The 56,364-nt window shown below is 66.7% G+C and carries 57 protein-coding genes (2 of these 57 cut by a window edge); 23 read left to right on the top strand and 34 right to left on the bottom strand.

Annotated features, from left to right (window positions below; all coding sequences use genetic code 11):
* The 5 genes from JWS13_RS34970 to JWS13_RS34950 form a co-directional block, all read right to left on the bottom strand.
* Positions 1-392: the start of a class I adenylate-forming enzyme family protein gene (locus JWS13_RS34970; protein WP_206009979.1), read on the bottom strand. Its footprint begins 1,150 nt before the window's first position; the window shows 392 of its 1,542 coding nt (coding positions 1-392); the start codon lies at positions 390-392; its stop codon lies beyond the left edge, outside the window.
* 191 nt (positions 393-583) lie between these two features.
* Positions 584-1,834 (bottom strand): CaiB/BaiF CoA transferase family protein, encoded by a 1,251-nt coding sequence (locus tag JWS13_RS34965; protein ID WP_206009978.1) that lies wholly within the window; start codon positions 1,832-1,834, stop codon positions 584-586.
* Complete coding sequence (locus tag JWS13_RS34960) at positions 1,831-2,502, bottom strand: PaaI family thioesterase (protein WP_206009977.1); 672 nt, start codon at positions 2,500-2,502, stop codon at positions 1,831-1,833. The genes JWS13_RS34965 and JWS13_RS34960 overlap by 4 nt, the downstream gene beginning before the upstream one ends.
* Positions 2,499-3,260 carry an enoyl-CoA hydratase/isomerase family protein gene (locus JWS13_RS34955; RefSeq protein WP_206009976.1) on the bottom strand — a complete coding sequence of 254 codons (762 nt, stop codon included), beginning with the start codon at positions 3,258-3,260 and terminating at the stop codon, positions 2,499-2,501. Before JWS13_RS34955 ends, JWS13_RS34960 begins: the two co-directional genes overlap by 4 nt.
* Positions 3,257-4,438 (bottom strand): aromatic ring-hydroxylating oxygenase subunit alpha, encoded by a 1,182-nt coding sequence (locus JWS13_RS34950; RefSeq protein ID WP_206009975.1) that lies wholly within the window; start codon positions 4,436-4,438, stop codon positions 3,257-3,259. Before JWS13_RS34950 ends, JWS13_RS34955 begins: the two co-directional genes overlap by 4 nt.
* A 71-nt stretch (positions 4,439-4,509) precedes the next feature.
* Here JWS13_RS34950 and JWS13_RS34945 point away from each other — a divergent pair, with 71 nt between their 5' ends.
* Positions 4,510-5,124 (top strand): TetR/AcrR family transcriptional regulator, encoded by a 615-nt coding sequence (locus JWS13_RS34945; RefSeq protein ID WP_206009974.1) that lies wholly within the window; start codon positions 4,510-4,512, stop codon positions 5,122-5,124.
* Positions 5,125-5,168: 44 nt separating this feature from the next.
* On the opposite strand, the gene JWS13_RS34940 is transcribed toward JWS13_RS34945, so the two are convergent.
* The 21 genes from JWS13_RS34940 to JWS13_RS34840 all read right to left on the bottom strand — a co-directional run bounded on the left by JWS13_RS34940 (position 5,169) and on the right by JWS13_RS34840 (position 25,474).
* Positions 5,169-5,786, bottom strand: a complete 618-nt coding sequence (locus tag JWS13_RS34940) for a hypothetical protein (protein ID WP_160094010.1) — start codon at positions 5,784-5,786, stop codon at positions 5,169-5,171.
* Between the two features lie 71 nt (positions 5,787-5,857).
* The gene (locus JWS13_RS34935; protein ID WP_206009973.1) at positions 5,858-6,817 is read right to left on the bottom strand and encodes an MlaD family protein; all 960 of its coding nucleotides are present in this window, start codon (positions 6,815-6,817) and stop codon (positions 5,858-5,860) included.
* Entirely contained in the window at positions 6,814-7,821 is a 1,008-nt protein-coding gene (locus JWS13_RS34930; protein WP_206009972.1) for an MlaD family protein, read from the bottom strand. Before JWS13_RS34930 ends, JWS13_RS34935 begins: the two co-directional genes overlap by 4 nt.
* Before the next feature lies 1 nt (position 7,822).
* Entirely contained in the window at positions 7,823-8,854 is a 1,032-nt protein-coding gene (locus JWS13_RS34925) for an MlaD family protein (RefSeq protein WP_206009971.1), read from the bottom strand.
* Between the two features lies 1 nt (position 8,855).
* Positions 8,856-9,881, bottom strand: a complete 1,026-nt coding sequence (locus tag JWS13_RS34920; protein WP_241032456.1) for an MlaD family protein — start codon at positions 9,879-9,881, stop codon at positions 8,856-8,858.
* Positions 9,869-10,882 carry an MlaD family protein gene (locus JWS13_RS34915; RefSeq protein ID WP_206009970.1) on the bottom strand — a complete coding sequence of 338 codons (1,014 nt, stop codon included), beginning with the start codon at positions 10,880-10,882 and terminating at the stop codon, positions 9,869-9,871. The genes JWS13_RS34920 and JWS13_RS34915 overlap by 13 nt, the downstream gene beginning before the upstream one ends.
* Positions 10,879-11,961, bottom strand: coding sequence for an MlaD family protein (locus JWS13_RS34910; RefSeq protein ID WP_206009969.1), 1,083 nt, complete (start codon positions 11,959-11,961; stop codon positions 10,879-10,881). Before JWS13_RS34910 ends, JWS13_RS34915 begins: the two co-directional genes overlap by 4 nt.
* Before the next feature lie 4 nt (positions 11,962-11,965).
* A complete protein-coding gene (locus JWS13_RS34905) occupies positions 11,966-12,754 on the bottom strand; it encodes an MlaE family ABC transporter permease (protein WP_420855059.1) in 789 nt (262 codons plus the stop codon).
* A gap of 88 nt (positions 12,755-12,842) precedes the next feature.
* Positions 12,843-13,655: an ABC transporter permease gene (locus tag JWS13_RS34900; protein WP_225929464.1), complete on the bottom strand. Its 813-nt coding sequence runs from the start codon at positions 13,653-13,655 to the stop codon at positions 12,843-12,845.
* A 77-nt stretch (positions 13,656-13,732) separates the two neighbouring features.
* The gene (locus JWS13_RS34895) at positions 13,733-14,803 is read right to left on the bottom strand and encodes an ABC transporter ATP-binding protein (RefSeq protein WP_275957312.1); all 1,071 of its coding nucleotides are present in this window, start codon (positions 14,801-14,803) and stop codon (positions 13,733-13,735) included.
* Positions 14,804-15,206: 403 nt separating this feature from the next.
* On the bottom strand, positions 15,207-15,809 hold the full coding sequence (locus tag JWS13_RS34890) for a TetR/AcrR family transcriptional regulator (RefSeq protein WP_124396085.1): 603 nt from the start codon (positions 15,807-15,809) through the stop codon (positions 15,207-15,209).
* A gap of 177 nt (positions 15,810-15,986) precedes the next feature.
* Complete coding sequence (locus JWS13_RS34885) at positions 15,987-17,216, bottom strand: cytochrome P450 (protein ID WP_124396084.1); 1,230 nt, start codon at positions 17,214-17,216, stop codon at positions 15,987-15,989.
* A 6-nt stretch (positions 17,217-17,222) separates the two neighbouring features.
* A complete protein-coding gene (locus tag JWS13_RS34880) occupies positions 17,223-17,456 on the bottom strand; it encodes a ferredoxin (protein WP_087559271.1) in 234 nt (77 codons plus the stop codon).
* Between the two features lie 15 nt (positions 17,457-17,471).
* Complete coding sequence (locus tag JWS13_RS34875) at positions 17,472-18,344, bottom strand: SDR family NAD(P)-dependent oxidoreductase (RefSeq protein WP_160096161.1); 873 nt, start codon at positions 18,342-18,344, stop codon at positions 17,472-17,474.
* A 233-nt stretch (positions 18,345-18,577) separates the two neighbouring features.
* Entirely contained in the window at positions 18,578-20,263 is a 1,686-nt protein-coding gene (locus tag JWS13_RS34870; protein WP_206009968.1) for an FAD-dependent oxidoreductase, read from the bottom strand.
* A gap of 182 nt (positions 20,264-20,445) precedes the next feature.
* The gene (locus JWS13_RS34865) at positions 20,446-21,477 is read right to left on the bottom strand and encodes an alpha/beta fold hydrolase (RefSeq protein WP_206009967.1); all 1,032 of its coding nucleotides are present in this window, start codon (positions 21,475-21,477) and stop codon (positions 20,446-20,448) included.
* A 17-nt stretch (positions 21,478-21,494) separates the two neighbouring features.
* Positions 21,495-22,271: a MerR family transcriptional regulator gene (locus JWS13_RS34860; RefSeq protein ID WP_206009966.1), complete on the bottom strand. Its 777-nt coding sequence runs from the start codon at positions 22,269-22,271 to the stop codon at positions 21,495-21,497.
* A gap of 130 nt (positions 22,272-22,401) precedes the next feature.
* The gene (locus tag JWS13_RS34855) at positions 22,402-22,695 is read right to left on the bottom strand and encodes a DUF2516 family protein (protein WP_005251878.1); all 294 of its coding nucleotides are present in this window, start codon (positions 22,693-22,695) and stop codon (positions 22,402-22,404) included.
* Between the two features lie 72 nt (positions 22,696-22,767).
* On the bottom strand, positions 22,768-23,601 hold the full coding sequence (gene tadA, locus JWS13_RS34850; protein WP_206009965.1) for a major lipid droplet protein TadA: 834 nt from the start codon (positions 23,599-23,601) through the stop codon (positions 22,768-22,770).
* The gene (locus JWS13_RS34845; protein ID WP_012689029.1) at positions 23,594-24,100 is read right to left on the bottom strand and encodes a helix-turn-helix domain-containing protein; all 507 of its coding nucleotides are present in this window, start codon (positions 24,098-24,100) and stop codon (positions 23,594-23,596) included. Before JWS13_RS34845 ends, tadA begins: the two co-directional genes overlap by 8 nt.
* Positions 24,101-24,202: 102 nt before the next feature.
* Positions 24,203-25,474 carry a DUF445 domain-containing protein gene (locus JWS13_RS34840; RefSeq protein WP_206009964.1) on the bottom strand — a complete coding sequence of 424 codons (1,272 nt, stop codon included), beginning with the start codon at positions 25,472-25,474 and terminating at the stop codon, positions 24,203-24,205.
* A 190-nt stretch (positions 25,475-25,664) separates the two neighbouring features.
* Here JWS13_RS34840 and JWS13_RS34835 point away from each other — a divergent pair, with 190 nt between their 5' ends.
* Together JWS13_RS34835 and JWS13_RS34830 are read left to right on the top strand one after the other, a co-directional pair.
* On the top strand, positions 25,665-26,360 hold the full coding sequence (locus tag JWS13_RS34835; RefSeq protein WP_225858509.1) for a TetR/AcrR family transcriptional regulator: 696 nt from the start codon (positions 25,665-25,667) through the stop codon (positions 26,358-26,360).
* A 49-nt stretch (positions 26,361-26,409) separates the two neighbouring features.
* On the top strand, positions 26,410-26,718 hold the full coding sequence (locus tag JWS13_RS34830) for a DUF4873 domain-containing protein (RefSeq protein ID WP_206009963.1): 309 nt from the start codon (positions 26,410-26,412) through the stop codon (positions 26,716-26,718).
* Here the strand turns inward: JWS13_RS34830 and JWS13_RS34825 are convergent.
* Positions 26,705-28,180 (bottom strand): flavin-containing monooxygenase, encoded by a 1,476-nt coding sequence (locus JWS13_RS34825; RefSeq protein WP_206009962.1) that lies wholly within the window; start codon positions 28,178-28,180, stop codon positions 26,705-26,707. The genes JWS13_RS34830 and JWS13_RS34825 overlap by 14 nt on opposite strands.
* 35 nt (positions 28,181-28,215) lie before the next feature.
* Between JWS13_RS34825 and JWS13_RS34820 the strand changes: the two genes are divergently transcribed.
* The gene (locus JWS13_RS34820) at positions 28,216-29,076 is read left to right on the top strand and encodes a polyphosphate kinase 2 family protein (protein WP_206009961.1); all 861 of its coding nucleotides are present in this window, start codon (positions 28,216-28,218) and stop codon (positions 29,074-29,076) included.
* A gap of 21 nt (positions 29,077-29,097) precedes the next feature.
* Here the strand turns inward: JWS13_RS34820 and JWS13_RS34815 are convergent, their stop codons facing one another.
* On the bottom strand, positions 29,098-29,319 hold the full coding sequence (locus JWS13_RS34815; protein ID WP_124396073.1) for a hypothetical protein: 222 nt from the start codon (positions 29,317-29,319) through the stop codon (positions 29,098-29,100).
* Between the two features lie 105 nt (positions 29,320-29,424).
* Here JWS13_RS34815 and JWS13_RS34810 point away from each other — a divergent pair, with 105 nt between their 5' ends.
* From JWS13_RS34810 to JWS13_RS34800, 3 genes are all read left to right on the top strand, one after another.
* Positions 29,425-29,982 carry a DUF2231 domain-containing protein gene (locus JWS13_RS34810; protein ID WP_124396072.1) on the top strand — a complete coding sequence of 186 codons (558 nt, stop codon included), beginning with the start codon at positions 29,425-29,427 and terminating at the stop codon, positions 29,980-29,982.
* A 16-nt stretch (positions 29,983-29,998) separates the two neighbouring features.
* Positions 29,999-30,154 (top strand): DUF6131 family protein, encoded by a 156-nt coding sequence (locus tag JWS13_RS34805; RefSeq protein ID WP_087559280.1) that lies wholly within the window; start codon positions 29,999-30,001, stop codon positions 30,152-30,154.
* 186 nt (positions 30,155-30,340) lie between these two features.
* Positions 30,341-31,543: a glycosyltransferase gene (locus JWS13_RS34800; RefSeq protein ID WP_206009960.1), complete on the top strand. Its 1,203-nt coding sequence runs from the start codon at positions 30,341-30,343 to the stop codon at positions 31,541-31,543.
* Between the two features lie 31 nt (positions 31,544-31,574).
* Here the strand turns inward: JWS13_RS34800 and JWS13_RS34795 are convergent, their stop codons facing one another.
* Both JWS13_RS34795 and JWS13_RS34790 read right to left on the bottom strand, forming a co-directional pair.
* Complete coding sequence (locus JWS13_RS34795; RefSeq protein ID WP_241032615.1) at positions 31,575-31,883, bottom strand: STAS domain-containing protein; 309 nt, start codon at positions 31,881-31,883, stop codon at positions 31,575-31,577.
* Between the two features lie 358 nt (positions 31,884-32,241).
* Positions 32,242-32,997 (bottom strand): GAF and ANTAR domain-containing protein, encoded by a 756-nt coding sequence (locus tag JWS13_RS34790; RefSeq protein WP_206009958.1) that lies wholly within the window; start codon positions 32,995-32,997, stop codon positions 32,242-32,244.
* A 225-nt stretch (positions 32,998-33,222) separates the two neighbouring features.
* Here JWS13_RS34790 and JWS13_RS34785 point away from each other — a divergent pair, with 225 nt between their 5' ends.
* Both JWS13_RS34785 and JWS13_RS34780 read left to right on the top strand, forming a co-directional pair.
* Positions 33,223-33,657, top strand: coding sequence for an ATP-binding protein (locus JWS13_RS34785; RefSeq protein WP_206009957.1), 435 nt, complete (start codon positions 33,223-33,225; stop codon positions 33,655-33,657).
* Entirely contained in the window at positions 33,654-34,451 is a 798-nt protein-coding gene (locus JWS13_RS34780) for an RNA polymerase sigma factor SigF (protein ID WP_206009956.1), read from the top strand. Before JWS13_RS34785 ends, JWS13_RS34780 begins: the two co-directional genes overlap by 4 nt.
* A 1-nt stretch (position 34,452) precedes the next feature.
* Here JWS13_RS34780 and JWS13_RS34775 read toward each other — a convergent pair whose 3' ends face one another.
* From JWS13_RS34775 to aceA, 4 genes are all read right to left on the bottom strand, one after another.
* Positions 34,453-35,493 carry an NAD(P)-dependent alcohol dehydrogenase gene (locus tag JWS13_RS34775; protein WP_206009955.1) on the bottom strand — a complete coding sequence of 347 codons (1,041 nt, stop codon included), beginning with the start codon at positions 35,491-35,493 and terminating at the stop codon, positions 34,453-34,455.
* Positions 35,494-35,575: 82 nt separating this feature from the next.
* The gene (metE, locus tag JWS13_RS34770) at positions 35,576-37,870 is read right to left on the bottom strand and encodes a 5-methyltetrahydropteroyltriglutamate--homocysteine S-methyltransferase (RefSeq protein ID WP_206009954.1); all 2,295 of its coding nucleotides are present in this window, start codon (positions 37,868-37,870) and stop codon (positions 35,576-35,578) included.
* A gap of 123 nt (positions 37,871-37,993) precedes the next feature.
* Positions 37,994-38,890, bottom strand: a complete 897-nt coding sequence (locus JWS13_RS34765; RefSeq protein WP_087559288.1) for a 3-hydroxybutyryl-CoA dehydrogenase — start codon at positions 38,888-38,890, stop codon at positions 37,994-37,996.
* A gap of 119 nt (positions 38,891-39,009) precedes the next feature.
* Positions 39,010-40,299 (bottom strand): isocitrate lyase, encoded by a 1,290-nt coding sequence (gene aceA / locus JWS13_RS34760; protein ID WP_206009953.1) that lies wholly within the window; start codon positions 40,297-40,299, stop codon positions 39,010-39,012.
* Positions 40,300-40,701: 402 nt separating this feature from the next.
* Between aceA and JWS13_RS34755 the strand changes: the two genes are divergently transcribed.
* The 14 genes from JWS13_RS34755 to atzF all read left to right on the top strand — a co-directional run.
* Positions 40,702-40,992: an FmdB family zinc ribbon protein gene (locus tag JWS13_RS34755; protein WP_206011859.1), complete on the top strand. Its 291-nt coding sequence runs from the start codon at positions 40,702-40,704 to the stop codon at positions 40,990-40,992.
* Positions 40,993-41,013: 21 nt separating this feature from the next.
* A complete protein-coding gene (gene fmdA, locus JWS13_RS34750) occupies positions 41,014-42,273 on the top strand; it encodes a formamidase (RefSeq protein WP_206009952.1) in 1,260 nt (419 codons plus the stop codon).
* A 138-nt stretch (positions 42,274-42,411) separates the two neighbouring features.
* On the top strand, positions 42,412-43,824 hold the full coding sequence (gene ramB / locus JWS13_RS34745) for an acetate metabolism transcriptional regulator RamB (protein WP_012689049.1): 1,413 nt from the start codon (positions 42,412-42,414) through the stop codon (positions 43,822-43,824).
* Positions 43,825-44,030: 206 nt separating this feature from the next.
* The gene (gene urtA / locus JWS13_RS34740; RefSeq protein WP_206009951.1) at positions 44,031-45,284 is read left to right on the top strand and encodes an urea ABC transporter substrate-binding protein; all 1,254 of its coding nucleotides are present in this window, start codon (positions 44,031-44,033) and stop codon (positions 45,282-45,284) included.
* A 44-nt stretch (positions 45,285-45,328) separates the two neighbouring features.
* The gene (gene urtB / locus JWS13_RS34735) at positions 45,329-46,213 is read left to right on the top strand and encodes an urea ABC transporter permease subunit UrtB (RefSeq protein WP_206009950.1); all 885 of its coding nucleotides are present in this window, start codon (positions 45,329-45,331) and stop codon (positions 46,211-46,213) included.
* Complete coding sequence (gene urtC / locus JWS13_RS34730) at positions 46,210-47,328, top strand: urea ABC transporter permease subunit UrtC (protein ID WP_206009949.1); 1,119 nt, start codon at positions 46,210-46,212, stop codon at positions 47,326-47,328. The genes urtB and urtC overlap by 4 nt, the downstream gene beginning before the upstream one ends.
* Complete coding sequence (gene urtD, locus JWS13_RS34725) at positions 47,325-48,170, top strand: urea ABC transporter ATP-binding protein UrtD (protein ID WP_206009948.1); 846 nt, start codon at positions 47,325-47,327, stop codon at positions 48,168-48,170. The genes urtC and urtD overlap by 4 nt, the downstream gene beginning before the upstream one ends.
* Complete coding sequence (gene urtE, locus JWS13_RS34720; RefSeq protein WP_206009947.1) at positions 48,157-48,870, top strand: urea ABC transporter ATP-binding subunit UrtE; 714 nt, start codon at positions 48,157-48,159, stop codon at positions 48,868-48,870. The genes urtD and urtE overlap by 14 nt, the downstream gene beginning before the upstream one ends.
* Positions 48,870-49,568, top strand: coding sequence for a GntR family transcriptional regulator (locus JWS13_RS34715; protein ID WP_087559296.1), 699 nt, complete (start codon positions 48,870-48,872; stop codon positions 49,566-49,568). Before urtE ends, JWS13_RS34715 begins: the two co-directional genes overlap by 1 nt.
* A gap of 99 nt (positions 49,569-49,667) precedes the next feature.
* On the top strand, positions 49,668-50,534 hold the full coding sequence (locus JWS13_RS34710; protein ID WP_206009946.1) for an SDR family NAD(P)-dependent oxidoreductase: 867 nt from the start codon (positions 49,668-49,670) through the stop codon (positions 50,532-50,534).
* Positions 50,531-51,064 (top strand): carboxymuconolactone decarboxylase family protein, encoded by a 534-nt coding sequence (locus JWS13_RS34705; RefSeq protein ID WP_206009945.1) that lies wholly within the window; start codon positions 50,531-50,533, stop codon positions 51,062-51,064. The genes JWS13_RS34710 and JWS13_RS34705 overlap by 4 nt, the downstream gene beginning before the upstream one ends.
* A 40-nt stretch (positions 51,065-51,104) precedes the next feature.
* Positions 51,105-52,544, top strand: coding sequence for a short-chain fatty acid transporter (locus JWS13_RS34700; RefSeq protein ID WP_124396056.1), 1,440 nt, complete (start codon positions 51,105-51,107; stop codon positions 52,542-52,544).
* 70 nt (positions 52,545-52,614) lie between these two features.
* Entirely contained in the window at positions 52,615-56,265 is a 3,651-nt protein-coding gene (gene uca, locus JWS13_RS34695) for an urea carboxylase (RefSeq protein ID WP_206009944.1), read from the top strand.
* Positions 56,265-56,364, top strand: the 5' portion of a protein-coding gene (gene atzF, locus JWS13_RS34690; protein ID WP_206009943.1) for an allophanate hydrolase. Its footprint extends 1,631 nt past the window's final position; 100 of the gene's 1,731 nt are visible here — the first part of the coding sequence; its start codon is at positions 56,265-56,267; the stop codon falls past the right edge of the window. Before uca ends, atzF begins: the two co-directional genes overlap by 1 nt.

The raw sequence follows: 56,364 nt of genomic DNA, 5'->3' as shown, positions 1-56,364 counted from the left end.
TGGTCACTGCCCCCGATCGCGTAGGTCTCGAACTCCGCCTGCTCGGCGGCGACCTCGAGCAGCGACGCGAAACCGTCCTCGACGATCACCACGCGCGGCGCCGAGTCGAGCACCATCGGCGCCAGTTCCTTGGCGGTGAGCCGGAAGTTCAGCGGCACGCTGATCGCGCCGAGCTTGAGGGTCGCAAGGATGATGTGGGCGAGTTCGGGGCGATTGAGCATCATCACCGCCACCCGGTCCCCCTTGCGGACGCCCCGGGCCGCGAGGCCGCGGGCGAGTGCGTCGGTGATCGCGTCGACCTCGGCCCAGGTCTGCGACGTGTCCCCGAACACGATGGCCTGCTGTTGCGAACGCGTTTTACCCCAGAACCGGGTCAGGTCCGCGAGATTCATCTGTGCTCCTCGTGCTCGTCAGCCGGGTGTGACCACCCTCACTTCGTGTGCCGTAAACCTAACAGCCATAGGCGAACGACGCAATGCTCGATTGGGAAATTTCGGACACCCGGCAGAACCGTTCCGTTGCACGAAAACAACACCCACACAACCTGTTTCGTGTGGGTGTTGTTTCTGCGGAGTGCGCGCGGTCAGCCGGCGGACGGGGCCTCGCGCCGAGGGCTCGCCGAGTCGGTTGCCGCGGCGATCCGCGTGGCGTCGTACTTCGCCACCGTCCGCAGCACCTCCGAGGTGTCCGCGCCCACGACCGGCGGCAGCGCGGGCGCGAACTTCTCCCCGGCGACGCGCACGGGGCTGACCACGAACTCGAGCTCGCCGACACCGGGGTAGTCGACCCGGTAGGTGTTGTCCCGCGCCCGGAAGTGCGGGTCGTCGAGCATGTCGGCCACGCTGTTGACCGGGCCTCCTGCGATGCCGTGTTCGAGGAACACCTGCACCCACTCGGCGCGGGTGCGTCGCGCGAAGATCTCCGTCAGTGCCCGCCACACCAGGTCCGCGCGGGCGGGGGCACCGTCGTCGGTGCCCGTGAGGTCGACGCCGATCAGGTCGTCACGCCCGACCGCGGCCAGGAAGTTGTGCCAGAACTTCTCCACGTGCGACCCGAACAGGATCGCCTCGCCGTCGCTGGTGCGGTAGGCCTCGAGCCGTGGCCAGTCGGGCAGCCGCCCGTCCGGCAGCCAGGTCGGCCGGGGAATCGAGCGGTCCCTGTTCAACTCCGCGTCCACGAGGTCCGGCATCCACGCGGCGGCGACGTCGATGCCCGCCACCTCGACGTGGCAGCCGGTGCCGGTGGCGCCGGCCTTGTGCAGCGCGGCGAGCAGGCCCATCGCCCCGTAGGCGCCGAGCGCGTACATCGCGATCGGCGGCGTCGTGGATCCCGCCATCCCCTCGGTCGGCGGCTCCGCGGGAGTGCCGACCTCACGGAGCCCGGCGTACGCATCGAACACCGGACCACCGGTGCCGAGAACGCGGTACGGGCCGTCGGTGCCCATGCCCGACACCGTGCACAGCACGATCTTCGGATTCACCTGTCGTAGTTGCTCGTAGCCGACGCCGAGCCAGTCGAGGTACCCGCCCCGCATGCCCTCGATGACCGCGTCGCACGACCGCGCGAGGTCGAGGAACGCCTGCTTGCCCTCGGGGGTGCGCAGATCGAGTGCGACGCTGCGCTTTCCGCGATTCCATCGCAGGTGCATGAACGCAGGACCGTCCTCGTCTCCGACGGCACGGCTGCCGCCGATGCGCACCGGATCCCCGAGCGGACCGGATTCGATCTTGATCACGTCCGCACCCAGATCGGCGAGATGCCCGCCGAGCGACGACGGCGCCAGCTGCGCGACCTCGAGGATCCGAACGCCGTCCAGCAGCGAGTACCCACTCATGAACCCTCCTCCGCTCCCCGGCCGACGGCCAGCGAGACGTTCTGTGTCTGTTCCGGTTTCAATTCGATCCAGAGTCCGTCGACGTCGGCGACGAGGACGTCGCCGTGATACATCGCACCGCGCAGGAATCGTTTGCGGCCCTCCTGCCCGGCCAGCTCCGCCTCCACGCGCAGTTCGACGCCGAGCGGCGCGGGGGCGCGGTAGTTGACGTGCAGGTACGCCGTGCGCGCCCAGTGCCTGCCGGAGCTGTTGGCGAGGCGCGCGAGAATCTCGTCGAAGATCAGCGGCGTCACGCCGCCGTTCATCGCGTAGCGCCCGGAATGGAATCTGCCGACCGTGACGCGCCCCCGCGCCCGGGTCGCGGTCACCTCGTCGACGTGAAGGGCCGGCGTCAGCGCCTGCGCTCGACCGGGAAGGTCCCAGCGCCGGCCGGCGATCTGTTCGTCCTCGCCGACCTCGAACTCCGCCAGTCGTGCTGCGAGGTCGCGGAGCGTACGCGCCGCGCAACTCGCCGCGTCGGGCGTCGGACGGCTGCGGGTGACGGCCTCCTGCACCGAACGCAGGGCGTCGGCCAGTTCCGCGAACTCGTCGTCGACGTCCGCGGTCGGTTCGAACGGGTCGTCCCAGCTGGGACTCCAGATGTCGTCGGGAGTCGAGACGCGGGTCACCGGGCGCGCCGTCCGAAGTAGGAGCCGAACATCTCCTCGACCGGACGCGGCCGGAGTGTCGTGCGCGACACGACGTTCTCCCGGTCGTACCGGGACCGCAGGTCGCGTCCCGGTCCGTCGAGCAGCAGAGTCTTGATCTCGCGCATCGACTCGGGCGGCTGCGCGGCGATCTCCCCGGCCGCCTCCAGCGCGGCGCCGAGCACGTCGCCGTCGGCCGCGTACCGGGAGACGAGCCCCATCCGGTGGGCCTCCTCACCGGTGACTGCCCGCGACGTCATCAGCAGATCGCGGGCGAGCCCGGCGCCGATCAGGTGGTCGAGCACCCACGTGAGGTTGGCGCCGCCGTACTTCGCCGCGGTGACGGTGATGCGGGTGCCGGGACCTCCCACGCGCAGATCGGAACACACCGCCAGCAGGGTGCCCGCGCCGTAGGCCATGCCCTGGACCGCAGCGACGGTGGGTTTGGGGAACGTGAAGTATCTCCACAGCAGTTCGTCCCGTTCGAGCAGGCTGAGGACACAGGCGTCCGCCGTCATCGCCCGGAGTTCCTTCAGGTCGTATCCCGCGGAGAACGCGGCGGTGCCCTCCCCCGTCAGCAGCACCACCCGGACGTCCGCGTCGTCCGCCGCCTCGGCGAGCGCGGCATCGAGTTCACGCTGCAGGCCGAGGGTGATCGCGTTGTGCACATCGGGCCGCGCGAGGTCGAGTTGCAGCACTCCGGGTGCGGGCGACGATCGGCGCAGGTCGCCCGTCGTCACCGCACACCGCCGGCCGCGGCCTCCTGCCGAGCGACTTCCTCGGCATCGCGGGTGATCATCTTGTGGAACACCTGACCGGGGAGTTCGTTGCGTCCGTAGATCAGCTCGTCGACCTGCCCGTGCGCCGCGTTGGCCGTGATCGTCTTCGTGACGAACCAGTCCTCGGCGTGCAGGGTCTCCATGAGGAGTTCCCAGTTCTTGTCCAGAATCCGCTTCTCGCGCGGAGTCTCGGGCTCCTTCGGGGACAGAAGGCGAATGGTGCAGTACGACACGTTGGGATCTTCGGTGTCGGGCACGATCGTCCAGATCTCGAAGTGGTTGGGTTCGGTCACGAGCATCGTGCCCGGGTAGATCGTGTAGTTCGCGAGGGAGTAGTCGCGGACGTCGAACGAGTCGGGGTCTGCGCCGCGAACCTCGGTGATCGACTTGCGGGCCACGACGATTCGCCACGAACGGTCGACCAGGTCGTAGGCCGTGATGTTGCCCTCGAGGTAGTTGCACACAGTCTTGGTGTGCAACTGGCACAGGTGGTACGAGTCCTGGACGCCGTCGACGGCGATCTTCCAGTTCATGTCGAGTTTCCAGGTCTCCTTGCGCACCTGGAACGACTCGGCCATGCCGGTGTCCGTCACCTCCGCGTCGTGCTTGTCCCCGAGAATCGCGGCGATGTCGAGTTCGGCGCCGACCGTCGGAACCACCCAGACCAGGCCGTGCCGCACCTCGCAGGGAAATTCGACGAGCCCGTACTGCGAACGGTCCATGCCGTCGAAGCCTTCCGCGTGCGGCATTCCCCGCAGATCTCCCCCGCGGCCGTACGCCCAGTTGTGATAAGGGCAGCTGAAGACGCGCTTGCAGCCGGCTTCCTCGAACTCCACCTTCGAGCCCCGGTGCCTGCAGACGTTGGAGAAGGCCTTGACGCTGCCGTCCGTCTGCTTGACCACCAGTAGCGGCGTGCCGATCAGTTCGGTCGTGACGAAGTCGCCCGCCTTCTTCAGCTCGTCGACGTGGGCGACGATGTGCGGCAGCCGCCGGACCACCGTGCGCTCGCGTTCGGCGAGTTCGGGGTCGTTGAACACCGAGAACGGCACTCGAAGCAGGTCGTCCGCATAGTCGGTGCTGTTGTTGTCGACGTGTGCGATCAGTCGCTCGGTGAGGGTGATCTTGTCTTCGCGCTCCATACACCGAGAGTGGCACATGAGACATTCGTTGTCTAGCGTCTCACGGCAGATCGTGGTTGTACTGTTTCCTGGTGGCTGCAAGGACTGGAAACGACCCCGCGACCGACGTCCGCTCGACGATCCTCAGCGCAGCGGAGTCGTGCTTCGAACGCTTCGGGATCACCAAGACGACGATGGAGGACGTCGCCCGCGCCGCGGACATGTCCCGCGCGACGGTCTACCGGTATTTCTCGGACCGGGAGAGTCTGATCATCGAATCGGTCGCGCGGCGGGCGCGCAAGAACATGACGCCCGCCCGGGCCTTCATAGCGAAGTGGCCCACGATCGAGGAGCGACTCGTCGAGGGCATCTGCCAGAACGTCGAGAGCGGTCTGCGGGATCCCATGGTCCATCTGCTCGTCTCCCCCTCGGAGATGACCCTGGCGAACTCCCTGCTGACTACATCGGGCAAGGCCGTCGAACTGACGAGTGAGCTGTGGGAGCCGATTCTGAGCGAGGCGCAGGAGGCCGGCGACCTCCGCGCCGACCTGGATCTGACACTGCTGTGCGAATGGATCTCGGAACTCGAGATCATGTGTATCAGCCAACTGAACGGCGGCACCGGTTCGCTGGAACGGTTCCGGGAGAAGATCCGCACGTTCCTGGTCCCATCGGTTGTTCCCGCCGCGCTGCCTGCCGGCGACTGAGTACGCGAGGTACGACACCGCCGGCAGACTGCTCCGAACTCCGGCTACCGCGGCGCCTTGTCCCCGTCGAGTGCCGAGTCGATTCCGCTGATCTCGGTGATCTTCCAGTCGTTTCCGCTGTCGACCGTCATCTTGTAGGTCGCGGTCGACTGAAGTCCGTCCGGTGCCTGGCTGTTCTTCGTCAGGACGCTGACGAAGCAGTCGACCGAATAGGTTCCGTCCGGTCCCGGTTCGGCTTTCGCCGAGATCGGCTGTGCGCTCGACGTCCACTGGAGCGGGGCGATGATCTGCTCCATCGACGTCGCGGCCTGGGTGAGTCGGTTGGACAGTTCCGGGGCGGTGCCCGCCGTCAGCCGTGTTCGCCACGCGGACAGGTCGCGAAAGTCCATTTCTGCGGCGCCGGTCGCGTAGTCGAGGGCGATCCGTTCGGCCTGCTGCCTGCTCGCCGCCGCGTCGTGGAGTTGGTCGAGTTCGTCGGTCGTGCTCCGGAGTTGCCACCCGAGCACCGCCAGTGCGACGACGAGAACGGCGACCAGGCCCCCGACCATCACCGACCGCAGCGGCACGTTCCTGCCGCCTCGACGCTCACGATCGCCCGCACCAGCGGAGGGATCGGCCTCGGGGGCGGTTCCGGAGTTCACGAGTTCCATGGATTTCTGCATCGTTCGCCTTTCACTGGGCTGTCCGATCTCCGGGGGTGGACGATCGAGGACTTTTCGGGGTGCGGTTGGCTCTACCGTCCCGACGGGCTGAGATGGACCGTCAGTGCATCTCCGGATGCGGTGGACGCCATGACGTTGTCGAGCAGGCGGCCCACGTCGACGGTCCGCATCGACGCCGCCCCCGCCTGCACCGAGGGCAGGAGATTCACGCCGATCACCTGCAGGTCCGGGGCGGTGTGGTCGAGGAACGTCTGCAGCTCCCCGATGAAAGGGCTTGCTCCGTTGGCGATTCCGTCGCGCAACGGACCCTTCTCGGTGGCGAACCGGATTCCGCCGAGCACGTCGCGGAACCCGCTGCCGAACTCGGCGACGATCGGTGTCGTGTCCCGGAATCCCTCCGGAAGGGTCGCGCTGTCCATCAGCAGGGGCTGCAGGGTGTCGAACAGCGTGGTGAGGTTGTCGGACTGCTGGGTGAGCGTCGCGGCGAGTAGTTCACCGGCCCGCGTGAGGTTGTTCAGGACCGCGAAGTCGTCGGGAAGCGCGACGTCGATCGTGTCGAAGATCGCTTGTACCCGAACGGGATCCACCTGTTCGAGGAGCCTGGTCAGGCGCTCGGAGAGCTCCTTGAACGTCGTGGGCACCATGACCTGGTTCGCCGGGACGGTGGCCCCGTCCTCGAGATACGGCCCCGCGGCGGACGAGGGCAGCACCGCGAGGAACGGTTCGCCCAGCGCTGACAGATTGTCGACGCGGAATTCGCTGTCGGCGGGGATCGACCGGTCACTCTCGTAGTTCCACGCGACCTCGATGTGGTCGGCCGACGCCGTCACGTCACTGATGTGTCCGATCGCCACCCCCCGGAGCAGCACGCGGGAGCCGACCACGAGTCCGTTCGTGTCCGGCACGTCCAGTGTGGCGGTGCGTACGTCGTCGAACCGGGCGACGTGCAGGCCGGCCCGGCCCATGTAGAGGAAGGACAGCACGGCGATCACCACCATGCCGAGAATCGACAACGAAGTCTTGACAGTCATTTCACTGCTCCCAGCATGCGGAGCAGGTTCTCCGCGTCGGCCACGATCTGGTCTCCTCCGGCGGATTCGATGCCCTCGATCTCGACGGAAGGCTTCTGCGCGAACGGCACGATCCTGCTGCGCAGGAAACGCGACAGCACCACGGTCGTGTCCGGGCCCTCGTCCCAGACGTCGCGCGCCACGTCCCCCGTGTCGGCGAGCGTGTTCAGCATGGGCACCATCCACAGTCCGCCTTCGTAGACGCTGCCGACGGAGGGCAGGATCTGGCCGATGTGCGACACCACCGAGATCGCGAGTCGCCGCCAGTAGTGAACGCTGGAACTGTCGAACATGGCCGACAGGGCGTCGGTGCGATCGTCGAACGACAGTGCGGTCTCGTTCAACCCCGTCAGCGTCCGGTCGATCTCCTGCGTCCGGGCAGCGAGATCCTGCATGTCCAGCGCCGCCACGGACGCCACGTCGCGCACGGCAGGGAGCGGCGGCACGACGGCATTGACCCGGGCCATCACATCCTCGATCCGCTGGATGCTGCCGCCGTTGACGAAGTTCGCGAGGACCGCGATGGTGTCCTCCAACTGCGGTGGCGAGATGGTGCGGGCGACGGGGATCGTGCCACCGGCGGGCAGGTAGCCGTCGGCGGAGCGTTCGCCGTCCGCGGTGACGGCGATGTAGGTGTCGCCCAGCAGAGTGTCCTGGCGGACGATCGCCCGCGCTTCGGCGGGAATCCTTGTGCCGCTTCCAATTCCGGCCGACACCGTCACCGTCGATCCGGACACCTGCAGGGACCGGACCTCGCCGACCCGCAACCCGTCCATCATCACGTCGGCACCGGCGGGCAGATTCATCACGCTGGCGAACTCGAGCGACAGATCGTAGGTGTCGCCGACGCCGCCGCGGACCGAGGGCAGGTCGTCCGGCCCCAGGGAACAGGCCGGCACCGTCAGCACCACCGCGCTCACGGACGCAGCGCACAGAAACTGCCGCGTTCTTCTCGACAGATTCATCTCAGTTCCTTCCCGTCCGCACGAGGTCGAGCAGCCGGTCCATCGGCACCTCGGTTCCGGCGGTCGCCAGAGCCACGGTCGGCTGCTGGTAGGCAATGGTGAGCGCACCGTCGCGCGTCGTCTGCTGCGCGAGGAAGGGTGCAACCGACGGAATCGTCGAGATCAGGCTTGCGATGTCGTTCGACCGCGTCGCCGCCAGCTTCAGGGCGTCGGTCGCCGGTCCGTGCACGAATGGCCAGATGTCGGCGCCGTAGTTCTGCTGGATGTCGTGCAAAGTCGCTACCAGCCAGCCGATTCCCTCGCATACCTCGATGACTCCGGGCCACAGATCGATGCCCGCGGCCACGACGGCAGGCATCTGCTCCACGATCGACCGGATCGAACTCCACCGGCGGAGCGCTTCGTCCGTCAGCGGGGCCATGTTCGCGATCGACGAGCCGATGTCGGCGACGAGTTTGTCCGGATCGGCTGCGGCCTCGGCGGCATGCCTCATCATGTCCGCGGCGTTCTCTCCCTGGCCGCGGAGCGCCTCGTCGAGACCGAGCACCGTCTTCCGGACGTTCTCCTCACCGTCGTCCGGAGCGATGGCATCGATGAAATCGGCTGCCGAACCGGCGATCTCGGAGATGCTTTTCGGAGTATGGCTGTGCTCGAGCGGAATGCACTGCTGCGGAGCGAGTTCCGGACCGGTCGTGTAGTTGCCGACGAGTTCGAGGCTCCGATCGGCGAGCAGGGACTTCGAGCGGGTGACCGCGCGGACGTCGAACGGATAGGACCGGCCACTCGCGAGCGAGAAGGTGACCTGCACGTGGTCGCCCTGCGGCTCGATGCCTTCGACACGGCCCACCTCGTAACCCATCTGGGTGACCGGGTTGCCGGTGTAGAGGCCGATGGCGTCGGGCATGAGCGCGCAGAACGCCGACCGGTCTGCCGGCTCCCCCGTCGTCGCGACCGCCACACCGGCGCCGCAGACGGCGGCGGCCGCGCACACGACGGCCAGCACCTTGACGATCAGGCCTGATTTCCCGGTCATCTCAGCACGTCCGTCCGGGAACGGGGACACAGAAGTCCGAGGCCATGAGTGTGCCGCCTTTGATCGCGGCCATTCCTTCGGGGGTCAGCCATTCGGCGAGCTGAGTGCGCAGGGACTGAAGATTGTCGATGGCCGGGCCCATCGACGTCCGGAACTCGTCGATCACACCCTTCGTGTGGTTCACAGCGTCGAGTACCTCCGTCTTGTGGTCGAGATAGAACCCCTCGAACGGCTGAATCGTCATCAGCACGTTGCCGAGCAGGGAATAGGCCTCGTTGAAACCGGCGTGGGTGGTGTTGTACGTCGACAGGACCACGTCGATCTGGCGGATCAGGTCGAACACCATGCCCTGGTCGGCCTCGAAGCTCTGGAGATACTCCGCGGCGAGGTCGGCGATCGTGCGGACCTGCGCACGCTGCTGATCCATCACGCGGGCGATGCTCGTCAGGCCCGAGATCATCGACGCGATCGACGTCGGGTTCTCCTCGAGCGCCCGGGCCATCTCGTCGAGGTTCGCGTCGACGGTGCCGCCCTCGACGTTGTCGGTCGTGTGCGGTGCGGCCTGGAGCACATCGCCGATCGAATACGGAACGCTGACCTGCTCGACGGGCAGCGGGGTGTCCCCGAGCGGCAGAACACCGAGAGGGACGAGGGTGATCGCGTACCCGCCGACCGGGGTGAGCATGCGCACCTCCACCCGGGAGTCCGAGCCGACCGGTATCGCGTCGTCGATCTCCGCCGTCACCAGTACCGCGTCCGGCTCGATCGACACGTCCGTGACGGTTCCCACGCCGATGCCCGCCACCCGGACGTCCTGGCCGATGTCGATCGAGGAGGCGTCGTCGGTACGGAACGAGAACGACATGCGCCCCGGTGGGTTCGCGTAGAAGACGGCGGTGGTCACGAGTGCGAAAACCACCAGGAGAACGATGCCCGCGCCGAACGCGACCTCCGTGCCGACCAGCGCCCGCGCCCTGCTCGACACCCGGCCCAGACGCCGGGCGCTGCTTCTCGTCACGGGTTGCATACGACGACCTCGCTCCCTCTCAGCAGAACCTCGACGTCGGTGGGTAGCTGCGCCACACCGTTCGTGCACTGGAGGCCATTCGGGCCTGCGGCGGCGGTCTGCGGAACCTGCAGTCCGGCGAAGGCGACCGGCAGCAGTCGCAACGCTTCCGCGGTGTCCGGCACCGACGCGAAGGCGTCGGACAGCATCTGCTCGACGTTCATTCCCGGTTGCAGCCCGAGAGCATCGATCAACCGCTTGATCGGTGTGAGGAATTCGGGGCCGAACGCAGCCGTCTTCGGGAACTCGTCGATGACCGTCATCGCCTTCGCGATGGGGAAACTCACCGAGCGCAGGAACTCGACGACCTCGGGCGACCGGCCTCCCATGCTGTCGGAGATCCGTGCGAGATTGCCGGTGAGGGTCGAGATGACCTGTTCGCGATCGTGGGCGAGGCCCGCGAGTTTCTGTGCGTCTTCGAGCATCGGTGACAGTCCGTTTCCGTCTCCTTGCAGAAGCGAGATCGCGTTCTCGGTGAAGGTGTTGATGTCGTCGGTGCTCATGGTGGCGAGTACCGGTTGCAGTCCGTTGAACAACTCGGTGATGTCGAACGACGCCCGCGTCTTGTCGGCAGGCAGTCGATCGACTGCTTCGCCCGCGTTTTCGGGGAATTCGGCGTCGATGTAGCGAACGCCGGTGAGGTTCTGGTACTTCACGGCGAGGATCGTGTCGGAGGTCAGCTGGTACGGCTTCTCCATCGTGAAGTGCACTTCCGCGAGACTCCGCCCGCCGTCCCGGATCAGTTCGACCGATTCGACTTTGCCGATCCGGACGCCCTTCGTCCGGATGTCGCCGTGTGCACCGAGTCCGGAGACATCGGTGAATTCTGCTGTGTAGCTGTTCGTCTCATTGGTCACCGGGCTCTTCATCGCGCTGATCACGATGATGAAGAGGACCACGGAGACCGCGGCGGCGACGGCGAGCTTGACGAGAGTGACGATGTATCTGGTTCGGTTGCTCATCGGCCGGCCCCGTCCTCGGACGGCGGGGCACCGGTCAACGCCAGGGGTGCCGCCAGTGCGGGCAGATCGTCCAGGACGATCCGGAGATTGAGCCGCTGCCCGTCGCCGCTGTCCTCGAACGCCGAGTCCAGCCGCTCGACGGCGGTGCGCAGTCGCTCGGGGCGCGCCCCACCGTCGTAGAGGTGCGGCACCACGCCCGCGAGTTCCGAGACCACGTCGGTGACCGGTACCAGTTCGTCACCGTGAGATTTCAGCAACTGCCCGGCCTGTCCGAACAATTGTCCGGCCGCCAGGGTCAGACCGGCGTCCGTCTCGTCCATGAACGGATCGTCCACCCCCACCGAACCGTCGGGTCGCTGGTTGTAGGTGCTGTTGTAGATGTGGGTCAGCGAATCGATCGCCTGGCGATTGAACGCCGGGAACACGTCGAGGACGTCGTTGACTCGCCCGAGCAGGTCGACCGGAAGTGCCTGCTGCGTCTGGGCGACCCGGTCGCCGAGCACGAGTGCCGCATCGAACATCGGTGTCAGGCCGTCGGTGTACCGGACGACCTTGTCCAAGCTGGTGATCATCGAGTCCGTCAGGGTGCCGTCTACGGCCAGCGAACCCTTCTCGATCATGGTCGACATCGTGAAATCTCCTGTGGGCGTGCGGTCCAGCGTGCGGTGTGCCTCCAGCCCGGAACCGCCGGGCCTGCCGACCAGATTGACGGCGGTGGATCCGAAGTAGTTCTGCGGCCGGAAGTCGACGTCGAAAGCATCGGTCAGGCCGCCGATCTGATCCGGATCCAGCTGAAGGTCCATGCGGACGGAGTCCGCGCCGGTCCGTTCCAGTCCGGTGACGACACCGACCTCACCGCCCCGCAGGATCACCTTCGTGCCGGAGTCGACACCCGGGCCCACGGAGGGGACGTCGATGCTGATCGGCAGAACTTCCGTGTCCGCGCTGCTCGGGTATACCCAGACTGCAGCGATCACTGCGCAGGTCGTCACGACGACCGCCAGCCCCGCCCCGTGCAGCACTCGGCTCTGACGGCCGGGGACCCCTCTCAGGAAGTCCTGACTCCTCGCTCTGCTCATTGACTCATCCTTTGAACACCAGTTCGGGACTGAGGCCCCAGATCGCCACAGTCATACAGAAATTCAGGACGACGATCGCGACGAGGCTCGCCCGGATCGCTCGCCCTGACGCCGCGCCCACCCCTGCGGGCCCGCCACCCGCGAAGTATCCGTAGTAGCAGTGGATCATCGTGACGACGGCACAGAAGACGACTGCTTTGACCAGCGACGCCACGAGGTCGGGAACACTGAGAAATTGGCTGAAGTAGTGATCGTAGGTACCCGAAGGCTGATGGTGAAACGTCTTGATGATCAACCCTCCGGTGAAGAAGCTGACCACGAGCGCCATCAGATACCCGGGGATCACGATCAGCATGCTGCCGATCAGCCGCGTCCCGACCACGAACGGTATGGCCTGCAATCCCATCGATTCGGTGGCGTCGATCTCCTCGGAGATGCGCATCGAGCCGATCTCGGCGGTCATCCGGCAGCCGGCCTGCGCGGCGAATCCGATTCCGGTGATGATCGGGGCGATGACCCGGACGTTGCCGAACGATCCGATGATCCCGGTCAGCGCGCCGAAGCCCAGCAGGTCGAAGGCCATGAACGCCTGGATCGCGACCACGGCGCCGACGGCCAGTCCCAGGAAGAACATCAGGCTGACGACACCGCCGTCGACGACGAGGGATCCGTTCCCCCACGCCATGTTGTTCATGGTGGTCATGGTCTGCTTGCGGTAGTGCCGCAGCGTCTTGGGCAGCAATGCGATCGTCTTGACGGTGAAGACCGTCACCTGTCCGATTTCCTCGATCACCGACGTCGCAGCGCGACCGACCGAGCGAATCGGTTGCAGCAGAACTCCGCCGACGGGGCCTCTGCGGTGTGTGGAGTGTGTGTTCACGTCACGCCAACCGGGCCGGAAAGAACATCATCTGAATCTGGCTGACCAGGAGATTGGTCATGAAGATACAGAAGACGCTGAGTACCACCGAGGCATTGACCGCGTTGGCTACGCCTTTCGGACCGCCCTTCGCTTCGAGTCCTCGCAGGCTTGCGATCAACACGACGAGCGCCGCGAAGATCACCGACTTGAGCACGGAGAAGACCAGATCGGTCGGTGTGGCGAACGAGCCGAACGACTGCCAGAAACTGCCGGGCACCACGTCGTTGACGTTGGCCGAAATCACCAGCCCCGCCGCCACACCCGCCGCGACGATGACGATGCACAGCATCGGTGCGATAGCGACCATCGCGATGAACCGAGGAACGACCAGTCGCTGGACGGGGTCGATCCCCATGACCCGGATCGCTTCGATCTCCTCGCGGATCGCGCGGGCACCGAGATCGGAGGCGATCGCCGATGCGGCCGCACCGCTCATCAGCAGTCCCGCCGCCATCGGTGCCCCCTGCCCCACCACGCCCAGCCCACTCGCCGCTCCTGCCAGCGAGTTCGCGCCGACCTGGTTCATGATTCCACCGACCTGCACCGAGACCTCGGCACCGATCGGCACCGCCATCAGCAGCGCGGGAAGTGCGGTGACCTTGAGAAGTTTCCACATCTGCGTGGCCACTTCCTCGAGGGGCAACCGCAGGGCGATCGTGTCGGATACCGTGTATTTCAGGATGTTCACCGCCAGCTCACCGGATCGACCCAACGTCGCGAGGCTGCGAATGGGCGTGTCCTTCAAATATTTCCCCACCGCGGCGATCGACAGACGCGGCCTCCGTCGCTTCTCTGTTGCGGCAGGCTCGATCGGCGGGGCGTCCACGACGATCGGGACCTTCACACTCGTCACTTCGCAACTCCCGCGTCGAATGCCGCTGTTTCGAAGTACATTCGGTCCGTGTCTGCGCCGCCCGGACCCCACTCGTCGCCGAGGCCGTCCGCCCGGAGGCTTTCCTGGATCGCGATCTGGGCGTTCTCCGGCAACGTGTGCACGATGTGCCGCACCCGCTCCTGACGACGGGCCACGGCCTGCCGGAACGGCATCCCCGGCGTCGCCTTCATCTGCGCAACGATGCCCTCCACGTCATCGACACCACCGGCATGATGCCCCGCATCGACCATCGCCTGCTCCTGCGCCATCTGCGCCTCGTCCTTCTCCTCCGACATCCCGATCGGACCGATCATCGTGCCGTTCAGGAACTGCTTGACCACCGGCTCCTCACTGGTCAGCAACACCTCCCGCGGACCGAACATCACCAGATGCCGACGGAACAACATCCCGATATTGTCCGGCACCGTCCGCGCCAGATTGATGTTGTGCGACACGATCAGAATCGTCGCATCGATCTCCGCGTTGATATCGATCAACGTCTGCGAAATATAGGTCGTGCGCACCGGATCCAGACCCGAGTCCGGCTCGTCCACGAGAATGATCTGCGGATCCAGCACCAGTGCCCGCGCCAGCCCGGCACGCTTGCGCATACCACCGGAGATCTCGCCGGGCAGCTTGTCCTCGGCCCCGAGCAGGCCGACCAGTTCCATCTTCTCCATCACGATCTTGCGGATCTCGGACTCGGACTTCTTCGTGTGCTCGCGCAACGGGAACGCCACGTTGTCGAACAGGTTCATCGACCCGAACAACGCACCGTCCTGGAACAGCACCCCGAACAACTTCCGGATCTCGTACAACTCCTTCGAGGAGCACTCCAGAATGTTGGTGCCGTCGATCACGATCGACCCCTGCTCCGGGCGGAGCAGACCGATCAGCGACTTCAAGAACACCGACTTACCCGTACCCGACGGCCCGAGCAACGCACTGACCTCACCGGCCGGAAGGGTCAACGTGACGTCCTGCCAGATCCTCTGCGAGCCGAAGGACTTGGTCAGTCCCTCGACGGATACCTCCACTCCCACCATTACCTCCGTGTCTTCAGGCGTCGAACGCCGCCTCGGATGTTGCAGGGCACTTGCGACCTCGGACCGGAACCCACAGCCATCCCGCCGCGCACGTCGAATACAGCTTGTTTGCAGCACTTTTCATCGAATCGCGGACGATGGACGGCGAGTTCACAACCTTTAGCTGTGATACAAATTACGTCGCACGTAATACGTTATACGGCTTTTGACCGCCGAGGCAAGAGCGGGAAGCGAAATAGCTTTCCTGCGAAATACGCGCAGGCATAAGCATTCCCGACCGATCCGGCCGTGACCAGGCACGGGAACCATCGAACAGCATACTTAAGAACATTAGATTTACCGGGTGAAAGCACAAAAGAAGCCGTGCCCCTCGGGGGCACGGCTTCTGGGGGACGCGGGCGAACTAGGGCAGGAAGGCCGGCAGAACGAATTGCTTCATCATCTGCCGGTGCGAGGGATCGGCCGGATCCGAATTGTCCAGTCGCGGTGCGAGCATCAATTGCACGAGGGTGATCCAGGAGCACGCCTCGCCGGTGTCGATATCCGCCCTCATCTCGCCGCCGGCCTTGGCGTCGTCGAAGATCGGCCCCCACAGTTCAGTGGTCAGACTCGTTGCGAGGGGGATCGTCTCGAGCCACGAATCCCCGCCGACGTGTTCGGGGCTGACGAGGATGCGCACGATCGGATCGTTGATCCCGTCGTAGACCAGGTAGATGAGGCCTTCGATCAGCCTGTCCTCGAACGTCGCACATTCCATCAGGAACTTGCGGCCACGTTCGAGCGTCTGACGCGATCGCCACCTGATCAGCTCGGTGGTGAGCGTCTCGCGGTCCTGGAAGTACCGGTAGACGGTCGGGCGCGAGACTCCCGCCTCCTTGGCAATGTCCTCCATGGTGGTCTTCGCGATCCCGAAACGAAGAATCATCGTCTGGGCGGCCACGAGTATCTGAGACCGTGCGACATCGGCGTCCTGGCTCAGCACACCGGCGGTCTTCCTTCTTGCCATCCTCGCTCCAGACACCGTCACTTCCGACCGGCCACCCGACCAGTCGCGATACAAATGACAATACACGTAAGTTGTTGCATATCGGGCGGCCACGTCCCTTCATTACACCAAAAGAGCGAGGCAGCTGCCCGAAGTCCCACAGGACCACGGACAACTGCCTCGGACGTCTGCCCGGCCTCAGGCCGAGGGGGTGAAGGTGATCGGGAGCCGGATGCAGCCGCGTACCTGGGTGGCATGCAGGATCGGCGGATCCTCCGGAACGAGTCGGTAATCCGGCAGCCGCTTGTGAATCTCCTCCATGGCCAGCTTGAGCTCGATGCGTGCCAGGTGAGACCCGATGCACCGATGAGGACCGGCCCCGAAAGAGAGGTGACGGTTGGGCGAGCGATCGATCTTCAGCTCGTCCGGGTCCTCGAACTCGCCGCCGTCGCGATTCGCCGAGCAGAGCAGCACGATGAGCTGCTCCCCCTCCGCGATGGTCACGCCGCCGATCTCGACGTCGCGGGTCGCTCGCCGGCCCGCGATCACGGCGGCCTCGATCCGCAGAATCTCCTCGACAGCCGCCGGGATGGTGTCGGGATCGTCCACGATCTCCTGCCGCTGCCCGGGATTGTTCGCCAGGTGGATGATCCCCCACGCCAGTGAACCCTGGACGGTGTGGAGGCCCGCGATGAGCAGGAGGAAGAACATGCGGTACAGCTCTTCGTCGGTGAGCAGCCGTACCCCGTCCTCCATCTCGATCGGGGTGTTGATGATCTGCGCCGTCAGACTGTCCGAGGTGTTCTCACCGGAACGCACTCCGGCGACGATGGCACCGAAGTAGCCGAAGATCTGGTTGGCCGCATCCTCGCGCGCCTTGGCGGACTCTTCTTCCGTTCCACCGGGAATGCCCTGCAGTGCAACGTCCGTCGTCTTGGTGAACATCTCGGCGTCTTCGAGCGGCCAGCCCATCAGCGCCAGGAACACCCGCGTCGGCAGCTCGTGGGCGAACTCCGAGATGAACTCGGCTTCGCCGCGTGACACGAAGTCGTCGATGAGCTCGTTGATGACGTCCCGGATCTGGGGCTCGAGTTCCTTCATCCGCTTGGGACTGAACAGCGGTTGCAGCGCCTGCCGGTAGAACGTGTGCTCCGGCGGGTCCAGCTCGATCGGGATGAACTTCCCCTGGCCCGCGTTCACGAGGTTGTTCGGGTAGCTGGAGAAGGTCTCCGGATCACGCAGGACCTGGTGGATCTCCTCGTAGCGCGTCACGATCCAATGGCCGCCGTGCGCCTTCGAGTACACGACGGGGCCGATGGCCCGCAGCGCCGCCGCGCGTTCCTGGAACACGTCCTCCGGCATCGCCAAGGTCTGGTCGTAGACGTCGAAGTCCACGATGAGGTTCTCGGGTAGTTGGGTTGTCGTCACTGCTTCTCAGCCTTCCGAATTCGGGAGTTCGACGCTCAGCGCGCGTTCGGGGCACATCTCGACGAGGGCACCCAGTTGGTCTCGTAGTTCCTCGGGAACCGGTTCGGCAACGACGACGGGGTAGCCCTGGTCGTCACTGTCGACTATCTCGGGTTCCGCGCCGTAGCAGAGGCCGTGGCCCGCACAGGCGGATCGGTCGACCTTCAACGACGGCGCACGGTTCTGCGCATGAATGGTCATCGGCGGACGCTCCACTCAGTCGACGGGAAGCGTCGGAGTCGGCGTGTCCTCTTCGAACATCATCGCGACACGTGACAGCGTGCCGCCGTCCGTCGCGGGCAGCGTCAGACCGGAAATGTATGCGGAGTCGTCCGACACGAGGAAGAGTGCGACCTTCGCGTTGTCCACGAGCGACGGCGGACGCTGGAGCTTGAGCGGAATCGGCGAGACGCCCGGATCCCACGGGCCCGCGGTCTCCTCGTAGGACTGGCCGATCACCGGGGTGCCCGGGCCCATCAGGAAGTTCGGCGACATCCCGTGCGTGGGGGCGAGGGCATTGACGCGGATGCCGTAGCGTCCGAGATCCAGACTGAGGCCGCGAACCAGGCCGTTGACACCGGCTTTCGTCGCCGAGTACATCGCGATGCTGTGATAGGCGGCGAACGAAGCCGCGGACGACGTCGCCAGGATGGTGCCGCCGCCGTTGGCCCGCATCGCAGGCACCGCAGCCTTACAGGAGTACACGACACCGCTGAGGTTGACCCCGAGAACGTGCTGCCAGTCGGCATCCGTGAGGTCCTGGAACTCCACCTGTTCGCCGCCGGCCACGGACGGGACACCGCCGCGGGAGACGACACCGGCGTTGGCCCACATGATGTCGAGCTTGCCGAACTGCTCGACGGTGGTCTCGACGCTGCGGTAGACGGCCGCCTCGTCACTCACGTCGGCGGTGATGGCGATCGCCGTTCCACCTTGCTGCTCAACAAGTTTCGCAGTCTGCTCGGCCCGGTCGCCGTCGATGTCGACGACCGCCACCTTCGCACCTTCCGATGCGAACAACTGCGCACCCTGGCGTCCGAGCCCGGATCCACCTCCGGTGATGACAGCGACTTTGTCCTGAAGTTTCATGTGAACTCCTCTGTGATGATTCGTCAGATGCCGGAGACTCGCGGTGCGTGGGACATCGTCCGGCGAAGTCGGGCGGCGAGACTGTTCCGATCCTCGACGGCGGGGGCTGTCGCCGGCCGAGAGGATCGGGTGCGGGCCGCATCTCCGATCCGAATAAACCTTATACCGTTAGGCGATGAGACGTCAATCACTTTCTTCGGCGCACGTCGAGCCGGGCGCGCATCAGGGTAGATTCAGCCGGAAATAGCTGCACTCGAAGCAATTTCGATCATCGAGGCGATGTCTACCAGCTTCACGCGCGGCCGGCCGGATTCCCTGCCGAGTCGCCGCTCGTGCGCGTCGATCGCTTTCCATCCGTCGTAACCGATGCTCTCGGGTCGCCGCTCCGCGACCAGTTGGCGTAGGTCCTGCCTGCCACCCCCTGGAGCCGCCAATCGACCGGAGTGGAAGTCGTCGACGAGTTTGTCGACAGTTTCGGCGGCGCACGCCTTGTTGGTTCCGATGACGCCGGAGGGACCTCGCTTGATCCACCCGACGGTGTACACACCGGACATCGGCCTGCCCGAGTCCGGTTCCAGCACACGACCTCCGTCGTTCGGCATCGTGGATCGTGCACCCGAGACGGGGATTCCCGCGACCGGGATCCCCCGGTACCCCACCGACCGCAGGACCAGACCACAGTCGACGTCCTCGACGACACTCGTCGGAGCAGCCCGGGAACGGCCGTCCGCATCCGGAACCAGCTCGTTGCGGACGAGGCGGATCCCCTCCACTCTGCCGTCTCCCACCACCTCCACCGGAGAAAGCAGGTAGCGCAATGCAATACGCTTGGATCCCGGCGCGTTCGGGGCGGCGGCGAACTCTGCGACGATCCTGGCTTTCATCGCCTCGATCGGGTCGGTCCGACCACTCGGCGACGCCTCCCCCGCCACCTCGTCGGGCCGCACCGCGACAGTCACGCCGGGGAGATGGCCGAGCGCGAGCAACTCCGGATTCGTGTACGCCGCCTGCGCCGGACCTCTCCGCCCGACGACGAGCACTTCCCTGATCCTGCTCTCCGACAACGCTTCCAATGCGTGCGGGGCGATGTCGGTCTTCGTCAACTCGGCGGTGCCCGCGACGAGCACTCGGGCCACGTCCAACGCCACATTGCCGTTGCCGATGATGACGGCCCGTTCGCCCGACAGGTCGAACGCGCGGTGCGCATGATCGGGGTGGCCGTTGTACCACGCCACGAACTCCGTTGCCGAGTGGCTTCCGGGCAGATCCTCGCCGGGAATCCCCAGCGCACAGTCGGCGGGGGCGCCGACCGCGTAGATCACCGCATCGTGGTGCGCGAGCAGGTCGTCGTGAGTCAGGTGCGTACCGACCTCGACATTGAGGTAGAAGTCCACGTTCTTCCGCGACGCCGTCTTCTGGAACAGCGCGGCGACCGCCTTGGTGCCCTGATGGTCCGGTGCGACTCCGAATCGGATCAGCCCGAACGGTGTCGCGAGCTTTTCGAAGAAGGAAATTTCCACGGCGGGACCGATCCGGGACAGCAGACTCTCGGCCGCATAGCAGCCGGACGGCCCGGATCCGACGATCGCCACCCGCAGCAGTGCGCGGTCCGATACCTGGACCGCCTCGGAAACGGGACGCTCGGGGACGGCGGCCGGCTGTTCCCGGTTCGCATAGAACGCCGCATTGATCTCCTCGTAGCGCGCGGTTTCCGGAGTCAGGTCGTAGTCGGGAACGATCGCGTCGACGGGGCACGCGTCGATGCAGGCGCCGCAGTCGATGCAGCCGACCGGATCGATGTACAGCATCTCCGCGCTGCCGTAGCCGGGCTCGTTCGGAGTGGGATGGATGCAATCGACGGGGCACACCGCGACGCAACTCGCGTCGTTGCAGCAGGATTGCGTAACTACATGAGCCAACGTGAGCTCCTATCGCCTGATGACCGGATCGGTGGAACGCTGGATCGCGTCACGTTTTACAGTGATACAAATTACGTTAGATGTAATGCTGTCGATGTGTCAAGCCTCACACCGGCGCAAAAAAAATCGGGCCCACACGCCACCGGCGTGTGGGCTCGACCGACTGCAGGGCAGCCGAAAGGTCAGAGGTTGCGCAACCGCACGATCTCCTTGTCGAACTCGTCGATGCTCTCGACGGAACTCATGTGGCCGACGCCGGGCAGCACGATCAGCCGCTCGAGGTGACCGGCCTCGTCCAGGACGCGAGCGAGCTTGCGGGCATGGACGGGCGGGGTCAACCGATCCATGGAACCGACGAGCACCGTGGTCGGGACGTCGAGGTGGTCGAGTGCTTCGTGGATGTCGAGGCCGCTGAGCGCGGCACCCCAGCCGCCGCGGATGCGCGGCTTGCAGTCCCGGACGATGTTCTCGCAGAACTGGACCTCGGCACGAGTGGCGTTCGGCGACATCGACACGTACTGCAGCGCGCGCGTCATCACGGGCGAAGACACCAACGGAACCGGTGTGCTCAGGACGGCGCGACCGACCGGAACCGGCACGCGCGGAAAACGATTCGGCAACGGGATGACGGTGGTCTCGGCGACGAGCCGGTCGCAGGCGGTGCTGGCGAGCAGGACTGCCGACGCGTATTTCTTCACCTCGTCGGCGTGCCGGCCTGCCCACGCCATGATGCTCATGCCACCCATGCTGTGACCCACGAGGACGGCCTTCTTGTCGTCACGCACCGTCGCCTTCAGCACCTCCGACAGGTCGTCGGCGAGGACGTCGGGACCGAGCGGAAGCGAGCCGACCGAGCTGCGGCCGTGCCCACGCTGGTCGTAGGTGATCACCCGGTACTCGCCCGCGAGCGCATTCACCTGCGGGTACCAGTATTCGGTCGAACAGGTCCAACCATGGCTGAGCACAATGGGATCGCCGTCCACCGGACCGTAGGCGCGAACGTACAGCGTCGCGCCGTCGTCGGTGAGGATCTCCGTCACGTCCGGGCGCAGATCCGGGGTGCGCAGCAACTCGTTCGGGGCCACCTCGGTCGACAACGTCAACCCACGGGTGGCGCGCTTGTGACGGATCGCCGCTGCCGCGGCGACGACGGCGCCGGCCCCTGCTGCGCCTGCGAGCGCCCGGAAGGCGATGGTGCGCGAACTGCTGGTCATTCTTACCCCTGTCCTGTCTAACTTGCCCTGTTGGTGTCTGTGCCCGACACCGGACCCGGTGTCTCGCCGAGTTGCCGGGCCGCCCGCTCGAGGGCCCGGGAGATCTGCTCCTCCATCGCCTGTTCGAACAGCGACTGGACGGCGTCGTGCGCGAGGGGACGCATCTGGTCGACGAGCCGCGCGATGTCCGAGACCTTCGCCTCGTCGAGTTCGAGCGACTCACCCTCGGCGGCGAGATAACGGTCCGCGACGACGGCGACGAACCGTGCGGCGACGTCCGAGAGGTCGCGTCGCACCGCCGCGGTCTGCTCGAGGACGTCCTCGAGCGGGATGCCTGCGTCGACGAGGACCTGCGCCGCCTCGACCAGTCGCGGATCGTCGACCGAATAGTCGTCCCCGGCGGGAACGAGCACACCCAGTTCGGTGCCGCGGGCGATGTTGGCCTCGGTGGTCTGCGCCCCGAACATGCGTTTCAGCTCGGCGATCGTGAGGCGTGCCGCGCGCCTGCGCTTCTTCCAGCGGCTGCCCGGGTCGTCGGTCTCCAGAACGTCCTTGACCTGCAGTCCGTAGTGCGCGGCGGTGAGCAGTTCGCTGATGGTCGCGAACGTGTAGCCGCGATCGAGCATCCGCCCGATCAGGTGCAGCCGCGCGAGGTGCGACTCGTTGTACCACCCCGTGCGCCCCTGCTTCCGCGGCGGCGGGAGCAGTCCGCGGTCCTGGTAGACGCGCACGTTGCGCACGCTCACCCGCGCCTCGCGTGCGAGGTCGTCGATCCGGTATTCCCTCGCGGACATGTCAGCTCCCTCGGTCGCCGTATAACCACAATAGCATTGTCACAATGCCCATTGTCATCGTTAGGGCGCGAAAGAACCCCCCACTCCACAGGACCATGAGGGGCGAGCGGTGCCTAACGGGCAGGAATGCCTACCAGCGGGGTCCGCGCTGCACGTCGTCGACGCGGGGCCGTACGTCCACGAGATAGACGCACACCGCGACGACCGCGACGATGCCGAACAACTGCACGGCCGGGAACAGCAGGAGGACGAGAAACGCGACCGCGAGAATGCTCAGCCAGATCGGTTTGCTCAATTTGTCCACGGCGGTGAACGCGTCCTTGCGCTGGCGAGCCGCGTGGAACAGCGCGTACGCAGCACCACCCAGAGCGACGATGCGAATCACCAACAAGATCACCGAGACGACGCCGTCAACTTGAATCACAGCCCCATCCTACGAGGTGGGCACGCAAACGGCCCCCGCACCGAACGTGCGGGGGCCGAAAAGCGTGAAGGATCAAGCCTTCTTGACCGGAGCAGCCTTCTTGGCCGGAGCGGCGGCCTTCTTGGCCGGAGCCGGCGTTGCCGCAGCCTTGGCCGGTGCGGGAGCAGCCTTCTTCGCGGGAGCGGCAGCATGCTTGGCCGGGGCCGCCTGGTCGGCGCGAGCCTGAACGTCGGCCGCGGTGGCGGTGACGCGATCGGCAGCGCCCTTCGACGCTTCCTCGGCCTGGTCGCCCAGGTCGAGCACCTTCAGGGCAGCCTCGTCGCCGGCGTCGGCGATGGCCTCGCCGAGTCCCTCGGCGGTGTCGGAGATGCGGCCCGAAGCGCGGCCCGCGAGCTTCGCGGCCTGCTCGCCCACGGCGCGCGTCTGGCGGGCCACGGTGCCGAGAGCTTCCTCGGTCAGCTCGACGGCGTCACCGAAGGCGGTCTCGGCGCGGCCGATGCCCTCCTCGACGACCGGCTGCTTGCGGATGCGCTCGACGGTGTCCTCGCCGCGCTCGGCGAGCGACGTGTACAGGTCGGATGCGACCTTCAGGTAGGCCTCGGCGACCTTGCGCAGCTCGTCGGCGGTGAACTTCTCCCGCAGCTCGGCGAGCTCCTCGGGCAGCTCGGACGGCAGTCCGGCGAGGCGGTCGCGAAGGTTCTCGACACCCTCGGTGACCTCTTCCTGCAGTCCGGCGAAGCGCTCCTTGGCGCCGCCGACTCGCTCTTCGACGTCACCCTGGGTGGACTCGGCGCGCGAGCGGACCTGGGCGACGACGTCGGCCACGGCCTGCACCACGACGTCTCCGGCACCTACGGCCGCGTACAGCGAGGTCTTGACGCTGTCGATGGTCTTCTGGTCAGTCATCGGCTTTCTCCTCTTCAACGGTGGGGGGTTCTGGTTCCGGCGTCTGGGAATCAGAACGCTGGTGTTCTTCTGTCCGAAGCTCGGACGTCCGGGATTCGGCCGCTTCCGCCGATTCGTTCTCACGACAGAACGATTCGTAGATCTCGAGCAGCACCTGCTTCTGCCGCTCGGTGATGGCCGTGTCCGCGAGCAGAGCATCACGGAGGGGACCGTGTGGCCGCTGCTCGAGGTAACCCGCCTGGACGTACAGGACCTCCGACGAAACCCGGAGCCCCTTGGCTATCTGCCCAAGCACCTCGGCCGAGGGCTTGCGCAACCCACGTTCGATCTGACTCAGATACGGATTACTGACACCGGCCAGCTGCGCCAGCTGCCGCATCGACACCTGGGCTGCTTCGCGCTGCGCACGAATGAAACCTCCGATGTCGTGAGCGGCGTTGCTGACTACGCGAGCTGCCAGATCTCCTGCACCGGCCGCATCGCGGTCATCGCTGGCCATCAGTCCTCCGTGTTGCTGGGCAGCACCAAGCCTAAAGCAGGGTGCTAGCAATTGCAAGCACTCTGCTAGCACCCAGCTAGCGGCACCGTTCCACGCAGGACGTCAGCCGAACAACAACGTCGAAAACGTGTAGATCAGCAGTCCCGCGATCGCACCGACCACGGTGCCGTTGATGCGGATGAACTGGAGATCGCGTCCCACCTGGAGTTCGATCTTCTTCGACGCCTCCTCGGCGTCCCAGCGCTCGACGGTGTCGGAGATGATCGCGGTGATCTCGTCGGTGTAGTGGACGACGACGTAGCGCGTGCCCGCGAGCACCCACCCGTCGACCTTGGTCCTCAGTTCGTCGTCGTCACGCAGCCGCTCGCCGAATCGCACGACGTTCTCCGCGACCTTCGTGCGCAGCGTGCTGTCCGGGTCGTCGACGGACTCCATGATCAGGCGCTTGGCGACCTTCCACGTCGCCGCGGCGAGGCCGGTCACCTCCTCGCGTCCCATGATCTCGGCCTTGATCTTCTCGGCCTTCTCCATGGTCGCGGGATCGTTCTGCAGGTCGTCGGCGAAGTCGACGAGGAAGCGGTTGGCCGCCTGCCGCACCTCGTGCTCCGGGTTGGACCGCACCTTCCAGGTGAATTCGACGAGTTCCCGGTGGATCTTCTCGCCGAGCATGGCGTCCACGAACTTGGGCGACCAGGCGGGCGAATCGCGGCTGACGATCCGGTCGATGGTCTCCTGACTCCCGAGCGCCCATTGATGCGCCCGCTCGGCGAGCAGATCCAGGATCGGCAGCTGCCGGTTCTCACGGAGCAGTTCGCCGAGCACCCGCCCGATCGGCGGCCCCCACTGGGGCTCGGCCAGCCGGCGCACCAGAGTGCTGTCGATGATCTGCTGCACGTCCTCGTCGCGCAGGATCTCGACGAAGCCGCGCAGGATGGTGGCAGTCTCGGCGGCGACCCGCGCGGCGTGCTTCGGCTGCGCCATCCACGTGCCCAGCCGGAGCGGGATCTCCGCGGCCTCCACCTTGGCGGACACCACCTCGGGGGCCAGGAAGTTCTGGCCGACGAAGCTGCTGAGGCTCGCCCCCAGCTGATCCTTCTTGCGTTTGATGATCGCGGTGTGCGGGATCGGCAACCCCAGCGGATGCCGGAACAGGGCCGTGACCGCGAACCAGTCGGCCAGCGCGCCGACCATGCCCGCCTCCGACGCCGCCCGCACGTAGCCGACCCACGCCCCCGCGCCCTGCGATTCCTGCCACCGGCACACGAGGTAGACCGCGGTGGCGAAGACGAGGAAGCCCGTCGCGACAGCCTTCATCTTGCGAAGATCGCGACGCTTCGCATCGTCGTCGAAAGCGGAAAAGCTCAATTGATCCACAGACGCCATTGTGCCCAAGGTCGACGCGGGGGCGGTCGCCCAGCCGCTGGACGCGCGCCCGCACAGACGGCGTTGTGCCGTGCGACAAGACCCGCGCACTAAGCTGACAGGAGATCGCGACACGAAACGGATGTGAAGAGAGTCAGTGGCGAACGACGGCGTGAAGGATCCCGAGCAGGTGACCGAGTCGATGACGAAGCTGGACAAGGCGGCAAAGCCCGATGGGCGCAAGCGCCGCTGGCGTGAGCACAAGATCGCGCGCCGAGAAGAACTCGTCGACGGAACGATCGCCGCCATCCGCCTGCGTGGACGGGACATCGGCATGGACGAGATCGCGTCCGAGATCGGCGTCTCCAAGACCGTGCTGTACCGCTATTTCGCGGACAAGAGCGATCTGACGAACGCGACCATGGCGCGGTACGTCGAGACCACGCTCGCTCCGCGGATCTACGAGGCCATCGGCGGAGACCTCGACGACTTCGAGTTGACCCGCGCCACCATCACCGCGTACGTCGAGACGGTGGCGTCGGATCCCGACGTCTACCTGTACATCATGGCCAACGGTTCCGGCCCCGGCCGCGAGACGGTCGCGGACTCGGAGCGGATGATCGCCGAGGTGCTGTCCACCGTGCTCGGCGAGCGGTTGCGGCAGATGGAGATGGACTCCGGCGGCGCAGTCCCGTGGGCGTACGGAATCGTCGGCGGTGTGCAACTGGCCACCCACTGGTGGATCTCCAACAGGTCGATGTCGGTCGAGGACCTGATCAACTACCTCACGATGATGACCTGGGGTGGAGTCACGGGCATCGCCGCGGTCAACGGCTCGCCCGCCCGCTTCAATGCGATCCCGCACCCGCTGCTGCCGCCTGCCGACGCGACCGAATAGGCGCAGATCCATTCTTGTGTAACTAGCAGTTACAGGTAAACTTCCCTGTGTGAACGAACACGAGGAAGAAGAAGAGGGCTACCGCGGCCCCGCCGACGTCGTCGTCGGCGACCGTCCCGCCGTCACCGTAAGGGTCCAGTTGGCGGGGAACTTCGAACCCATCAGCGGTCGGTACGTCTGGCACGGCCGGGTCCGCGCCCTGACGGACGCACTCGGCGCGGACACAGACCTGTCCGCAGGCACGGAACTTCGGATCACCGGCCCGGAAGGCACGGCCACCGCCCGGATCACCGGAGTGGACCTCTGGGGAAGCCATCTCGTCGACGGAGTGACGCCCCCGCCCTTCAGCCGGGTGTGAACTCGAAGTCCGCCGGATCGACCTCCCGCGTCTGCCGCCAGTAGCGCACGGTCGAGCCCGGCCAGATCGCGCGGTTGACGCCGTGCGAGTCCAGATACCAGCTCACGCATCCGCCGCGGGACCACACTCCCTTCGACAGCTTCCGCTGGATGGCGGCGTTGAAACTGCTCTGCACCGCAGGCCGGACGACCGCGGCGTCGGCGCCGCGGCGGTCGACGAGATCCATCAGCCGGAGGACGTAACGAATCTGCGACTCGATCATGAACACCACCGAATTGTGACCGAGCCCGGTGTTGGGGCCGAACAGGAAGAACGCGTTGGGGTAACCCGCGACGGTGATACCGAGGTGGGTGCGGATCCCGTGCTCCTCCCATTCGTCGGCGAGGCGCCTGCCGTCGACCCCGGTGAGGTCGAACCTGTCGAAGCCGTCGGTGACGTGGAATCCGGTGGCGTAGATGATCGCGTCCACGTCCCGCTCCGTCCCGTCCCCCGCGACGATGCTGTGCGGACGGATCTCCGCGATGCCCTCGGTGATCACGACCGACCTCGGCGAGATCAGCGCCGGGTAGTACACGTTCGACCCGAGGATCCGCTTACAGCCGATGACGTAGGACGGGGTGAGCTTGCGGCGGAGTTCGGGATCGGTGACGGTCCTGTTCAGATTCCCCCGCGCCGCGCTCTCGATCGGCCGCATCAGGCGGAAGTGCCCGTTGAACCCGAGCGCGAGCGATTCGTATGTCCAATAGACCGCGGCACGCGCCATCCGTCGCGCCAACGGGACCCGGCCGAACAGTCGCCGCGCCTTCGGCGGAATGCGGAAGTTCAAGTCCGGAATCACCCACGGCGGCGTCCGCTGATACAACTGCAGTTCGGCGACGTCGCCCACGATTTCGGGAACGAACTGAATGGCGCTGGCGCCCGTGCCGATCACCGCGACCTTCTTGCCCCGCAGGTCGTAGTCGTGGTTCCAGCGCGCCGAATGGAACGCGGTGCCCTCGAACGTGCCGGCTCCGGGCAGATCGGGGACGTTCGGGATGTGGAGGGCGCCGATCCCGGACACGACGAACTGGGCGACGTACTCGTCGCCCGACTCGGTGTGGATGTGCCATCGACGGTGTTCGGCGTCCCAGTGGCCGCCCGTCATCGTGCGGCCGAAATGGATGTTGCGCCGCAGGTCGTACTTGTCGGCCAGTCCGCGCAGATAGTCGAAGATCTCGGCCTGCCCCGACCACATCCGCGTCCAGTCCGCGTTCGGCTCGAACGAGAACGAATACAGGTGCGAGGGCACGTCGCACGCACAGCCCGGGTACGTGTTCTCCCGCCACGTGCCGCCGACCTCCCGCGCCTTCTCCAGCAGGATGAAGTCGTCGCGCCCACGCTTGCGTAGCTGGATGGCTGTGCCCAGACCGGAGAACCCGGTCCCGATCACCAGGACACGGCAACGATGCACCTCGCCGACCACACCTCCATGTAACGCTCCTGTGGCACTGTCTGTACATGGCAGAGAACGCACGCGGATTCTGGACGACGCCGGCAACCGAGGCTCTGCGGCCACACCCGGGCCGGCGGATCGCCGAACTCGACTGCGGGAGCACACCCGGATTCGTCGGCGACAAGTCGGACGGCCTCCAGCTGTTCGAGGAGCGCGGCGCGGTGCTGTCCGCCCTGCAGGAGAAGCTCTACGCCAACGGCCGATCCGGCGACCGGCGGTCGGTGCTCCTCGTGCTCCAGGGCATGGACACCGCGGGGAAGGGCGGGATGGTCCGCCACGTCATCGGGCACGTGGACCCGCAGGGTGTCGATCACGCCTCGTTCGGTGTTCCCACTCCCGAGGAGAAGCGCCACCACTTCCTGTGGCGGATCGGCAAGGCCGTCCCCCGCGGCGGCCAACTCGGCGTGTTCGACCGGTCGCATTACGAGGACGTGCTGGTGGTGCGGGTTCACGATCTCGTGCCCGAGGCAATCTGGAGGGGCCGCTACGACGAGATCAACCAGTTCGAGAAGGAACTGGTCGCAGGCGGCACGACCCTGGTCAAGGTCGCGATGTTCGTGTCACTCGACGAGCAGAAGTCGCGGTTGCGCGAGCGGTTGGAGCGCCGCGACAAGTACTGGAAATACAATCCCTCGGACGTCGACGAGCGCTTGCTGTGGCCGGCATATCAAGACGCGTATCAGGCCGTGCTCGACCTGACGTCGACCGACTACGCGCCGTGGCACGTGGTTCCGTGCGACCGCAAGTGGTACAGCCGGCTGGCGGTCACCGAACTGCTGATCGACGCCCTGGAGAAACTCGACCTCGATTGGCCGCCCGCCACTTTCGACATCGACGCGGAGAAGCGGCGGCTCGCGGAATCCTGACGCCGACCGGAAGTGCCGCAGTCAGAAGAGGTGCGGCGTTTCGTGATGCAACCTGTGGTCGTGGCGCACGGTTCCGCCGTACAGCGCCATCGCTCCGGCCAGTGCGACGACGCACAGAGATCCGGCGATCACCGCCCAGCCGCCCTGCCCGGATCCCGCGGCGACGAGGAATCCGCCGAGACAGACCACCGAGAGCAGAACCAGTGCGAAGCTGACCCAAGCTGCGAAGAGATTGAGTTTCATTGCACTCACCTCACCTTCGAGAACGTGGTCCCGACGCTACGCCCGACCTGCACCGACGACAAGGCGGACCGGTTTTCTTCGGGCCACCCTGGGTAACCGGAAGGCATGAACCTCGAGAGCGTGTTCCGGAAAGCGGAGGCCGCCCGGTTCCTCGACGGCGGCAGCCGGTTTCTGCAGCAGCGGATCCAGGGGGCACTCGGTTCCTCCGACGCGGGCCCGTTGTTGCGCGGGTCCTGGCTCGGGCACCCCGTGCATCCCGTTCTCGTCAGCCTCCCCATCGGCGCGTGGGTCGGCGCGAGCGTCTTCGATCTGGCATTCCGCGATCACGTCGGCGCACGCAGGCTGATCGGCCTGGGACTGCTCGCCACTCCCCCGACGCTGATGACCGGCTGGGCGGACTGGGCCGACCGCGACACCGTTCAGCGCCGCGTCGGCCTGATCCACGCCGAGGCCAACGCCATCGGTGTCGTGGCCATGCTCGCGTCCTATCTTCGCCGCAGGCACGGGACGGACGGACGCGCTGTCGCCACCAGCACCGCGGGACTCCTCGCGATCGGCATCGGCGGCGCGCTCGGCGGGCATCTGACCTACGCAATGGGCGCAGGAGTCGACGAGGTGCGGGAGGGTCCGCGATCGGACTCGCCCCTCACCTCGGTGGGATGAAGAATCGAGGAACGTCATGATCGTGCTCGGACTGATCTTGCTCCTGATCGGATGGCTGGCCGGCATCAACTGGCTCTGGACCATCGGCATCATCCTCGTGGTGATCGGCGTGGTCCTGTGGATTCTCGGCGCGACCGGGCGCGCGGTCGGCGGCAGGCGTCGCTGGTATTAGAACGCAACACCGGCCGGCTCGTGTCACCCGTCCCGTGACAGAATGCGAGTCGGTCGGTTTACAAACCCGAACTTCGGGAATCCCCGTGGCATGACGGCCATTCATCGCGAACCCAGACCTCCCGTGTGCGGCGGGCAGCCGATGAGAACGGCCGCAGTCGGCACCTCGAGACGATTACGGATTTCGATGGTCTCCGCCAACGCCAGTCCCCTCGACGTGTCGGACGGCGCCGACGTCGGAGGGCAGAGCATTCATCTCGCCGAATTGTCGGCGGCCCTCACGAGAGAGGGCCACGACGTCACGGTCTACACGCGGGCGGAGAGCGAAGACGCCCCGGAGCGCGTCACGACCGCGAGCGGGTACACCGTCGTGCACGTCCGGGTCGGCCCCGCACGGCCGATGCCGGAGGCCGAGATCCTGCCGCTGATGGGGGCATTCGGCAGCTTCCTGAAGTCCGAATGGGAGGCCGAGCGGCCCGACATCGTCCACGCCCACTACTGGATGTCCGGGATCGCGACGCAACTCGCGGCCCGCACACTCGGCATTCCCGTGGTCCAGACGTTCCACGCCCTCGGAGTGGTCGAGCAGCGGTTCGAGCACGCGGACACGTCGAGCACGCACAACCGAATTCACCTGGAGCAGTTGATCGCCCGCGGCGCCACCCGAGTGGTGGCGACGTGCACGGACGAGGTCTTCGAACTGTCCCACCTCGGACTGCCCCGCTCACGCACGTCCGTCGTTCCGTCCGGCGTCGACGTCAAGGAGTTCACGCCCGACGGCCACGCCGACGAGAAGGGCAAACGCCACCGCCTCGTCATGGTCGGCAGGCTGGCGCCGAGCAAGGGCTTCGACACCGCCATCGAAGCGCTCACCCACTTCCCCGACACCGAACTCGTCATCGCGGGCGGACCGGCTGCCGACGACGTCGCCGACGACCCCGAAGCGTCCAGACTGCTGACGCTGGCCCGTGAGACGAAGGTGCGCAACCGGGTACGGATCGTCGGCCGGGTGCCGCGAAACGCCATGCCCGCGCTGCTGCGGTCGGCGGACGCCGTCGTGTGCACCCCGTGGTACGAGCCGTTCGGCATGGTGCCGCTCGAGGCGATGGCCTGCGGCACCCCGGTGGTGGCGTCCGCCGTGGGCGGCATGCGCGACACGGTGGTCGACGGCATCACCGGACGCCTGATCTCCCCGCGCAACCCGGTCCGCCTGGCCGAGGCCCTGCGGCAGATCTTCGACGACGACGCCCTGCGCACGGGATACGGCATGGCGGGCTGCGATCGCGCCCGCGCCCGCTACTCGTGGGACCGGGTCGCCACCGACACCCTTCGTGCCTACGGCCGCTGCGTGTCGGCCCCTCCGCGCACAAGTCGAACCGGCGCCCACTGAACTCGGGCGCCGGTTCGGCCGGTTCGGCGGCTTACGCCGTTCGGCCGTGCCAGGCCCCGAGGGCGCTGTCCACGGACGCGAAGCAGGGGAAACTCGACTCCTGGCCCGCCGCCCTGAGCAACCGGTAGACCGGCCGGCCGCAGATCATCGCCCACGTCCGCCCGTCCCGGACGTTCGTCGCGTGGACGGTGTCGAGCACCGACAGTCCCGCAGTTCCGATGAAGTCCACCTTCGACATGTCGAGGATGAACTGCCCCTCGGGCGAGATCCGCGTGCACACGTAATCACGGAACCCAGGTGCACTGAACAGGTCGATCTCGCCCCGCACCCCTACCAACATCACCCCGGAACCGAGCCGCTCGGAAGTGAATTCCGCGCTCGCACAGCGTGTCGGAGCGGAACCGACGGCCGCGAGCGTTACTCTCGGCTTGTACGTGGTACCGAACTCCGTGCCCGAACACGCCATTTCAGGTTCTGGGACCCCTTGACCAACAGACATGGCTCACCCCATCTCGAACATTGAGAGGGGAAGCGGAGCACCTGCAGACAGACCCGACCTCGGACACATGACACTGTCTGCTACGGCAGCGCTTCCCGACATCGGCTGTGTGTTCAACCTCGGTTCGAGACTACTCCCGCCTGTGATGTGTCACAAGGAAATAACAGATACTGGGGCCCTCATTTGCCCTGGTGAGCGATTACAAACCGTTATGCACGGTTGTGCGGGCAGAAACAGCCGCCACGACACGTTCTGCGACCACCCGAAGTTTGACGTTCTCGCGCTGCGAACGAGTCACGAGGACGTCGAATGCGGTCTCGGCGTCGAGACCCCGCAACGCCATCACGATTCCCTTCGCCTGATCGATGACGGAACGGGAACGGAGTGCGATACGCAATTGCTCGATCAGATTTCTCGCCTCGCCGTACCGCCGCGCGTTGCGCACCGCGACCGATGCGGCCTCGACGTACAACTCGAGCACCGATTCGTCCATCCGGTGGAAGGCGTGCGGCAACAGTCCGTACAGATTCAGTGCGGCCGGCTGCTCCGGGCAGGGCAGCGGCACGGACAGATAGCTGTGGACGCCTACCGGTTCGGAACTCGCGGCGTACGCCGGCCACCTGTCGTACGCGGCGGCACGGTCGGCACGCACTGGTTCGCGGGAGCGCATGGCGTCGAGCGCGGGGCCCTCACCGAAGCGGTACTGCAACTCCTCGAGTGCCGCGACGTCGTCCGAGGTCGCCGCCGCCGTCACCGGACCGGTCGCCCGGAGAACGGTGACCCCGGCCATCGCCGCACCCGGGAACGTCGACACGATCCGACGGCACACCGTGTTCAGCACGATCTCGAACTCGTCCTCGGGCTCGAGCAATTCGAGCACGGAGTCGAGCGAGACGGTGACCGCGTCGGCGTCGACGTCACTTGTCAACGTGTGCAGGTGAATCTCGTCAGGCATCCCACTCACTCGTCTCCCGTGACCGCCATGACCCTGCCGAGGGCCTCAGGAACGCTGATCGTGCCGCCCACACTACCCGCGCAAACGTACTGATCGGACTGGTTTGATCGGTCCTGTTCTGCGGTATTCCACCTGCGGTGTCGCCGGATCGCTACCCTGACTTCTCAGCAGCGCGAGCCGACCCACCGCTCGCCGACAGCACGGTACGCCCTACCCGGAGGTCTCATGGCCATCGCCAAGACAATCGAACCCGACCAGGATCACACACATCCCGTCGTCGAACTGCGCGTGCGGGCAACGCCCGATCAGCTCTCCGTACTGCGCGCCCTGGCAGCCACCGTTGCCATCCACGAAGACTTCGACCTCGACTCCATCGCCGACATCAAACTGGCCATGGACGAGATCTGTACCCAGCTGATCGTCCGCGCGACACCGGATGCACTTCTGGTGTGCCGGCTTCAATTTCTCGACGGCACCTTGCGAGTCGACGTTTCGAGCACCACCAGCTCGGTCGACTCCCTCGGCGAGCGTTCGTTCGCCTGGCACGTCCTCAACGCCCTCACCGATTCGCTCGACCTGAGACAGGAGCCCGACCCCTCCACCGCGGGTTTCGTCACCACCATGGAATTCACCAAGGTGAAGAACGGCCTGAGTCTGTGACGTCCCATACTCACAGTGGGGGGCACACGGCCCGTTGGCCGGACGAGTATCAGGACGTCACAGCAATGTTTCAACAAATGGCAGCCCTCGACGAGGACGATCCCCGGCGCAGCAGACTGCGCGACGCCGTCGTGACTCGCTGCCTGCCACTCGCCGAACACATCGCACGCCGCTTCGACGGCCGCGGCGAGGCGCACGACGACCTGGTGCAGGTCGCGCGCCTCGGCCTGGTCAACTCGGTGGACCGGTTCGACGTGGAGCGGGGATCGGACTTCGTGTCGTTCGCCGTCCCCACCATCATGGGCGAGGTCCGGCGGCACTTCCGCGACACCGGGTGGGCCGTCCGGGTACCCCGCCGGATGAAGGAACTGCACCTCGCTCTCAGCCAGGCCGTCGCCGAACTGTCGCAGAGCCTCGGCCACGCCCCCACGGTCAGCGAACTCGCCGAGCATCTGGACCTCGAACAGGAGGAGGTGGCGCAGGGACTCCTCGCAGGCAACGCCTATCAGACCGTCTCCGTCGACAACACCTCCTCGGACCGGACTGGCGAGCTGTCCATGGTGGAGACGCTCGGCGACTACGACGCCGCGATGGACGACGTCGAGAACCACGAGACTCTGCGCCCCCTGCTCCAGTCACTGCCCGAACGGGAGCGGACCGTCCTCATGCTGCGGTTCTTCGGCAACATGACCCAAACCCAGATCGCCGACCGCGTCGGCATCTCGCAGATGCACGTGTCCCGCCTGCTCGCGAAGACCCTGGCGTCGCTGCGAGATCAACTCGGTGACGCGTAGGTCAGATCGTTGCCGTGTCGATCACGAATCGGTACCGCACGTCGCTGCCGACCACGCGGTCGTAGGCGCCGTCGATCTGCTCCGCCGAGATCACCTCGATCTCGGCGCCGATTCCGTGTTCGGCGCAGAAGTTCAGCATCTCCTGCGTCTGAGCGATGCCGCCCACCATCGAACCGGCCAGACTGCGACGGTTCGCCGCGAGGCTGAACGCGCGCACCTCGATCGGCTTCTCCGGCAACCCCAGTTCGACGAGGGTGCCGTTGATCGCGAGCAGCGACATGTACGCGTCGATGTCGAGATTCACCGACACGGTGTTGACGATGAGGTCGAACTGTCCGCGCAACTGCGTGAACGTGCCCGGATCCGAGGTGGCGTAGTAGTGGTCGGCGCCGAATTTCAGGCCGTCGCCCTTCTTGCCGAGCGACTGGCTGAGCACGGTGACCTCGGCGCCCATCGCATGCGCGATCTTCACGCCGACGTGTCCGAGACCGCCCATCCCGATGACGGCGACCTTCTTGCCCGGGCCGGCGCCCCAGTGGGCGAGCGGTGAGTACAACGTGATGCCCGCGCAGAGCAGCGGCGCCGCGACACCCAGTTCGAGGCCGTCCGGGATGGACAGGACGAAGTGTTCCGTCACCACGATGTGCGTCGAGTAGCCGCCGTGCGTCCGCTCGCCGTCGCGCCCCGTGGCGTTGTACGTCCCGGTCACCCGGTTGAAGCAGTACTGTTCCTCGTCGGCCCGGCAGGCGTCGCATTCGCCGCAGGAGTCGACGAAGCAGCCGACACCGACGCGGTCGCCGACCCGATGCTTCGTGACGTCGGAGCCGACCGCGCTCACCACGCCCGCGATCTCGTGACCGGGCACGACCGGGTAGTGGGTGCTGCCCCATTCGTTGCGGGCGGTATGAATGTCGGAATGGCAGATGCCGGCGAACTTGATCTCGATCAGAACGTCGAGCGGTCCGAGTTCGCGGCGCTGCACGGTGGTCTTCTCGAATCGGCTGTCGGCGGACGTGACTGCATATGCGGCTGCGGTAACCATGCTTACATGCCTACATGTTTGCGCGACCGAACGCACGTTCGGGGCCACCGCTTCCGCGGTGACCCCGAACACGCCTGAGGAATCAGTCCTCGGATTCTTCCTTCTCGGACCGCCTGCGCAGACGCCTCGCGGCCGCCACCAGGTTGCGCAGCGAAGGCTCGAGCTGCCAGTAGTGGCGGGTCTTCAGGCCACCGTCAGGGTTGGCCCACAACCGTTCGAGTGACACCGACTCGCTCGCCTCCGTGAGCAGTTCGTCCAACTCGTCGATGTCCGGAATCCGGGCCGACCGGCTCTCGTACACACCCGGACCGACCCCGTGGGTCAGCGCCCGCTCCTTGATGGCATCGAGCACCCACGTGATCGAACGCGTCGCCACGATCGCCGTCACGTCCGCATCGAGCCGTTCGATGGCGTCGACCACCGACGCCCGGCTCGTGTACGTGAGGTGCGTGTGGATCTGCGTCTCCGGTTTCGCCGCACCCGTCGCGAGACGGAACGCGTCGACCGCCCACTCGAGATACGCCTCGCGGCCGTTCTCGCGCAACGGCAGCAGTTCCCGGATGGCCGGCTCGTCGACCTGGATGATCGCGATACCCGCCGCCTCCAGGTCGGCGATCTCGTCACGGATCACCAGCGCCAACTGGTCGGCCGTCTCGTACAGCGGCTGATCCTGGCGGACGAACGACCGCGCGATCATCGTCACCGGACCCGTCAGCATGCCCTTCACCGGCTTGTCCGTCAGCGACTGCGCGTACGCGATCCATTCGACGGTCATCGGCTTCGGCCGCGACACGTCCCCGTAGAGGATCGGGGGACGTGTACACCGCGAACCGTAAGCCTGCACCCAGCCGTTGTGGGTGAAGGCATACCCCTCGAGAAGCTCCGCGAAGTACTGCACCATGTCGTTGCGCTCGTGCTCACCGTGCACGAGGACGTCGAGACCGATGTCCTCCTGCAACCGGATCGTGCTTTCGATCTCCGCCTGGATCCGCGTGTAGTACTCGTCCCACTCCAGGCGCCCCTGCCCCAGCTCGTACCGGGCCTTCCGGATCTCGGTCGTCTGCGGGAACGAACCCAGCGTCGTCGCCGGAACCAGCGGCAGGTTCAGCCGCTCCTGCTGCGCGACCCGCCGCTCCTCGTACGGGGCCCGGATGCGGTCGTCCGGCTTGATCGCGTTGACCCGCGCGCGCACCGCATGCTTGAGCTTGAAGTGCACCGACGTGGGACGCTTGCGCCACTTGTCCGACGGGCCCTCGGTCAGCGCCTTGGCCAGCGAGACCACCTCACCGACCTTCTGCTTCGCGAACGCGAGCCGGTCCGCGACATCACCCGGGATGTCGTACTCGGACAGCACGTCGTACGGCACGTGCAGCAACGACGTCGACGTCGAGACCACGAGATCCGGCACGACGTCCTTCAGCGTGTTCAGGTACGTCAGCGTGTTGTACCGGTCGACGCGCCACACGTTCCGGCCGTCGACCACACCGGCGTAGATGCGCTTGCGCTTCATCCCCGGGATCTTCGCCAGCTCGTCGGCACTGAGCCGATGACTGACGAGATCGAGTCCGAGCGCCTCGACCTTGGTCGACGCGAGGATCGCGAGAGCCTCCCCGAGATGCCCGTACGGGCCGGTGACGAGGATGCGGGGGCGCAGCGGCGCGTGCGACAACTTCTCGTACACCCGGGCCAGCGCCGCCAGCTCTTCCGGCGTGCGGTCCTCGGTGAACGACGGCTCGTCCAGCTGGACGCACGTGGCGCCGGCCTTCGCCAACTGCTCGAACAGCAGCTCGTATTCCGGCAGCAGCTCGTCCAGCAGATCGAGGGTCGAGAAGCCGTGCCGCTTCGACGTCGGACCGACCTTCGACAGCAGGAGCAGCGACACGGGCCCCAGCACGACGGGACGCAGTTCGATCCCGCGTGCCTTCGCCCGCTCGAACTCGTCCAGCAGGGTCTCGGACCGCAGCGAGAACTCGGTATTCTCGTCCAATTCGGGCTGGCGGTAGTGGTAGTTGGTGCCGAAGAACCGCACCAGCTCGAGCGGCGGGAAGTCCGGCCTGCCCCGTGCCAGCGTGAAGTAGAAGTCCAGCGGATCGAGCTGCTTCTCGAGCGACGCGAACCGCTCGGGGACCGCACCGAACAGCAGCGCGTTGTCGAGTACGTGGTCGTAGTAGGAGAACGTGTTGCCCGGGACCTGGGTCAGACCGGTCGCGGCGAGCTCACTCCACGTCTCCTCCTGGAGATCCCGGGCGACGGCGACGAGTTCTTCCCTCGTTCCCCCGCCGTGCCAGTAGGACTCGAGGGCACGCTTGAGTTCGCGGCGAGGTCCGATACGGGGATACCCCAGGATGCTGGATCCGTATGCTGCGGTGCTGGACATGCGGTCGACCTTTCTGGGCTCAGTCCGGTGGCTGAGAATGCCTCTGGGCTCGATGCACCTGTGCGCCTCTCACAACCGCCGGAGGTCGTGAAAGGCGCACAGGCGTAGTCGCCTACCTACCTGCTAGCTGGCCTTCTTGCTCGCACGGCCGTTGTCGCCGTACTCGTAGAAGCCCGCGCCGGACTTCTTGCCGACCAACCCGGCCTCGACCATGCGGAGCAGCAGCGGCGGAGCCGAGTACAGGGGCTCCTTGAACTCTTCGTACATGGAGTCGGCGATGGACTTCACCGTGTCGAGGCCCACCAGGTCGGTCAGCGCCAGCGGACCCATCGGGTGCGCAAGGCCGAGAACCGTTGCCTTGTCGATGTCTTCCTTGGTGGCGAACCCGGACTCCACCATCCGGATCGCGGACAGCAGGTACGGCACCAGGAGGGCGTTGACGACGAATCCGGAACGGTCCGCGGACCGGACGACCTGCTTGCCCAGCACGTCGCTCGCGAAGGCCTCGGCCCGCTCGGCCACCGACTTGCTCGTCTTGAGCGTGGTCACCAGCTCGACGAGGGGAAGCACGGGAACGGGGTTGAAGAAGTGCATCCCGATGACCCGTTCCGGGGCCGTCGTGGCGATGCCCAGCTTCATGATCGGGATCGACGACGTGTTCGACGCCAGCACGGCGTTCGGATCTGTCACGACCTGATCCAGTTCGGCGAAGATCTCGCTCTTCACCTTCTCGTCCTCGACGACGGCCTCCACGACGAGCTGCCGATCCGCGAAATCACCGAGATCGGAGGTGAACCGCAGCCGCCAGGCGGCCTGCTCACGTTCCCGCTCGGTGATCTTGCCGCTGCTCACACCGCGATCGAGCGAACGCAGGATGCGCGAACGCCCCGCCGCCGCAAGCTCACGGGTCTGCTCGAACACCAGAACGTCGACGTGCGCGCGAGCGCACACCTCTGCGATTCCGGCACCCATGATTCCGGCGCCGATCACGCCGACGCGCTGAATCTTTTCGCTGGTCACGTCAGCTCCTTTTCGTCTAGTGGAGTCGTCACCCGGGGAGGGGCCGTGTTACAGGCCCCTCCCCGGGTTCGGGTTGATCAGGTGAAACCATGATCGGTCGAAGCCTCGGAGAACGAGGCTCAGTGGAACTGACCCTCTTCGGTGGAGCCCTTCAGCGCAGCCGTCGACGTGTTGGGGTCGACCGTGGTGGCGATGCTGTCGAAGTAGCCGGCGCCGACCTCACGCTGGTGCTTGATGGCGGTGAAGCCACGCTCCTCGGCGGCCTTGAACTCGCGCTCCTGCAGGTCGACGAAGGCGGTCATGCCCTCGCGGGCGTAGCCGTGCGCCAGGTCGAACATGCCGTAGTTGAGCGAGTGGAAGCCGGCCAGGGTGATGAACTGGAACTTGAAGCCCATCGCGCCGAGCTCCTTCTGGAACTTCGCGATGGTCGCGTCGTCCAGGTGAGCCCTCCAGTTGAAGGACGGCGAGCAGTTGTAGGCGAGCAGCTGGTCGGGGAACTCGCTGCGGACGGCCTCGGCGAACTTCTTGGCGACCTCGAGGTCCGGCACGCCGGTCTCCATCCAGATGAGGTCGGAGTACGGGGCGTAGGCCTTGGCACGCGCGATGCAGGGCTCGATGCCGTTCTTGATGCCGTAGAAGCCCTCGGCGGTGCGGGTGCCGTCGAGGAACGGGCGGTCACGCTCGTCCACGTCGGAGGTGATGAGGGTCGCAGCCTCGGCATCGGTGCGCGCGATGACGACGGTGGGGACGTCCGCGACGTCGGCCGCGAGGCGAGCCGAGGTCAGGGTGCGGATGTGCTGCTGCGTGGGGATGAGCACCTTGCCACCGAGGTGGCCGCACTTCTTCTCCGACGCGAGCTGGTCCTCCCAGTGCGAACCGGCGACACCGGCAGCGATCATGGCCTTCTGCAGCTCGTAGACGTTGAGCGCGCCACCGAAGCCGGCTTCACCGTCGGCGACGATCGGGGCGAGCCAGTTGTCGACGGACGTGTCGCCCTCGACCTTGGCGATCTCGTCGGCGCGCAGCAGCGCATTGTTGATGCGGCGCACGACCTGCGGGACCGAGTTGGCCGGGTAGAGGCTCTGGTCGGGGTAGGTGTGTCCGGACAGGTTCGCGTCACCGGCGACCTGCCAGCCGGACAGGTAGATGGCCTTGAGGCCTGCACGGACCTGCTGCACGGCCTGGTTACCGGTCAGCGCGCCCAGCGAGTTGATGTAGTCCTCGTTGTTCACGAGGTCCCAGAGGATCTCGGATCCACGACGTGCGAGGGTCGCCTCTTCGACAACGGTGCCCTGGAGCTTGGTGACCTGCTCCGCCGTGTAGTTGCGGGTTACTCCCTTCCAGCGCGGGTTGGTGTCCCAATCCTGCTGGATTTCAGCTGCGGTCTTCGGGGTGCCGGTGGTCGACATCAAGACTCCACTCTCTTCGACTTCTGGTCCGGTACGGATGTACTGCTTCACATCCTTGCCAGGCCCTTCGTATGTACTCACCGAGAATGACATAAGCAAAAAGTGCCGTCTACCTGTTGCTACTGCCAATCTTGGCTAGCTTTTCACACCACATTGCAAAGACTGTTAAGAAAGTTCAGCGCCAAACCTGCCCGACCGGGGAGGAAAAATACTCGCCAGTAGCAAATACTCGCAGGTGGTGAACCACATGCACGCAACCCGTCGTACACAGATAACTACCCCCGCCGGACCGTGCCGTTCCCCGTCCGCGGAGGCGCCTCCGACAGCCCGATGTGACTGCAATCACCGATCCGGTCGGCTACCGTGACCTCGGATGGTCTCCTCCGGGCGAAGGGCACCACGATGCCGCTGTACGAATTCCGATGCGCCGCCGATTGCGGCCCGTTCGAGCGGTCCTTCCCCATGGCCGACGTGCCCCGATCGGTCCCCTGCCCAGGTTGCGAAGGCGACGCCGCCCGGCTCGTGTCCTCCCCGCGTCTCGGCCACGGATCGTCGCCGGCGATGAAACTCCTCGATGCAACGAAGAGGTCGGCTCACGAACCGGCCGTCGTCGCCGGGCCGCCGCCGCGGGCCGCGACCGGGCGCTCAGCCGTCACGAACAACCCGCTGCACCGCCGACTTCCTCGTCCCTGACCGGCCACAGAAGGAGCGCACATGCCCGAACTGCTGTTTCCGCTCGATTCCTCGAAGAAGTTCACCGACCAGGCGATCGTCGGCCACAACCGCTGGCACCCCGACATCCCGGCCGCGGTCACGGTGAAACCGGGCGACTCCTTCCGCGTGCACTGCCGCGAATGGTTCGACGGCGCCATCCACAACGACGACTCCGCCGACGACATCCTCAACGCACCGCTCACCACCGTGCACACCCTGACCGGACCTTTCGCCGTCGAAGGCGCGAAGCCCGGCGACCTGCTGATCGTCGACATCCTCGACGTCGGGCCCATCCCCCAGGAAGATTCCGGCCCGCTGGCAGGCCAGGGCTGGGGGTACACGGGCATCTTCTCCCGCCACAACGGCGGCGGATTCCTCACCGAGCAGTTCCCCGACGCCTACAAGGCCGTGTGGGACTTCTCCGGTCAGACCGCCACGTCGCGGCACGTCCCGCACGTCTCGTTCACCGGCATCGTGCATCCCGGGCTGATGGGCACCGCGCCGTCGGCCGCGCTGCTGTCGAAGTGGAACGCGCGGGAGGGCGCACTCATCGCCACCGACCCGGGCCGGGTTCCCCCACTCGCACTGCCGCCCGAGCCGCAGGACGCCGTCCTCGGGTCCCTGCCGGGCGCCGACTTCGACCGAGTCGCCGGCGAGGCCGCCCGCACCGCTCCCCCGCGGGAGAACGGCGGCAACCAGGACATCAAGAACCTCACCAAGGGCAGCCGCGTCTTCTACCCGGTGTTCGTCGACGGCGCGAACCTGTCCGTCGGCGATCTGCACTTCTCCCAGGGCGACGGCGAGATCACGTTCTGCGGCGCCATCGAGATGGGCGGCTTCATCGACCTGCGCGTCGACATCATCGCCGGCGGGATGGACACGTACGGCGTGTCCGAGAACGCGATCTTCATGCCCGGCAACACGGATCCGCAGTACTCGGAGTGGCTCGCGTTCTCCGGGACGTCCGTCACCCTGGACGGGGAACAGAAGTACCTCGACTCGCACCTGTCCTATCAGCGCGCATGTCTCCACGCGATCGACTACCTCACCAAGTTCGGGTACAGCCCCGAGCAGGCGTATCTCCTGCTCGGCGCCGCACCCATCGAGGGCAGGCTGTCGGGGGTCGTGGACATCCCGAACTCCTGCTCGACCGTGTACCTGCCGACGGCGATGTTCGACTTCCCCGTCGCACCGTCCACGTCGGGTCCGTTCCGGATCGACCCGGGCATCGGCGCCCCGCGCTCGGAGAACAAGGGCTGATCGCCGGGCGAATGTACCTTCCGGCGCCTCCAGTGCGCCGAGAGGTACATTCACCCCGGCACTGCCCGCCCGACCCGTCCGAGTAAATCTTGCGAAGGTTCCGTTCGCACACCTGACCTGCACCGGTACCATTGCCGTATGTCCAAGACCTTCGTCGGTACCCGGTTGCGTCAGCTCCGAACCGAGCGTGGTCTCAGCCAGGCGGCGCTGGCGAAGACGCTGGAGATCTCGGCCAGCTACCTCAATCAGATCGAGCACGACGTCCGGCCGCTGACGGTGCCGGTGCTGCTGCGGATCAGCGAGGTCTTCGGCGTCGACACCACGTTCTTCTCCTCCCAGGACGACACGCGCCTGATCGCGGAGATGCGCGAGGTCGCGCTGGACCAGGAGATGGGGATCGACGCGGACGCCCAGGAGATCGCGGAGATGGTCGCGTCGCATCCGGGCCTGGCGAAAGCGATGGTCAACATGCACCGCCGCTTCCGCAACACCACCGCCCAGCTGGCTCTCGCGACGGAGGACCGCTACAGCGACGGCAGCGGCAGCGGCGCGATCACGATGCCGCACGAGGAGGTCCGCGACTACTTCTATCAGCGGCAGAACTACCTGCACGAACTCGACACGGCGGCGGAGGAGCTGACGGCGCGGATGCGGTTCCACCGCGGCGACGTCGGCGGTGAGATCGCCCGCCGGTTGCAGACCGTGCACGACGTGCAGATCGTCAAGCGCATCGACCTCGGCGAGAACGTCCTGCACCGGTACGACCCCGAGTCGCGGCTGCTGGAGATCTCGCCGCATCTGTCGGGTGGGCAGCAGGTGTTCAAGTTCGCGACCGAGTTGGCGTTCCTGGAATACGGCGACCTGCTCGACAAGCTGGTGGCGGAGGGCGGCTTCACCAGCGACGAGTCCGTCGCGCTCGCCCGGCTCGGGCTGGCCAACTACTTCGCCGCGGCGACGGTCCTCCCCTACGGCCAGTTCCACGACGTGGCCGAGGACTTCCGGTACGACATCGAGCGCCTGTCGGCGTTCTACTCGGTGAGCTACGAGACGATCTGTCACCGCCTCTCCACGCTGCAGCGTCCGAAGCTGCGCGGTGTCCCGTTCATGTTCGTGCGCGTCGACCGGGCGGGCAACATGTCGAAGCGGCAGTCCGCCACCGGGTTCCACTTCTCCACCAGCGGCGGCACGTGCCCGCTGTGGAACGTGTACGAGACGTTCGCGTACCCCGGCAAGATCATGAACCAGATCGCGCAGATGCCGGACGGCCGCCGGTACCTGTGGATCGCCCGCACCGTCGAACGCCGCGCCCAGCGTTACGGTCAGCCCGCCAAGATCTTCGCGATCGGGCTGGGCTGCGAGATCCGGCACGCGCACCGTCTCGTGTACGGCGACGGTCTGGACCTCGACGATTCCAACCCGGGCACCCCCATCGGCGCCGGCTGCCGGGTGTGCGAGCGCGTCAACTGCCCGCAACGCGCGTTCCCGCCACTCGGCAAGCAACTCGACATCAGCGAGCACCAGAGTTCGGTCTCCCCGTACCTGATCCGTTAGCGCACACCGGTTCCCGGCAGGACGTGGCATTGTGAGCGGTTGTTCACGCAACCGTAATTCGCGTCACGAACACGTCACCGACAGACATTCAGGCGCAACAACGGCCGCTTAATGTTCGCCCCACGAATACACCTCTGTATACGTGGGGCGGATACATGTCCCGGGTTGCGGAGGTCCACCAAGTCCTCCGACGGAAAGGCCCGTACATGCGCACCTTCTCCAAGCGCGCCCTCGCTGCACCGACCGCGCTCGCCGCCATCGGGCTCGTGCTGACCGGTTGCGGCAGCAAGGCGTCCGACACGGCCGGCGAGTCCACCGCGGCGTCCTGTGTGGACACGTCCGGGGACACGATCAAGGTCGGGTCCCTGAACTCGTTGTCCGGCACCATGGCCATCAGTGAGGTGACCGTCCGGGACTCGATCGCACTCGCGGTCGACGAGATCAACAACTCGGGCGGCGTGCTCGGCAAGAAGATCCAGATCGTGGCCGAGGACGGCGCCTCCGAGCCCACCGTGTTCGCGGAGAAGGCCGAGAAGCTCATCAGCAGCGACTGCGTCGCGGCCGTGTTCGGCGGCTGGACGTCGTCGAGCCGCAAGGCGATGCTGCCGGTCTTCGAGGACAACAACTCGCTGCTGTACTACCCCGTGCAGTACGAGGGGCTCGAGGATTCGAAGAACATCTTCTACACCGGTGCCACCACCAACCAGCAGATCGTGCCCGCCCTCGACTACCTGAAGGAGAAGGGCGTCAAGTCGCTGTACCTGGTGGGCAGCGACTACGTGTTCCCGCAGACGGCCAACCGCATCATCAAGGCGTACGCGGCGGCCAACGGCATCGAGATCAAGGGCGAGGATTACACGCCGCTCGGCTCCACCGACTTCTCGACCATCGTCAACAAGGTCCGCTCCGCCGACGCGGACGCCGTGTTCAACACCCTGAACGGCGATTCCAACGTCGCCTTCTTCCGCGAGTACGCGAACGTCGGCCTGAAGCCCGCCGACATGCCCGTCGTGTCGGTGTCGATCGCCGAGGAGGAGGTCGGCGGCATCGGCGTCCAGAACATCGAGGGTCAGCTGACCGCATGGAACTATTACCAGACCATCGACACGCCGGAGAACAAGAAGTTCGTCGACGCGTACAAGGCCCGGTACGGCGCGAACAAGCCGACGTCCGACCCGATGGAAGCCGCGTACACGTCCGTGTACCTGTGGAAGAACACCGTCGAGAAGGCGAACTCGTTCGCCACCAAGGACATCCAGGAAAACGCGGACGGCGTCACGTTCGCCGCGCCGGAGGGTCCGGTCACCATCGACGGGTCCAACCACCACATCACCAAGACCGCGCGGATCGGTGAGATCCGGGGCGACGGCCTGATCTACACGGTCTGGGATTCGGGCACCCCGATTCAGCCGGACCCGTACCTGAAGTCCTACCCGTGGGCCGAGGCGCTGGGTAGCTAGAACACGGTCCGACGAGCACGAGGGAAGAGAGAGGACATACATCGATGGATGTAGTGATCGGACAGCTGTTCACCGGGTTGAGTATCGGATCGATCCTGTTGCTCGCAGCGCTGGGGCTGTCGTTGACGTTCGGCCAGATGGGCGTCATCAACATGGCCCACGGCGAGTTCATCATGGCCGGCTCGTACACGGCCTACGTGGTGCAGCAGGTGGTGTCGAGCGCGACCGGTTCTCTGTTCGTCTCTCTGCTCGTCGGCTTCGTGGTCGGCGGCGCGATGGGCGTCCTGCTCGAGGTGACGCTCGTGAAGCGGATGTACCACCGGCCGCTGGACACGCTACTGGTGACGTTCGGTGTGGGACTGATCCTGCAGCAACTGGCCCGCGACGTCTTCGGGGCGCCCGCCGTCAACGTCGCCGCACCGGACTGGCTGTCCGGCGGGGTGGAGATCCTGGGCGCGGTGGTCCCGAAGACGCGGCTGTTCATCCTGGTGCTCGCCGTCGTGGCGGTCGTCGCGCTGTCGCTGGCGATGCAGAAGTCGTCGATGGGACGCCGCATCCGCGCCGTCGTGCAGAACCGCGATCTCGCAGAGACGAGCGGGATCTCCAGTCGCCGAACCGATGTGACGACGTTCTTCCTCGGTTCCGGTCTGGCGGGTGTCGCGGGAGTGGCGCTGACCCTGATCGGCTCGACGAGCCCGACCATCGGCCAGAGTTACCTCATCGACGCATTCCTGGTGGTCGTGGTCGGCGGTCTGGGCCAGATGAAGGGCGCGGTGATCGCCGCGTTCGCGCTCGGCATCCTCAATTCGTTCGTCGAGTACTCGACCACGGCGTCGATCGCGAAGGTCATCGTGTTCGTGGTCATCGTGGTGTTCCTCCAGGTTCGGCCGCAGGGCCTGTTCGCCGTCAAGACGAGGAGTCTCGTATGAGCATCCTGACGAGTGGCCGCTACCGCGCGTGGGCGGGATTCGCGCTGGCCGCGCTGCTTCTGTTCGTGCTCGCCCCCGCCGTCCTCAGCGACTTCCGGCTGAGTCTGTTGGGCAAGTTCCTGTGCTTCGCGATCGTCGCGGTCGGGATCGGCCTGGCCTGGGGCCGCGGCGGCATGCTCACCCTCGGCCAGGGTGTGTTCTTCGGGCTGGGCGCGTACATGATGGCGATGCATCTGAAGATCGCCGACGCCGAACTCCGCGGCGACACCGTGCCCGACTTCATGCAGATCGCGGGCATCCGGGAACTGCCGGGCTACTGGGTGCCGTTCACGTCGCCGATCGTGACGATCCTGGGAATCCTCCTGATCCCCGCGTCGGTGGCGTTCGTCCTCGGTCTCGGCGTGTTCAAGCGTCGCGTCAAGGGCGCGTATTTCGCGATCCTCAGTCAGGCGCTCGCCGCCGCGTTCGCCATCCTGCTGGTGGGTCAGCAGAGCACCGGAGGAAGCAACGGCCTCAACCGGTTCCGCACGTTCTTCGGTTTCAACCTGAACGACCCGGCCAACAAGCAGATGCTGTTCTTCATCGCCGCCGGCGTGCTGCTGGCCGTCGTCGCCGTCACCCGGCAGTTGATGAACAGCCGCTACGGTGAACTGCTCGTCGCCGTCCGGGACCAGGAGGAGCGGGTGCGCTTCCTCGGGTACGACCCGGCGAACATCAAACTCGTCGCCTACGTGACGGCAGCGTTCTTCGCCGGCCTCGCCGGCGCGCTGTTCGTGCCGATCGTCGGCATCATCTCCCCCGCCGACGTCGGGATCGTCCCGTCGATCGCGTTCCTGATCGGGGTGGCCATCGGCGGACGCTCCACGCTTCTCGGCCCCGTCCTCGGCGCGATCGGCGTGGCGTGGGCGCAGAGCGCCTTCTCGGAGTCGTTCCCGTCCGGCTGGATCTACGCGCAGGGTCTGCTGTTCATCGTGGTCGTCGGATTCTTCCCGGCCGGTGTCGCGGGACTGTTCGCGCTGCTGAAGCGCAAGCGGAAGGCCGCGTCCGAGCCGCAGCCACCGCCCGGGCCGGAGGACGAGACCGAGGCGGCGGAGCGAATGGAGATGGCGCGATGACGATTCCCACCACGTCCAAGGAACCGATGCTCGGCGGCAACGCCGGAATGTCCAGCGAGTACCTCGAGGTCCGGGACCTGCGGGTCAGCTTCGACGGCTTCAAGGCCGTCGACGGCGTCGACCTCACCCTGATGCAGGGCGATCTGCGGTTCCTGATCGGCCCCAACGGCGCGGGCAAGACCACGCTGGTCGACGCCATCACCGGGCTCGTCCCGGCGACGGGGTCGGTCACGAAATCCGGCGTCGAGTTGATCGGCAGGAAGGTGCACCGCATCGCCCGGCTCGGCGTGGGCCGCACGTTCCAGACGGCGAGCGTGTTCGAGGAACTGTCGGTGCTCCAGAACCTCGACATCGCCGCCGGCGCGGGCCGCTCCGCGCTCACCCTGCTGCGCCGCCGCAAGACCGTGCTTCCCGCGATCGAGGAGGCGCTCGACGTCACCGGTCTCGGCAGGCTCCGCGACACCCCCGCCGGAATCCTCGCGCACGGGCAGAAGCAGTGGCTCGAGATCGGCATGCTCCTCGTGCAGAACTGCTCCGTCCTGCTGCTCGACGAACCGGTGGCCGGCATGAGCCACGAGGAACGCGAGGAGACGGGAAACCTGCTGCGCCGCATCGGCGGTGAACGGACCGTCGTCGTGGTCGAGCACGACATGGACTTCATGCGCGCGTTCGCGACCTCGGTGACCGTGTTGCACGCCGGGAAGGTGCTGAGCGAGGGAACGGTCGAGCAGGTGCAGGCCGATCCACGTGTGCAGGAGGTGTATCTCGGGACCGCCGCGGCGGGCGCCGCCCCCGAGTTGCAGCCCGACGTTTCGAAGGAGGACAGCGATGCTCGAGCTTGACGACGTCCGAGCCGGGTACGGCCGGACCGAGGTGATCCACGGAGTGTCGCTGACGGTCCCGTCGGACGGGGTGGCCGCGGTGATGGGACACAACGGCGCAGGCAAGACCACGCTTCTCCGGGCCGCGGTCGGACTGATCAAGGTGAATTCCGGGCGGGTGCTGTTCGACGGCGAGGACGTCACGGCACTGCGGCCCAGCGCCAGGGTGGCGCGCGGCCTCGCGTACGTGCCGCAGGGCCAGCAGTCGTTCGGCCAGCTGACGACCGCGGAGAACCTGCAGGTGGTGGCGGACGGCCGCAAGCGCGGCAGGGAACTCGTCGGCGAGGCGCTGGATCTGTTCCCGGCGCTGCGCGGCCTGCTCGACCGGCGCGCCGGTCTGCTCTCCGGGGGCCAGCGTCAGCAACTCGCCATCGCGCGAGCACTGATCACGGAACCGAAGATGCTGATCCTCGACGAACCGACGGAGGGAATTCAGCCGTCCGTCGTGGCGGAGATCGAACGCACGATCATGGAACTCACCCGCCGCGGCGGCCTCGGAGTCCTGTTGGTGGAACAGCACATCGGGTTCGCGCTCGAATCCGCCGAACGCTACTACGTCCTCGAGTCCGGCCGGGTGACGTCGTCCGGCGACGGCGGCGCCGCACCCGATTCCGACGTCCGGACCGCGGTCTCCGACGTCCGCGCGGCGATGGCGATCTGATGGCACGCCGAGAACCGGCCGGGTCCCTCAGCGACCACGTGTACCTGTCTCTGCGCACCGATCTGATGAGCGGCCGGATCCCGCCGGGACAGCGGCTCGGCGAGGAGCGTCTCGCCGACACCTACGGGGTGTCGCGGACGCCGGTGCGGGAGGCCCTGGCCCGGCTCCTCGCCGACGGACTGGTCCAGCGCGACGTGGGCGGGTTGTTTCCCTACCGCCCCCGCATCGACGAACTCGCGGGACTGTACGAACTGCGCATCACGCTCGAGCTCCAGGGAATCGCCCGGGTCCGTGCCGACGAGTCGCTGTCGCACGACCCGGACGTTCTGGGACCGGAACTCGAGCGGTGGTACGCGCTGCGGAAGGAGAACCCGGAGCCGGATGCCGGATTCGTGGCGCTCGACGAGCAGTTCCACACGGTGCTGCTGCGGTCGGCCGGAAACCGGGCGCTGTCCGATGCGCTGGTCAGCGTGAACGCGAAGGTACGGCCGGTCCGGATGTTCGACTACCTGACCCCCGACCGCATGAGCGCGACGATCGACGAGCACATCGCGGTGGCCGAGTTCGCACTCGACGGCAAGCTCGACACCGCATACGACACGCTGCTCGCGCACATCAGCGAGTCGCGGGAGGTGGTGATCGAGCGCGCGGAGCAGGCACTGTCCCTCGCGCGGATGGCCTGGGCGATCCGTGATTGAGACAGTTGTCCAACTCGGTGGGACCTTTTTCCCACCAATGCGCCGAGCGGGTGCTAGCGTCTTGCTACCGCTCGGTAACACAGGTTGGGAACTCGCTTCATGGCACGCACTCTCGAAGAGAATCTGGTCGGACGCCGCGTCCTGATCACCGGCTCGGCCCGGGGAATCGGCGCCGGACTCGCCAGACGACTTCACGAGCGGGGCGCCCGCGTCGGGCTGCTCGGCCTCGAACCCGAACTCCTCGAACAGACCGCCACCACCTGCGGACGGGCGCCGTGGCGCCGGTGCGACGTCCGCGACCGGCGTGCCGTCGAGGACTCGTTCGACTACCTCACCGACCGGCTCGGCGGCCTCGACGTCGTCGTCGCGAACGCGGGAGTGACACCCCCGGCGCACATCGTCGCGGGTGATCCGGACGTGATGCGCTACGCCATCGAGGTCAACGTACTGGGGACGTACCACACGCTGCGGGCCGCGGGGCCGTACATCGGGCACCGCAACGGATACGCGCTTGTCGTCGCATCGTCGACGGCATTCGACCCGCTGCGTGGTGTCCACAGCGCGCCGAGAGGCGGCGCCGAGGAACTCGGCGAGGCGCTGCGGGAGGAAATGAAGCCGCTCGGGACCCGGGTCGGCATCGCCCGGCTCGGCGAGATCGACACGGATCGCACCCTGATCGGTTTCGACGGCGTCGCGGTCCCCGCACCCCGCGGCAGCGCACTCGCCCGGACCTCCTCGATCACGGTGGCGGTCGACGCGCTCGAACGGGGAATCGCGGGACGGAAGAACCGGATTTCCGCGCCGTCCCGGGTACCCGGGTCGGATTCTGTGCGTATGCTCGCACTCCGGGCCCTCCCACTTCGGGGCCTCGCATCTCGGGCGACCGAGATGACCCGGTCGATCGAACTACGCACGCACGCAACCGTTCCTGCCAGGGGGCGAGTAGAAGGAGAGGGGGCGGCGTGACCGCACGCATTCCACCGGGACGTCTGAAGGAACTCGGCCCCGTCAACTGGGCGCTGTGGCGGATCATCTCCCGTGTCGCCGGCGTCCCGGACGCGCATCTGTTCAGCACGGTGGGCCACACGGGGGGCCTCTTCCGCGCGTGGCTGCACTACTCCGGCAAGCTGATGCCGGGCGGGAAGATCTCCCGCCACGAGACCGAATTGATCATCCTGCGGGTGGCGCACCTGCGGAAGTGCGGCTACGAGATGGACCACCACGTGCGCCTCGGACGCCGGGCCGGCGTCACCCCGGCGCTGCTCGAACAGGTGCTGGAAGGCCCCGACGCGGAAGGCTGGGACGCGCGCCGCCGCGCCATCCTCACCGCCGTCGACCAACTCGTCACCACCGACAACCTGGACGACGCCACGTGGTCGTCGCTCGGCGCGTACTTCGACGATCGCCGGCTGATCGAGTTCTGTTTTCTGGTGACGCAGTACGACGCCCTGGCCACCACCATCGGGACGCTGAGGATCGAACGCGACTACTCGTAGGCTTCGCATCGCGCAGAACGCAGAGAAGAGGAACGGCTGCATGACCTCCGCCACCGAAGACGTCCGTTCCGAGAAGGGTCTGGCGCGGGTTGCGCAGTCGCTGGCCGGGTGGACGGAGAAGTGGTTTCCGGACGCCTACGTCTTCGCCCTCGTCGGTGTCTTCGTCGTCGCGGTGGCCGCGCTGGCCAACGGTTCGTCTCCGCAGGAAGTGGTGGATGCGTTCGGCGACGGGTTCTGGGATCTGACCGCGTTCACCCTGCAGATGGCGATGGTGGTGCTGACCGGGTACGTGGTCGCGACGTCCCCGCCGGTGGCCCGGCTGATCGACCGTCTGGCGACGGTGCCCGGCACTGCACGCAGCGCAGTCAGTTTCGTGGCCTTCCTGTCGATGTCGGTCTCGTTCCTGAACTGGGGCCTCAGCTTGGTGTTCGGCGGGCTGCTGGCCCGGGCGATCGCGCGCCGGACCGACCTGCGAGTGGACTACCGCGCCCTGGGCGCGGCGGCCTTCATGGGCCTGGGCGCGGTGTGGGCGCTCGGCATGTCGTCCTCCGCCGCCCAACTCCAGGCCACCGCGGCCTCGCTGCCGCCCGCGCTGCTGAAGATCACCGGCGTTCTCGACTTCGGCACCACGATCTTCACCTGGCAGTCGCTGCTGATGTGCGCCGTCATCATCGCCCTGACCGTGGTGATCGCCCACTTCTCGGCGCCGAGGGGCGCCGCCGTCACCACCGCCCAAGACTTGGAGGTGGACCTCGACGACCGCCCGAAGGAGGTCCCGCCCCGATCGCGTCCGGGAGAATGGCTCGAGTACAGCCGGATCCTGCCGATACTCGCCGGTCTGATGACGTTGGGATGGCTCGTCTCCCAGCTGGCGACCAAACCCCTGCTCACCGTTGTCAGCAGCCTCAACGGTTATCTGCTGGTCTTTCTCATGCTGGGGCTGGTGCTGCACGGAACGCCGCGCAAATTCCTGCAGGCCGTCGCCCTGGCCGTCCCAGCCACGGCCGGGATTCTGGTCCAGTTTCCGCTGTACGCCGCGATGGCCGCGATCCTCACCAAGGCCGAGGGCAGAAACGGCCTCACCATCTCGGAGCACCTGGCCGAGTTCTTCACGAACATCGGCAGCGGCGGCGCGTTCACCGTCGTCATCGCCCTCTACACCGTCGTACTGGGCCTGTTCGTGCCGTCCGGCGGCGGAAAGTGGCTGGTCGAGGCGCCGTACGTCATGCAGTCGGCCACCGACGTCCAGATGAACCTGGGCTGGACGGTCCAGGTGTACAACGTCGCCGAGGCGCTGCCGAACCTGATCAACCCGTTCTTCATGCTCCCCCTGCTCGCGGTGCTGGGGCTCCGGGCGCGCGATCTGGTGGGATTCACGTTCCTGCAGTTCATGTTCCACCTGCCGGTGGTCCTGCTGCTGGTGTGGCTGCTCGGCACGACATTCGACTTCGTTCCCCCGGTGCAGCCGTCGACACCGTGAGAGGTGTTACTAACCCACGCTTTACTTCGAGAAATCTCGGTGAAACACCTCGTCCTTAGCGTATACAACCATGTCCACAGGGATGAATACGCCGCCGATCGAGTACTCCTTCGACACCCTGCTCGTCGCGAACCGGGGCGAAATCGCCTGCCGCATCATGCGAACCGCGCACCTCCTCGGACTGAAGACGGTCGCGGTGTACTCCGACGCCGATTCCGCGGCCGCACACGTCGAGATGGCCGACGTCGCCGTCCGGCTCGGCCCGGCTCCCGCCCCCGAGTCGTATCTGCGCGCCGACGCCGTCGTGGAGGCCGCACTCGCCACGGGCGCCGGTGCGATTCATCCCGGGTACGGGTTCCTGTCGGAGAACGACGCGTTCGCCGCCGCGGCGGAATCCGCGGGCATCGCGTTCGTCGGTCCCACCCCCGAACAGTTGCGCACCTTCGGCAACAAGCACACCGCACGCGAGGCCGCTCGCGCCGTCGGCGTCCCGCTCGTCGCGGGCAGCGGGCTCCTCGACTCCGCCGGCGCCGCCATGTCCGCGGCCTCCGACATCGGCTATCCGGTGATGATCAAGGCGGTCGGCGGCGGTGGCGGCATCGGGATGCAGGCGTGCTTCGACGCCGCGGAACTCCGCGAAGCCTACGACCGCGTCCAGCGCCTCGCCCAGGCCAACTTCTCCTCCTCGGGGGTGTTCCTGGAACGCTTCGTGGCCCGCGCCCGGCACATCGAGGTGCAGGTGTTCGGCGACGGCCGCGGCCGCACGCTCAGCCTCGGCACCCGCGACTGCTCGCTGCAGCGCCGCAACCAGAAGGTGGTGGAGGAGGCTCCGGCACCCGGACTCTCCGACGAGGTGGTGGAACAACTCCTGAGCGCGTCCCGCGGTCTCGCGTCCTCGGTGAACTACCGGTCGGCCGGAACCGTCGAGTTCGTCTACGACGTGGACCGCGGTGAGGCGTCGTTCCTCGAGATGAACACCCGACTGCAGGTGGAGCACCCGGTGACCGAGGAGGTCACCGGGGTGGATCTCGTCGAGTGGATGCTGAGGCTCGCCCGCGGCGACGGTTCCATGCTGGACGGGCTGCCCGACTCCGGACCCGAGATCAGGGGCACCGCCGTCGAGGCCCGCATCTACGCCGAGGACCCCGGCCACGACTACCGTCCCAGCGCCGGACGCCTCACGGGTGTGGAGTTCCCGGCTCACACGCGGGTGGAGACGTGGGTCGACACGGGCACCGAGGTGAGCGCGTACTACGACCCGATGCTGGCGAAGGTGATCACCCGCGGGCACCGGCGCACGGCGGCGTTCGCCGCCCTCGCGGAGGCGCTCGCCGACACCCATATCTACGGGATCCAGACCAACCTGCCCCAGCTCCGGCGGATCTGCGTCGCCGACACCGTCCTGGACGCCGAGCACACCACGCAGTCGCTGGCCGATCTGCGGCCCACCGGACGCCGCGTCGACGTCCTCCGCGCGGGCACGATGACCACCGTGCAGGACCACCCCGGCCGAATCGGTCTGTGGGAGGTCGGAATTCCCCCGTCCGGGCCGATGGACGACCTGTCCTTCCAGCTGGTCAACACGGCGGTCGGCAATCCGGCCGGCGCACCGGGGCTCGAATGCACCCTGCAGGGGCCGCGCCTGGTGTTCTCGGACGCCACCGTGATCTGCGTGGGCGGCGCCGACGCCCCGGTCACCCTCGACGGCGAGCCGATCCCCCTGTGGCACCCGGTGGAAGTGTCTGCCGGGTCCGTACTCGACATCGGCACTCCGGCGGACACAGGCCTGCGCACGTACGTCGCGTTCCGGGGCGGGATCGACGCCCCCCTGTATCACGGCAGCGCAGCCACGTTCACGCTCGGCGGGTTCGGCGGCATCACGGGCAAGGCCGTCGCCACAGGCGACGTGCTGGGCCTGTTCGACGACTCGCTGTTCGAGAACACGACGGGTCTCGGCGCGCCGCATCCCGTCCCGGAGGACTCGCGCCCGGAGTTCACGCACGTGTGGCATCTCGCCGTCACCGAGGGACCGCAGCCGGCACCCGCCTATTTCACCGATTCCGACATGGCGCAGTTCTACGACACCGCCTGGAAGGTCCAGACCCACGCGAACCGGACCGGACTCCGACTCGACGGCCCCAAACCGGTCTGGTCGAGGACCGACGGCGGCGACGCCGGACTGCACCCGTCGAACCTGCACGACAACCCGTACAGCGTCGGAGCCCTCAACGTCTCCGGCGACACTCCGATTCTGCTCGGCCCCGACGGCCCCAGCCTCGGCGGTTTCGCGTGCCCGCTCACCGTGTCCAAGGCCCACCGGTGGAAGCTCGGGCAGATCCGGCCCGGCGACAGCGTGCGGTTCGTCGCCGTCTCCGACGACGGTGCGCACTCGCTGCGAGCGTCGGATTCTTCTCGCAGACTGGATGTTCCACCCGAGGCGACCCGGTCGGCGCACAGCGACGGCGGGGTGCTGCACCGCATCGCGCCGATCCTGGACCGACCGGAGGTCGCGTACCTGCGCGCCGGCGACGACAACGTCCTCGTCGAATACGGGGACCGGGAACTGGACCTCGGGCTGCGCATGCGCGTCCACGCGCTGTCGGAGGCGCTGGTCCGGCGCCACGTCCCGGGCATCGTCGACATCACCCCGGGTGTCCGGTCGCTGCACCTGCACTTCGACGCCGACCGCCTCCCGGCCGGACGACTGCTGGACATCCTCCAGGACATCGAGGAACTGCTGCCGGCGACGCACGATCTGGTGGTTCCGAGTCGCACGGTCCGGTTGCCGTTGTCGTTCGACGACCCGTCCATCGCGGAGGCCATCGACCGCTACCGCAGCGGGGTGCGCGAAAAGGCGCCGTGGCTGCCGTCGAACACCGAATTCATCCGGCGAATCAACGGATTGGACAGCGTCGACGACGTCCGGGACGCCGTGTTCGACGCCGAATACCTGGTGCTGGGGCTCGGCGACGTCTACCTCGGCGCACCCCTGGCCGTGCCCCTCGACCCGCGGCACCGCCTGGTCACCACCAAGTACAACCCGGCCCGCACCTGGACCCCGTCCGACGCCGTCGGGATCGGCGGCAAGTACCTGTGCGTCTACGGGATGGAGTCGCCGGGCGGCTACCAGCTGATCGGCCGCACCGTCCCGATCTGGTCGGGCTACCGGCAGCACCGCCCGTTCGACGAGGGCAAACCCTGGATGTTCCGGTTCTTCGACCGCATCGTGTGGGAACCTGTCACCCCGGAGCAGTTGCGCGAGTACCGCGCGCAGGCGGTGGCCGGGCGGTTCGACGCGGAGATATCCGACGGCACGTTCGCGTTCGCCGACCACCTGAAGTTCCTGAAGGACAACGCCGAATCCATCGCCGCGTTCGACGCCCGGCAGTCCGCGGCGTTCGACATCGAGAAGGCGGCGTGGCGTGCGTCGGGCGAATTCGACCGCGTCGAACAGGCCCCCGCACCCGAGCCGTCCGCACGCGGCGACCTCCCGCCGGGCGCCGTCGTCGTCGAGGCACCGATGGTCGGAAGCGTGTGGCGCGTCGAGGTCGAGGCCGGGCAGCGCGTCGACGCGGGCCAGAACGCCGTGGTGCTCGAGGCGATGAAACTCGAGATGCCGGTCGCGTTCACCTCGCCGGGCATTGTCCTCGAAGTCCTCGTGTCACCGGGCGCGATCGTCGAACCGGGCACCCCTCTCGTCGTGATTGGAGCAGAAAACTGATGACTGTCGATGCCGTGAACCGCGGACACACCGGCCTGTCCCCCACCGCCCGGGTCGAGGACGCTTTCCGGCGAATCGCCGAGGTGGACCGCCCGGAGG

The organism is Rhodococcus pseudokoreensis (genome assembly GCF_017068395.1).
In the GTDB taxonomy this organism is placed as follows: Bacteria; Actinomycetota; Actinomycetes; order Mycobacteriales; family Mycobacteriaceae; genus Rhodococcus_F; species Rhodococcus_F pseudokoreensis.
This window is presented reverse-complemented; position numbering and strand designations above follow the sequence as displayed.

What these genes read in the sequence shown, in the direction of transcription:
- JWS13_RS34965 (WP_206009978.1), bottom strand. Translation starts at nt 1,834, where the DNA reads ATGAGTGGGTACTCGCTGCTGGACGGCGTTCGGATCCTCGAGGTCGCG.
- JWS13_RS34950 (WP_206009975.1), bottom strand. Translation starts at nt 4,438, where the DNA reads ATGGAGCGCGAAGACAAGATCACCCTCACCGAGCGACTGATCGCACAC.
- JWS13_RS34940 (WP_160094010.1), bottom strand. Translation starts at nt 5,786, where the DNA reads ATGCAGAAATCCATGGAACTCGTGAACTCCGGAACCGCCCCCGAGGCC.
- JWS13_RS34935 (WP_206009973.1), bottom strand. Translation starts at nt 6,817, where the DNA reads ATGACTGTCAAGACTTCGTTGTCGATTCTCGGCATGGTGGTGATCGCC.
- JWS13_RS34930 (WP_206009972.1), bottom strand. Translation starts at nt 7,821, where the DNA reads ATGAATCTGTCGAGAAGAACGCGGCAGTTTCTGTGCGCTGCGTCCGTG.
- JWS13_RS34925 (WP_206009971.1), bottom strand. Translation starts at nt 8,854, where the DNA reads ATGACCGGGAAATCAGGCCTGATCGTCAAGGTGCTGGCCGTCGTGTGC.
- JWS13_RS34920 (WP_241032456.1), bottom strand. Translation starts at nt 9,881, where the DNA reads ATGCAACCCGTGACGAGAAGCAGCGCCCGGCGTCTGGGCCGGGTGTCG.
- JWS13_RS34915 (WP_206009970.1), bottom strand. Translation starts at nt 10,882, where the DNA reads ATGAGCAACCGAACCAGATACATCGTCACTCTCGTCAAGCTCGCCGTC.
- JWS13_RS34910 (WP_206009969.1), bottom strand. Translation starts at nt 11,961, where the DNA reads ATGAGCAGAGCGAGGAGTCAGGACTTCCTGAGAGGGGTCCCCGGCCGT.
- JWS13_RS34895 (WP_275957312.1), bottom strand. Translation starts at nt 14,803, where the DNA reads ATGGTGGGAGTGGAGGTATCCGTCGAGGGACTGACCAAGTCCTTCGGC.
- JWS13_RS34890 (WP_124396085.1), bottom strand. Translation starts at nt 15,809, where the DNA reads ATGGCAAGAAGGAAGACCGCCGGTGTGCTGAGCCAGGACGCCGATGTC.
- JWS13_RS34880 (WP_087559271.1), bottom strand. Translation starts at nt 17,456, where the DNA reads ATGACCATTCATGCGCAGAACCGTGCGCCGTCGTTGAAGGTCGACCGA.
- JWS13_RS34875 (WP_160096161.1), bottom strand. Translation starts at nt 18,344, where the DNA reads ATGAAACTTCAGGACAAAGTCGCTGTCATCACCGGAGGTGGATCCGGG.
- JWS13_RS34865 (WP_206009967.1), bottom strand. Translation starts at nt 21,477, where the DNA reads ATGACCAGCAGTTCGCGCACCATCGCCTTCCGGGCGCTCGCAGGCGCA.
- JWS13_RS34860 (WP_206009966.1), bottom strand. Translation starts at nt 22,271, where the DNA reads ATGTCCGCGAGGGAATACCGGATCGACGACCTCGCACGCGAGGCGCGG.
- tadA (WP_206009965.1), bottom strand. Translation starts at nt 23,601, where the DNA reads ATGACTGACCAGAAGACCATCGACAGCGTCAAGACCTCGCTGTACGCG.
- JWS13_RS34845 (WP_012689029.1), bottom strand. Translation starts at nt 24,100, where the DNA reads ATGGCCAGCGATGACCGCGATGCGGCCGGTGCAGGAGATCTGGCAGCT.
- JWS13_RS34835 (WP_225858509.1), top strand. Translation starts at nt 25,665, where the DNA reads ATGACGAAGCTGGACAAGGCGGCAAAGCCCGATGGGCGCAAGCGCCGC.
- JWS13_RS34820 (WP_206009961.1), top strand. Translation starts at nt 28,216, where the DNA reads ATGGCAGAGAACGCACGCGGATTCTGGACGACGCCGGCAACCGAGGCT.
- JWS13_RS34815 (WP_124396073.1), bottom strand. Translation starts at nt 29,319, where the DNA reads ATGAAACTCAATCTCTTCGCAGCTTGGGTCAGCTTCGCACTGGTTCTG.
- JWS13_RS34810 (WP_124396072.1), top strand. Translation starts at nt 29,425, where the DNA reads ATGAACCTCGAGAGCGTGTTCCGGAAAGCGGAGGCCGCCCGGTTCCTC.
- JWS13_RS34805 (WP_087559280.1), top strand. Translation starts at nt 29,999, where the DNA reads ATGATCGTGCTCGGACTGATCTTGCTCCTGATCGGATGGCTGGCCGGC.
- JWS13_RS34800 (WP_206009960.1), top strand. Translation starts at nt 30,341, where the DNA reads ATGGTCTCCGCCAACGCCAGTCCCCTCGACGTGTCGGACGGCGCCGAC.
- JWS13_RS34795 (WP_241032615.1), bottom strand. Translation starts at nt 31,883, where the DNA reads ATGTTGGTAGGGGTGCGGGGCGAGATCGACCTGTTCAGTGCACCTGGG.
- JWS13_RS34790 (WP_206009958.1), bottom strand. Translation starts at nt 32,997, where the DNA reads ATGCCTGACGAGATTCACCTGCACACGTTGACAAGTGACGTCGACGCC.
- JWS13_RS34785 (WP_206009957.1), top strand. Translation starts at nt 33,223, where the DNA reads ATGGCCATCGCCAAGACAATCGAACCCGACCAGGATCACACACATCCC.
- JWS13_RS34775 (WP_206009955.1), bottom strand. Translation starts at nt 35,493, where the DNA reads ATGGTTACCGCAGCCGCATATGCAGTCACGTCCGCCGACAGCCGATTC.
- metE (WP_206009954.1), bottom strand. Translation starts at nt 37,870, where the DNA reads ATGTCCAGCACCGCAGCATACGGATCCAGCATCCTGGGGTATCCCCGT.
- aceA (WP_206009953.1), bottom strand. Translation starts at nt 40,299, where the DNA reads ATGTCGACCACCGGCACCCCGAAGACCGCAGCTGAAATCCAGCAGGAT.
- JWS13_RS34755 (WP_206011859.1), top strand. Translation starts at nt 40,702, where the DNA reads ATGCCGCTGTACGAATTCCGATGCGCCGCCGATTGCGGCCCGTTCGAG.
- fmdA (WP_206009952.1), top strand. Translation starts at nt 41,014, where the DNA reads ATGCCCGAACTGCTGTTTCCGCTCGATTCCTCGAAGAAGTTCACCGAC.
- ramB (WP_012689049.1), top strand. Translation starts at nt 42,412, where the DNA reads ATGTCCAAGACCTTCGTCGGTACCCGGTTGCGTCAGCTCCGAACCGAG.
- urtA (WP_206009951.1), top strand. Translation starts at nt 44,031, where the DNA reads ATGCGCACCTTCTCCAAGCGCGCCCTCGCTGCACCGACCGCGCTCGCC.
- urtB (WP_206009950.1), top strand. Translation starts at nt 45,329, where the DNA reads ATGGATGTAGTGATCGGACAGCTGTTCACCGGGTTGAGTATCGGATCG.
- urtC (WP_206009949.1), top strand. Translation starts at nt 46,210, where the DNA reads ATGAGCATCCTGACGAGTGGCCGCTACCGCGCGTGGGCGGGATTCGCG.
- urtD (WP_206009948.1), top strand. Translation starts at nt 47,325, where the DNA reads ATGACGATTCCCACCACGTCCAAGGAACCGATGCTCGGCGGCAACGCC.
- urtE (WP_206009947.1), top strand. Translation starts at nt 48,157, where the DNA reads ATGCTCGAGCTTGACGACGTCCGAGCCGGGTACGGCCGGACCGAGGTG.
- JWS13_RS34715 (WP_087559296.1), top strand. Translation starts at nt 48,870, where the DNA reads ATGGCACGCCGAGAACCGGCCGGGTCCCTCAGCGACCACGTGTACCTG.
- JWS13_RS34710 (WP_206009946.1), top strand. Translation starts at nt 49,668, where the DNA reads ATGGCACGCACTCTCGAAGAGAATCTGGTCGGACGCCGCGTCCTGATC.
- JWS13_RS34700 (WP_124396056.1), top strand. Translation starts at nt 51,105, where the DNA reads ATGACCTCCGCCACCGAAGACGTCCGTTCCGAGAAGGGTCTGGCGCGG.
- uca (WP_206009944.1), top strand. Translation starts at nt 52,615, where the DNA reads ATGTCCACAGGGATGAATACGCCGCCGATCGAGTACTCCTTCGACACC.